Origin of the sequence: Allobosea sp. FBZP-16, from assembly GCF_002831785.1 — a bacterium.
In the GTDB taxonomy this organism is placed as follows: Bacteria; Pseudomonadota; Alphaproteobacteria; order Rhizobiales; family Beijerinckiaceae; genus Allobosea; species Allobosea lupini.
Genome location: NZ_LNCQ01000032.1, coordinates 1 through 55559 on the forward strand (window position 1 = coordinate 1; position 55559 = coordinate 55559).

The 55559-nt window shown below is 66.7% G+C and carries 55 protein-coding genes and 1 tRNA gene (1 of these 56 running past the window's edge); 29 read left to right on the forward strand and 27 right to left on the reverse strand.

What is annotated here, in order from left to right; all coding sequences use genetic code 11:
* Together CXY91_RS16655 and CXY91_RS16660 are read right to left on the reverse strand one after the other, a co-directional pair.
* Positions 1-994 (reverse strand): DUF6538 domain-containing protein (locus CXY91_RS16655; RefSeq protein ID WP_158673451.1); only part of this gene is annotated, 994 nt, incomplete at its 3' end.
* 94 nt (positions 995-1088) lie between these two features.
* A tRNA-Leu gene (locus tag CXY91_RS16660) sits at positions 1089-1175 on the reverse strand.
* A gap of 181 nt (positions 1176-1356) precedes the next feature.
* On the opposite strand from CXY91_RS16660, the gene CXY91_RS16665 reads away from it, so the two are divergent.
* A complete protein-coding gene (locus CXY91_RS16665) occupies positions 1357-2358 on the forward strand; it encodes a complex I NDUFA9 subunit family protein (RefSeq protein WP_100962409.1) in 1002 nt (333 codons plus the stop codon).
* A gap of 97 nt (positions 2359-2455) precedes the next feature.
* Here the strand turns inward: CXY91_RS16665 and CXY91_RS16670 are convergent, their stop codons facing one another.
* Entirely contained in the window at positions 2456-3451 is a 996-nt protein-coding gene (locus CXY91_RS16670; RefSeq protein ID WP_091841442.1) for a 2-hydroxyacid dehydrogenase, read from the reverse strand.
* Positions 3452-3692: 241 nt separating this feature from the next.
* Between CXY91_RS16670 and CXY91_RS16675 the strand changes: the two genes are divergently transcribed.
* Positions 3693-4229, forward strand: a complete 537-nt coding sequence (locus CXY91_RS16675; protein WP_100962410.1) for an SH3 domain-containing protein — start codon at positions 3693-3695, stop codon at positions 4227-4229.
* Between the two features lie 22 nt (positions 4230-4251).
* Here CXY91_RS16675 and irrA read toward each other — a convergent pair whose 3' ends face one another.
* The gene (irrA, locus tag CXY91_RS16680; RefSeq protein WP_199777491.1) at positions 4252-4713 is read right to left on the reverse strand and encodes an iron response transcriptional regulator IrrA; all 462 of its coding nucleotides are present in this window, start codon (positions 4711-4713) and stop codon (positions 4252-4254) included.
* 259 nt (positions 4714-4972) lie between these two features.
* Between irrA and fabA the strand changes: the two genes are divergently transcribed.
* The 6 genes from fabA (at position 4973) to CXY91_RS16710 (ending at position 8821) form a co-directional block, all read left to right on the forward strand.
* On the forward strand, positions 4973-5485 hold the full coding sequence (fabA, locus tag CXY91_RS16685; protein WP_091841451.1) for a 3-hydroxyacyl-[acyl-carrier-protein] dehydratase FabA: 513 nt from the start codon (positions 4973-4975) through the stop codon (positions 5483-5485).
* Positions 5486-5670: 185 nt separating this feature from the next.
* Positions 5671-6897: a beta-ketoacyl-ACP synthase I gene (fabB, locus tag CXY91_RS16690; protein WP_091841454.1), complete on the forward strand. Its 1227-nt coding sequence runs from the start codon at positions 5671-5673 to the stop codon at positions 6895-6897.
* Between the two features lie 10 nt (positions 6898-6907).
* Positions 6908-7090 (forward strand): DUF3303 domain-containing protein, encoded by a 183-nt coding sequence (locus CXY91_RS16695; RefSeq protein WP_100962411.1) that lies wholly within the window; start codon positions 6908-6910, stop codon positions 7088-7090.
* 117 nt (positions 7091-7207) lie between these two features.
* The gene (locus tag CXY91_RS16700) at positions 7208-7618 is read left to right on the forward strand and encodes a type II toxin-antitoxin system VapC family toxin (RefSeq protein ID WP_100962412.1); all 411 of its coding nucleotides are present in this window, start codon (positions 7208-7210) and stop codon (positions 7616-7618) included.
* Positions 7619-7636: 18 nt separating this feature from the next.
* A complete protein-coding gene (gene fabI / locus CXY91_RS16705; RefSeq protein WP_100962413.1) occupies positions 7637-8470 on the forward strand; it encodes an enoyl-ACP reductase FabI in 834 nt (277 codons plus the stop codon).
* A gap of 105 nt (positions 8471-8575) precedes the next feature.
* Positions 8576-8821: a DUF2188 domain-containing protein gene (locus tag CXY91_RS16710; RefSeq protein ID WP_091841467.1), complete on the forward strand. Its 246-nt coding sequence runs from the start codon at positions 8576-8578 to the stop codon at positions 8819-8821.
* Between the two features lie 8 nt (positions 8822-8829).
* On the opposite strand, the gene CXY91_RS16715 is transcribed toward CXY91_RS16710, so the two are convergent.
* From CXY91_RS16715 to CXY91_RS16740, 6 genes are all read right to left on the reverse strand, one after another.
* Positions 8830-9210, reverse strand: coding sequence for a hypothetical protein (locus tag CXY91_RS16715; RefSeq protein ID WP_100962414.1), 381 nt, complete (start codon positions 9208-9210; stop codon positions 8830-8832).
* Between the two features lie 56 nt (positions 9211-9266).
* Positions 9267-10460, reverse strand: coding sequence for an O-succinylhomoserine sulfhydrylase (gene metZ / locus CXY91_RS16720; RefSeq protein WP_100962415.1), 1194 nt, complete (start codon positions 10458-10460; stop codon positions 9267-9269).
* Positions 10461-10598: 138 nt separating this feature from the next.
* Positions 10599-11078, reverse strand: a complete 480-nt coding sequence (locus tag CXY91_RS16725; protein ID WP_100962416.1) for an SRPBCC family protein — start codon at positions 11076-11078, stop codon at positions 10599-10601.
* Between the two features lie 107 nt (positions 11079-11185).
* The gene (locus CXY91_RS16730) at positions 11186-11962 is read right to left on the reverse strand and encodes an ABC transporter ATP-binding protein (RefSeq protein WP_100962417.1); all 777 of its coding nucleotides are present in this window, start codon (positions 11960-11962) and stop codon (positions 11186-11188) included.
* On the reverse strand, positions 11938-12690 hold the full coding sequence (locus CXY91_RS16735) for an ABC transporter permease (RefSeq protein WP_100962418.1): 753 nt from the start codon (positions 12688-12690) through the stop codon (positions 11938-11940). The genes CXY91_RS16730 and CXY91_RS16735 overlap by 25 nt, the downstream gene beginning before the upstream one ends.
* Before the next feature lie 13 nt (positions 12691-12703).
* On the reverse strand, positions 12704-13720 hold the full coding sequence (locus CXY91_RS16740; protein ID WP_100962419.1) for an ABC transporter substrate-binding protein: 1017 nt from the start codon (positions 13718-13720) through the stop codon (positions 12704-12706).
* Between the two features lie 156 nt (positions 13721-13876).
* Between CXY91_RS16740 and CXY91_RS16745 the strand changes: the two genes are divergently transcribed.
* From CXY91_RS16745 to CXY91_RS16755, 3 genes are all read left to right on the forward strand, one after another.
* Positions 13877-14347: an Lrp/AsnC family transcriptional regulator gene (locus CXY91_RS16745; protein WP_164547550.1), complete on the forward strand. Its 471-nt coding sequence runs from the start codon at positions 13877-13879 to the stop codon at positions 14345-14347.
* A 103-nt stretch (positions 14348-14450) separates the two neighbouring features.
* Complete coding sequence (locus CXY91_RS16750; protein WP_100962420.1) at positions 14451-15137, forward strand: fumarylacetoacetate hydrolase family protein; 687 nt, start codon at positions 14451-14453, stop codon at positions 15135-15137.
* A gap of 163 nt (positions 15138-15300) precedes the next feature.
* On the forward strand, positions 15301-16230 hold the full coding sequence (locus CXY91_RS16755) for a dihydrodipicolinate synthase family protein (protein WP_100962421.1): 930 nt from the start codon (positions 15301-15303) through the stop codon (positions 16228-16230).
* 88 nt (positions 16231-16318) lie between these two features.
* On the opposite strand, the gene CXY91_RS16760 is transcribed toward CXY91_RS16755, so the two are convergent.
* Positions 16319-17029 (reverse strand): invasion associated locus B family protein, encoded by a 711-nt coding sequence (locus tag CXY91_RS16760; protein ID WP_248307524.1) that lies wholly within the window; start codon positions 17027-17029, stop codon positions 16319-16321.
* Here CXY91_RS16760 and CXY91_RS30600 point away from each other — a divergent pair.
* Positions 17022-17225 carry a hypothetical protein gene (locus tag CXY91_RS30600; RefSeq protein ID WP_199777505.1) on the forward strand — a complete coding sequence of 68 codons (204 nt, stop codon included), beginning with the start codon at positions 17022-17024 and terminating at the stop codon, positions 17223-17225. The genes CXY91_RS16760 and CXY91_RS30600 overlap by 8 nt on opposite strands.
* Before the next feature lie 84 nt (positions 17226-17309).
* On the opposite strand, the gene aroQ is transcribed toward CXY91_RS30600, so the two are convergent.
* Positions 17310-17759 (reverse strand): type II 3-dehydroquinate dehydratase, encoded by a 450-nt coding sequence (aroQ, locus tag CXY91_RS16765; protein WP_100962423.1) that lies wholly within the window; start codon positions 17757-17759, stop codon positions 17310-17312.
* A 168-nt stretch (positions 17760-17927) separates the two neighbouring features.
* Between aroQ and CXY91_RS16770 the strand changes: the two genes are divergently transcribed.
* A complete protein-coding gene (locus tag CXY91_RS16770) occupies positions 17928-18341 on the forward strand; it encodes a hypothetical protein (RefSeq protein WP_158673452.1) in 414 nt (137 codons plus the stop codon).
* A gap of 13 nt (positions 18342-18354) precedes the next feature.
* On the opposite strand, the gene CXY91_RS16775 is transcribed toward CXY91_RS16770, so the two are convergent.
* The 7 genes from CXY91_RS16775 to CXY91_RS16805 form a co-directional block, all read right to left on the reverse strand.
* The gene (locus tag CXY91_RS16775) at positions 18355-19320 is read right to left on the reverse strand and encodes a succinylglutamate desuccinylase/aspartoacylase family protein (RefSeq protein WP_158673453.1); all 966 of its coding nucleotides are present in this window, start codon (positions 19318-19320) and stop codon (positions 18355-18357) included.
* Positions 19321-19351: 31 nt separating this feature from the next.
* Entirely contained in the window at positions 19352-20173 is an 822-nt protein-coding gene (locus CXY91_RS16780) for an ABC transporter permease (protein ID WP_091841505.1), read from the reverse strand.
* An 8-nt stretch (positions 20174-20181) separates the two neighbouring features.
* A complete protein-coding gene (locus CXY91_RS16785; RefSeq protein WP_100962426.1) occupies positions 20182-21117 on the reverse strand; it encodes an ABC transporter permease in 936 nt (311 codons plus the stop codon).
* Between the two features lie 90 nt (positions 21118-21207).
* The gene (locus CXY91_RS16790) at positions 21208-22800 is read right to left on the reverse strand and encodes an ABC transporter substrate-binding protein (RefSeq protein WP_465246876.1); all 1593 of its coding nucleotides are present in this window, start codon (positions 22798-22800) and stop codon (positions 21208-21210) included.
* Between the two features lie 241 nt (positions 22801-23041).
* Positions 23042-24670, reverse strand: coding sequence for an amidohydrolase (locus CXY91_RS16795; protein WP_100962428.1), 1629 nt, complete (start codon positions 24668-24670; stop codon positions 23042-23044).
* A 258-nt stretch (positions 24671-24928) separates the two neighbouring features.
* Positions 24929-26416, reverse strand: coding sequence for a M81 family metallopeptidase (locus CXY91_RS16800; RefSeq protein WP_100962429.1), 1488 nt, complete (start codon positions 26414-26416; stop codon positions 24929-24931).
* Between the two features lie 153 nt (positions 26417-26569).
* A complete protein-coding gene (locus CXY91_RS16805; protein ID WP_100962728.1) occupies positions 26570-27697 on the reverse strand; it encodes a saccharopine dehydrogenase family protein in 1128 nt (375 codons plus the stop codon).
* A 120-nt stretch (positions 27698-27817) separates the two neighbouring features.
* Here CXY91_RS16805 and CXY91_RS16810 point away from each other — a divergent pair, with 120 nt between their 5' ends.
* A complete protein-coding gene (locus tag CXY91_RS16810) occupies positions 27818-28249 on the forward strand; it encodes an Lrp/AsnC family transcriptional regulator (protein ID WP_091841517.1) in 432 nt (143 codons plus the stop codon).
* A 2-nt stretch (positions 28250-28251) separates the two neighbouring features.
* Here CXY91_RS16810 and CXY91_RS16815 read toward each other — a convergent pair whose 3' ends face one another.
* Positions 28252-29055, reverse strand: a complete 804-nt coding sequence (locus CXY91_RS16815; protein ID WP_091841518.1) for an IclR family transcriptional regulator — start codon at positions 29053-29055, stop codon at positions 28252-28254.
* Between the two features lie 177 nt (positions 29056-29232).
* On the opposite strand from CXY91_RS16815, the gene CXY91_RS16820 reads away from it, so the two are divergent.
* The 7 genes from CXY91_RS16820 (at position 29233) to CXY91_RS16850 (ending at position 38811) form a co-directional block, all read left to right on the forward strand.
* On the forward strand, positions 29233-30789 hold the full coding sequence (locus CXY91_RS16820; protein ID WP_100962430.1) for an ABC transporter substrate-binding protein: 1557 nt from the start codon (positions 29233-29235) through the stop codon (positions 30787-30789).
* Between the two features lie 145 nt (positions 30790-30934).
* On the forward strand, positions 30935-31912 hold the full coding sequence (locus tag CXY91_RS16825; RefSeq protein ID WP_100962431.1) for an ABC transporter permease: 978 nt from the start codon (positions 30935-30937) through the stop codon (positions 31910-31912).
* On the forward strand, positions 31909-32745 hold the full coding sequence (locus CXY91_RS16830) for an ABC transporter permease (protein ID WP_091841526.1): 837 nt from the start codon (positions 31909-31911) through the stop codon (positions 32743-32745). Before CXY91_RS16825 ends, CXY91_RS16830 begins: the two co-directional genes overlap by 4 nt.
* On the forward strand, positions 32745-34352 hold the full coding sequence (locus CXY91_RS16835) for an ABC transporter ATP-binding protein (protein WP_100962432.1): 1608 nt from the start codon (positions 32745-32747) through the stop codon (positions 34350-34352). Before CXY91_RS16830 ends, CXY91_RS16835 begins: the two co-directional genes overlap by 1 nt.
* 159 nt (positions 34353-34511) lie before the next feature.
* Positions 34512-35801 carry an ArgE/DapE family deacylase gene (locus CXY91_RS16840; RefSeq protein WP_100962433.1) on the forward strand — a complete coding sequence of 430 codons (1290 nt, stop codon included), beginning with the start codon at positions 34512-34514 and terminating at the stop codon, positions 35799-35801.
* A gap of 78 nt (positions 35802-35879) precedes the next feature.
* Entirely contained in the window at positions 35880-36764 is an 885-nt protein-coding gene (locus CXY91_RS16845) for a DMT family transporter (RefSeq protein WP_100962434.1), read from the forward strand.
* 91 nt (positions 36765-36855) lie between these two features.
* On the forward strand, positions 36856-38811 hold the full coding sequence (locus CXY91_RS16850) for a hybrid sensor histidine kinase/response regulator (protein WP_248307525.1): 1956 nt from the start codon (positions 36856-36858) through the stop codon (positions 38809-38811).
* A gap of 6 nt (positions 38812-38817) precedes the next feature.
* On the opposite strand, the gene CXY91_RS16855 is transcribed toward CXY91_RS16850, so the two are convergent.
* The 6 genes from CXY91_RS16855 to CXY91_RS16880 form a co-directional block, all read right to left on the reverse strand.
* Positions 38818-39852, reverse strand: coding sequence for a LacI family DNA-binding transcriptional regulator (locus tag CXY91_RS16855; RefSeq protein ID WP_248307526.1), 1035 nt, complete (start codon positions 39850-39852; stop codon positions 38818-38820).
* A gap of 136 nt (positions 39853-39988) precedes the next feature.
* The gene (locus CXY91_RS16860; RefSeq protein ID WP_100962436.1) at positions 39989-41113 is read right to left on the reverse strand and encodes a substrate-binding domain-containing protein; all 1125 of its coding nucleotides are present in this window, start codon (positions 41111-41113) and stop codon (positions 39989-39991) included.
* An 80-nt stretch (positions 41114-41193) separates the two neighbouring features.
* Complete coding sequence (locus tag CXY91_RS16865) at positions 41194-42177, reverse strand: ABC transporter permease (protein ID WP_199777479.1); 984 nt, start codon at positions 42175-42177, stop codon at positions 41194-41196.
* Positions 42174-43154, reverse strand: a complete 981-nt coding sequence (locus tag CXY91_RS16870; RefSeq protein ID WP_100962437.1) for an ABC transporter permease — start codon at positions 43152-43154, stop codon at positions 42174-42176. Before CXY91_RS16870 ends, CXY91_RS16865 begins: the two co-directional genes overlap by 4 nt.
* Positions 43151-44665: a sugar ABC transporter ATP-binding protein gene (locus CXY91_RS16875; RefSeq protein WP_100962438.1), complete on the reverse strand. Its 1515-nt coding sequence runs from the start codon at positions 44663-44665 to the stop codon at positions 43151-43153. Before CXY91_RS16875 ends, CXY91_RS16870 begins: the two co-directional genes overlap by 4 nt.
* Entirely contained in the window at positions 44662-45537 is an 876-nt protein-coding gene (locus CXY91_RS16880) for a sugar phosphate isomerase/epimerase family protein (protein ID WP_100962439.1), read from the reverse strand. Before CXY91_RS16880 ends, CXY91_RS16875 begins: the two co-directional genes overlap by 4 nt.
* Positions 45538-46313: 776 nt before the next feature.
* Here CXY91_RS16880 and CXY91_RS16885 point away from each other — a divergent pair.
* From CXY91_RS16885 to CXY91_RS16920, 8 genes are all read left to right on the forward strand, one after another.
* The gene (locus tag CXY91_RS16885) at positions 46314-46910 is read left to right on the forward strand and encodes a flavin reductase family protein (protein WP_091841548.1); all 597 of its coding nucleotides are present in this window, start codon (positions 46314-46316) and stop codon (positions 46908-46910) included.
* Positions 46911-46927: 17 nt separating this feature from the next.
* Positions 46928-47932, forward strand: a complete 1005-nt coding sequence (locus CXY91_RS16890; protein WP_100962440.1) for an MsnO8 family LLM class oxidoreductase — start codon at positions 46928-46930, stop codon at positions 47930-47932.
* A 17-nt stretch (positions 47933-47949) separates the two neighbouring features.
* A complete protein-coding gene (locus CXY91_RS16895; protein ID WP_100962441.1) occupies positions 47950-49293 on the forward strand; it encodes an LLM class flavin-dependent oxidoreductase in 1344 nt (447 codons plus the stop codon).
* Between the two features lie 50 nt (positions 49294-49343).
* On the forward strand, positions 49344-49877 hold the full coding sequence (locus CXY91_RS16900; protein ID WP_100962442.1) for a GNAT family N-acetyltransferase: 534 nt from the start codon (positions 49344-49346) through the stop codon (positions 49875-49877).
* A gap of 40 nt (positions 49878-49917) precedes the next feature.
* On the forward strand, positions 49918-51732 hold the full coding sequence (locus CXY91_RS31145; RefSeq protein WP_100962443.1) for an amino acid ABC transporter permease/ATP-binding protein: 1815 nt from the start codon (positions 49918-49920) through the stop codon (positions 51730-51732).
* Positions 51733-51757: 25 nt separating this feature from the next.
* Positions 51758-52690 (forward strand): ABC transporter substrate-binding protein, encoded by a 933-nt coding sequence (locus CXY91_RS16910; RefSeq protein ID WP_100962444.1) that lies wholly within the window; start codon positions 51758-51760, stop codon positions 52688-52690.
* Positions 52691-52759: 69 nt separating this feature from the next.
* Entirely contained in the window at positions 52760-53680 is a 921-nt protein-coding gene (locus tag CXY91_RS16915; protein ID WP_465246869.1) for an ABC transporter substrate-binding protein, read from the forward strand.
* Positions 53681-53689: 9 nt separating this feature from the next.
* On the forward strand, positions 53690-54739 hold the full coding sequence (locus CXY91_RS16920) for an LLM class flavin-dependent oxidoreductase (protein ID WP_100962446.1): 1050 nt from the start codon (positions 53690-53692) through the stop codon (positions 54737-54739).
* Positions 54740-54780: 41 nt separating this feature from the next.
* On the opposite strand, the gene leuA is transcribed toward CXY91_RS16920, so the two are convergent.
* Positions 54781-55559 carry the 3' end of a 2-isopropylmalate synthase gene (leuA, locus tag CXY91_RS16925; protein WP_199777493.1) on the reverse strand. 889 nt of this gene lie beyond the right edge of the window, so the window shows 779 of its 1668 coding nt (coding positions 890-1668); its start codon lies beyond the right edge, outside the window; the stop codon is at positions 54781-54783.

A 55559-nucleotide genomic window follows, 5' to 3' on the forward strand; every position in this document is an offset into this window, starting at 1 on the left:
TCTTGTTGATGGTCGCCGCTGGAATGGTCTTCCGGCGCTCTTTGGCGAAGGCCAACACATCGTCAGACGTCATCAACCTGACGTCCTTCTGGCCCCAGAAGGCGATCAACGCATCGATCGAGAAGCCATAGCGGCGAAACGTCGAGGGCGAGCGCGACAGGGCGTGCTCCTCTTTCCATTTGGAGAAGAGCATTTCCACCGTCAGGACGCCGCGCGGCGCAGCGACAGGAACGGGCGTCGGAGGCGTCGGCGCGTTCCAGGCGGGCAGCCCCGCGCCGAAGGGGTCGGTGAAGTCCAGACTGGTCAGCCGGCGCGTTGCCATCTCCCCGAAGGCGTCCGCAGCCTGATCCATGACCTCGAGCGTTTTGCCGCGGGACGTCTCGTCGACGAGGATCTGCTTGCGGGCGATCTCGCCGTCAACGAGCGGGCCGTAAAGCTGTTCAAGCGCGACCGCGCGCTTGGTGGGATCGGTTTCGTATTTCAGGGCCCAGGCGGCGAGGGCCTTTGGATCGTACATATCGATCGCGGCCAGGAGTTCGGCAGTCTTTTCGTCAGCCGGTCGCACAGGGATGCCGTCGAACGATTCGTCGACGGGCGCCATGCCGAGGTGGTGCGCAACATTGGCGTCGAACTCTGTGGACGTCGCCTCGATGGCATCCAGAAAATTGTCGTCTGTGTCGAGATCGCGCACCGCCTCCCGGTAGACGTCGCCAACGAGCGCGGTCCGCTGGGTGCGCGTCAGCGGCTGAGGCCCTTTCGCGATGGCGTCGAAGTAATTGCCGAGCGCCTGCGCCGCCAAGCGAAAGCGCGTCTTTGCCGTCTCCGGGTCTTTGGTCCTCAGCGACAGAACGACCTTTTCGCCGATCACCACGCTGTGCTGCTCTCCCGCCACGGGGAGGCTGACGCGTAGGCCTTTCGCCTGCGCGCGAAGGGCTTTGGGCACCTTCACATTCAGATAGTAGGAACCCTGCTTGGTAGTGAAGGGTCGAGACATTGCAAGAGCCATGGTGTCAAACCGCGGTGTCAAAGCGGATACCATGTAACTCGTTATCAATGCTTAACTCCTTGACGCCGAAGGCGAAAAAGAGTGGTGCCCAGGAGAGGACTCGAACCTCCACGCCCTTGCGAGCGCCAGCACCTGAAGCTGGTGCGTCTACCAATTCCGCCACCTGGGCAACGGCGGTTCGTTTACGGGGGCCGAACGCGCCTGTCAACCGCCGAAGCCGGCTTTTTGACAATAGTGTATCGGTCGCGCTGCGGGCGGCGTCTCACCGCCTTCACAGCCGCGCTGCTATGCACTAGGACAGGCACAATAGAGCCAGTTTTCAGCGCTTCCAAACGGAGCTTCGCGTCATCATGACGGTCCTGCCTCCCGCTTCGCAACTCGTCACGGTCTTCGGCGGCTCGGGCTTCCTCGGGCGGCATGTCGTGCGGGCGCTGGCGCGGCGCGGCTATCGTGTGCGCGCCGCCGTGCGCCGCCCGGACCTCGCCGGCTTCCTGCAGCCGCTCGGCAGCGTCGGCCAGGTCACCGCGGTCCAGGCCAATCTGCGCTATCCCGATTCGGTCGCGGCCGCCGTCAACGGCGCCGATGCAGTGATCAACCTCGTCGGCATCCTGCGCGAGAAGGGCCGGCAGAACTTCGCCTCGGTACAGGCGCAAGGCGCGCGCGGCGTGGCGCAGGCCTGCGCACATTTCGGCGTCGAGCGCTTGGTCCAGGTCTCCGCGCTCGGAGCCGACGCCGAGTCGACGTCCGTCTATGCCCGCAGCAAGGCCGAAGGCGAGGCTGCGGTCCAGGCCCTGGTCAAGCAGGCGATCGTACTGCGTCCCTCGGTGATGTTCGGGCCGGAGGACACCTTCTTCAACCGCTTCGCCTCGCTGGTGCGCATGCTGCCGGTGCTGCCGCTCGCCGGTGCGCAGACGAAGTTCCAGCCGGTCTTCGTCGGCGACGTGGCCGAAGCGATCGCGCGCGCCATCGACGGCAAGGCCGAGGGTGGCCGGGCCTATGAGCTCGGCGGCCCCGAGGTGAAGACGCTGCGCGAGCTGGTCGACTATGTCTGCGAGGTCACCGGCCGCAAGCGCCTGATCGTGCCGGTGCCCTTCGGCATTGCCCGTCTGCAAAGCCAGATCCTCGAGCTCGCCGACATGCTGACGCTCGGCATCTTGCCGAACGAGCTCATCCTGACGCGCGACCAGGTCAAGTTGCTCGAGAGCGACAATGTCGTCTCCGCGACGGCCGAGAAGGAAGGCCGGACGTTGCAGGGGCTCGGCATCACGCCGGTCTCGGCCGAGGCCGAGGTGCCCGGCTATCTCTGGCGCTTCCGCAAGGCCGGTCAGTTCGCCACCGCCCGCGCCAGCTGAGCCCCGTCAGGGCAGCAGCACCAGCTTGCCGGCCACGCGTTTAGGCACGGCCGATGCGGCTCGGAGCGCCTCACATGACGAGAGGCGCTGCCAGGGCTCAGAGCATGCTGGGCAGGACGCGATCCGGCGGCTTGTGCCCGTCCATGAAGGTCTTGATGTTGACGATGACCTTCTCGCCCATGTCGGCGCGGCCCTCATGTGTGGCCGAGCCCATATGGGGCAAAACCACGACGCGGTGCTGGCGGGCGAGCTTGAGCAGGCGCGGATTGACCGCCGGCTCGTGCTCGAACACGTCGAGCCCGGCGCCGGCGAGCTCGCCGGCTTCCAGCATGCGCGACAGGGCGGATTCGTCGACGATCTCGCCGCGCGCCGTATTCACCAGGATGGCGTCGGGCTTCATCAGCTTGAGCCGGCGGGCCGAGAGCAGGTGATAGGTCGCCGGCGTGTGCGGGCAGTTGACCGAGACGACGTCCATGCGCGCCAGCATCTGGTCGAGCGAATCCCAATAGGTCGCGTCGAGCGCTTCTTCGATGCGCGAATCGAGTCGGCGGCGGTTGTGGTAGTGGATCGACAGGCCGAAGGCAGCGGCGCGCCTGGCCAGCGCCTGGCCGATCCGGCCCATGCCGACGATGCCGAGGCGCTTGCCGGTGATGCGGCGGCCCAGCATCCAGTTCGGCGACCAGCCGGCCCATTCGTCGTCGGTGATGATGCGGGCGCCCTCGGCGATGCGCCGGGCGACGGCGAGGATCAGCGCCATCGTCATGTCGGCAGTGTCGTCGGTCAGCACGCCCGGCGTGTTGGTCACGGTGATGCCACGCTGCACCGCGCTGGCGACGTCGATATTGTCGACGCCGTTGCCGAAATTGGCGATCAGGCGCAATTGCTCGCCGGCCTGGGCGATCAGCCCGGCGTCGATCTTGTCGGTCACGGTCGGGACCAGCACGTCGGCGGTCTTCATCGCCTCGACCAACGCGGCCTGGCTCATCGGCGTGTCGTCGAGATTGAGCCTGGCGTCGAAGAGCTCACGCATGCGCGTCTCGACCACGGCCGGAAGCTTGCGCGTAACCACGACCAGGGGCTTTTTCTTCGTCATGGCGGCTCCTTGATGCCCCTCAGGCTCCGATACTGCCGGCGCTGCGCCCGGCCGGGCGCGACCAGTGGCCGCAGCGTCGCCATTCCGCCTCAACCCCCCATTAACCGAGGCGCATCAGGAATTGAGTCGGGCCGTTTCGACGGTCGGCGGCCGTTTCGTTCTCTAGCAGCGTTGCGGCGGAACACAACCTGACCCTTTGGCGCTAATGCGCCGGAAGCGAGGCAGGCGAGGAGTGGGTGGGATGACGGTTCAGACGATGCGCGCTGCGCTCGGCCTTGCGGTTGCGGCCGGCCTTGCCCTGCTGGCGATGCCGAGCTTGGCTCAGGAGGTCGCCAATGGCCCGGTCTCGGGGTTGCCGCTGCCGCGCTATGTCAGCCTGAAGTCGGACCGCGTCAATCTGCGCGAGGGGCCCTCGAAGGAGCACCGCACCAGCTGGGTGTTCCAGCGCGCCGGCCTGCCGGTCGAGATCACCGCCGAATTCGAGACATGGCGCCGCGTGCGCGATGCCGACGGCACCGAGGGCTGGGTGCTGCACAGCCTGCTCTCGGGACGGCGCACCGTGCTGGTCTCACCCTGGTCGAAGAACAAGGGCGAAACCTTCTCGCTGCGCGAGACGACCAGCGACAGCGCGCCGGTGGTGGCGACGCTCGAGCCCGGCGTCATCGCCAATGTCCAGTCCTGCCAGAATGGCTGGTGCCGCGTCACGGTGAGCAAGATGTCCGGCTATATGAAGCAGGACCGGCTCTGGGGCGTCTATCCCAACGAGACCGTGCAGTAGGTCCGGTCGCGGCGCGGAAGCCTTAGCCGGCGACCTTGCGCAACCTGACGACGACGTCGACCCGGCTGATCTCGTAGCCATCGGGAGGAGGCGGCAATTCGGCGACGTCGACCGCCGAGGCCGGGATGTCGATGACCTTGTCCTCGCCATCGACGACGAAATGGTGATGGTCGCTGTTGTCGGTGTCGAAGAAGGTCTTGGCGCCGTCGATCGCGAGCTCGCGCAGCAGGCCAGCCTGCGTGAATTGATGCAGCGTATTATAGACGGTCGCAAGCGAGACCGGCACGCGCGCCTTCATCGCCTCCTCGTAAAGCATCTCGGCGCTGATGTGCCGGTCGCCCTTGGCGAAGAGCAGCCAGCCGAGCGAGACCCGCTGGCGCGTCGGCCGCAGGCCCACCCGGCGCAGCTTCTGGCGCACATCGTGGAAGGGGCAGCCCTGCCGCGCGTCCGTTCCGTAGCCCTGGTCCTGCGTCAGGCCGTCCATGCCGCGCGTCGTCTCCGTGAAACCCGTCCCCATGATCGGGACGCCATCGTTTAGATTCGATGTAAGGCCTTGGTTGTCCAGCTGCAAGCATCGCGGTGCCGCCGGCCGGCTTTGGCTCGGTGCCTTGGCAGGAAACGGGCTGCGATCTTCCACGGTAGGCCGCCCCGACCCTTTCGTTCCGCAGCGCCACCGTGTTAGGCACGTTGCATCGGGAGTTGGCCACCGGATAGCGGGCGGCCTGAATGGAGTGAAGTCGGATATGGAGCGGCAATCGTCATTCAGCTACGAGGAGATCCTCGCTTGCGGGCGCGGCGAACTCTTCGGGCCGGGCAATGCGCAGCTGCCGCTGCCGCCGATGCTGATGTTCGACCGTATCGCAGAGATCAGCGAGACCGGCGGCCCGCATGGCAAGGGCATGGTGCGCGCCGAGCTCGACGTCCGGCCGGACCTCTGGTTCTTCGACTGCCATTTCAAGGGCGATCCGGTGATGCCGGGCTGCCTCGGCCTCGATGCGCTCTGGCAGCTCACCGGCTTCTTCCTCGGCTGGCTCGGCCTGCCGGGCCGCGGCCGCGCGCTCGGCGTCGGCGAGGTCAAGTTCGCCGACCAGGTTCTGCCCTCGGTCAAGCACGTCGTCTACGGCGTCGATTTCAAGCGCGTCTTCAAGTCCAAGCTCGTCCTCGGCATCGCGGATGGCTGGCTCGAGGCCGACGGGAAGCGCATTTATACGACGACCGATATGCGCGTCGGCCTGTTCAAGCCGGAAGCAGCCTAAGCAAAATGAACCCGAGCGGGATGCGAAAAGTGGGCACCGATTTTCGCTGAAATCCCGCTCGGAATCATAAAGGCGATCGTCGCGCCTTGCCTTCGCTGTCCGCGCGGTCCATTTGCGCGGGTGTCGATCTATCATAGGTCCGGGGTTGGCCTCCCGGCCCGTCACCAAAGAGCCGGAGAAGCAGCATGAGACGCGTTGTGGTCACCGGGATGGGCATCGTCTCGTCCATCGGCAACAATACGCAGGAAGTGCTGGCCTCGCTGCGCGAGGCCAAGTCCGGCATCTCCTATGCCCAGGATTTCGCCGAGCATGGCTTTCGCAGCCGCGTCGCCGGCGCGCCCACGCTCGATCCTGCGACCGTGCTCGACCGCCGCGCCATGCGTTTCCATGGCGGCGGCTCGGCCTGGAACCAGGTTGCGATGGAGCAAGCCATCCGCGACGCCGGGCTGGAAGACAAGGAAATCAGCCATGAGCGCACCGGCATCATCATGGGCTCGGGCGGCCCCTCGACCCGCGCGCTGATCGACGCCTACGACAAGGCGCGCGAGAGCGGCTCGTCCAAGAAGGTCGGTCCCTTCGCCGTGCCCAAGGGCATGTCTTCGACAGCCTCGGCGACGCTGGCGACCTGGTTCAAGATCAAGGGCGTCAACTATTCGATCTCCTCGGCCTGCGCGACCTCGAACCATTGCATCGGCAACGCCTATGAGCTGATCCAGTGGGGCAAGCAGGACGTGATCTTCGCCGGCGGCTGCGAGGAGCTCGACTGGACGCTCTCCGTGCTGTTCGACGGCATGGGCGCGATGTCGTCCGACTTCAACGAGACGCCTGCCGTGGCTTCGCGTGCCTATGATGCCCGCCGCGACGGCTTCGTCATCGCCGGCGGCGCCGGCGTCGTCGTGCTGGAGGAACTCGAGCACGCCAAGGCCCGTGGCGCCCGCATCTATGGCGAGATCGTCGGCTACGGCGCGTCCTCGGATGGCTACGACATGGTCGCTCCGTCCGGCGAGGGCGCGGTGCGCTGCATGCGCATGGCTCTCGACGGCGTGAAGGCCAAGATCGACTACATCAACCCGCACGGCACCTCGACCCCGGTCGGCGACGCCAAGGAGATCGAGGCGATCCGCGAGGTCTTCGGCGCCGGCGAGAAGAGCCCGCCGATCTCGGCGACGAAGTCGCTGACCGGCCATTCGCTGGGCGCCACCGGCGTGCAGGAGGCGATCTATTCGCTGCTGATGCTCAACAACGACTTCATCTGCGAGAGCGCCCATATCGAGGAGCTCGACCCGGCCTTTGCCGACATGCCGATCGTGCGCAAGCGCATCGACAATGCCGGCCTCGGCTGCGTGCTCTCCAACTCCTTCGGCTTCGGCGGCACCAACGCGACGATCGTGATGAAGCGTCTGGAAGCCTAAGGAGCGGGCCATGCTCTTCATGGTGATCGAGCATTTCGACCAGGCGCGCGTGAAGGAGATCTACGCCCGCTTCCATGAGCATGGCCGGATGATGCCGGAAGGCCTGACCTATATCGACAGCTGGATCTCGGCGGATTTTGCCCGGTGTTTCCAGGTGATGCAGTGCGACGACGTCACCAAGCTGCAGGAATGAAGAAGACAAACGGCCGATGATCGAGCGTATCCGGGACATCCAAGAGCGCGTCGCCGCCTATCCGAAGGCAGGTTTGAAGGCCGACAAGGCGTTCTACGATTGGCTGTCGGGCGACGAATGATCTATGTCGACGCCTCGGCGATCGTTGCCATGATCCTGGGTGAGCCGGACGCGGCCGATCTCGCAAGTGCCCTCGATGAGGGCGACTCCGCCATAACCTCGCCCTTTGCGATCGATGAGGCATCGCTCGCGATCGCGCGCGTCAATGCCATTCCTGCGGCTATCGCCAGGGACGAGGTTCATCTCACCCTGAGCCGGATGTCGATTGCCGTCGCACCGATCGATGAGGGGCAGGGTCACGTCGCGGTATCCGTTTTCGACCGTTTCGGCAAAGGGCGTCATCCGGCGGCGCTCAACATGGGCGATTGTTTTGCCTATGCCTGCGCGGCCGTTCATGATGCTCGCATCCTGTTCAAGGGGCAGGATTTCAGCCAAACAGATCTGCCCTCCGCCCGCTCCGGCCCGTAAACACGAATAGTGACCCCCATGCTCCCCCTGATGCACAACAAGCGCGGCCTCGTCATGGGCGTCGCCAACCAGAATTCGATCGCCTGGGGCATCTCCCGGACCCTGCATGCGCATGGCGCCGAAATGGCCTTCACCTATCAGGGCGAGGCGCTCGGCAAGCGCGTCAAGCCGCTGGCCGAGAGCATCGGCTCGAAGCTGGTGATTCCCTGCGATGTCGAGGACGTCACGACGGTCGATGCCGCCTTCGCCGCGCTCGACGAGGCCTGGGGTGGCGACCCCGAGCGCAACACGCTCGATTTCCTGATCCACGCCATCGGCTTCTCCGACAAGAACGAGCTCAAGGGGCTCTATGCCGACACCACCCGCGAGAATTTCTCGCGCACCATGGTGATCTCCTGTTTCTCGTTCACTGAAGCGGCCAAGCGCGCCGCCGAGCGCATGCCGCAGGGCGGCAGCATGATCACGCTGACCTATGGCGGCTCGACCCGCGTGATGCCGAACTACAATGTCATGGGTGTCGCCAAGGCGGCGCTCGAAGCCAGCATGCGCTACCTCGCTGCCGATTACGGACCGAAAGGCATCCGCGTGAATGCGCTCTCGCCCGGGCCGGTGCGCACGCTGGCCGGCGCCGGCATTTCCGACGCGCGCGCCATGTATTCCTGGCAGCGCGCCAACTCGCCCCTGCGCAAATCGGTGACGCTGGACGAGATCGGCGGCTCGGCGCTGTATTATCTCTCGGACCTGTCAGCGGGCGTCACCGGCGACATCCACCATATCGACGCCGGCTATCACATCACCTCGATGCCGGTGCTGGACGGGCTGCGCGCCGCCGATACCGGCAACGGCGACTGAACGTCGAGACACCCTTTCGCCGCGGGCGAGGCAGGGCTATCCTCGCCGTCGGTGGAACCGGGGGCGCACGCCATTGGTTCGATCAGTGAGCCATGGAGGACGCTCATGGTCATGGTGAAGTACGAGATCGTCCAGCACGATGGCGGCTGGGCCTACAAGGTCGGCGACGCTCTTTCGGAAACCTTCCGCTCGCATGACGCCGCGCTGAAGGCGGCGAACAAGGCCGCTGCCCGCCAGAAGAGGCCCGGTGTCACTGACGGCATCGTCTACCAGGATGCCAAGGGCGAATGGCACGAAGAACTGGCCGACGGCCGCGACCGGCCGACCACGCAGATCGTCGATGGAGGTTGAGGCGTTGCCTATCGCTGTGTGAAGAAGGTCAGGAGCACCTTGCCCTTCTCGCCGACCAGGCAGAGGAAGCGGCGCGGCTTGTCGGATTTGTCGGTCTTCAGATAGGCCTCGCCCATGATGATGCGCTTGATCGGCGTATCCTCGACCTTGGTCTCGGACACCGCGATCGTCAGCCCATCCTCGTCGATATAGATGTCCTTGATCTCGGGCTCGCGCGCCGTCAGTGCCGCCATCGCGGTCGCCTTGCAGGCGACGAGCTCCGGCGAGGACGGCTTTTCGACAGGCCCTGGCGAGGCCGGCGCAGCGTTCTGAGCGAACGCCGGCGCGGCGAGCAGGGCGAGAAGCGCGGTCGTGCAGGCGGTCTTCGTGCAGGCGGGCTTGCGGATCATGGTTGAACCTCGGTTGTTGCCGAAGGTCCAACGCGCGGCCGCGACACTGGTTCGAATCAGCCGTCGAGCGCCTGCTTGAGATCGGCGATGAGGTCGTCTGCATGTTCCAGCCCGATCGAAAGGCGGACCAGACCGTCGCCGACGCCCATGCTGGCGCGCACCTCCGCCGTGAAACGCTGATGCGTCGTCGTCGCCGGATGGACGATCAGGCTCTTGGCGTCGCCGAGATTGTTGGAGATGCGGATCAGCCTGAGCCGGTTGAGAAAGCGGTAGGCCGCGTCCTTGCCGCCCGCGACCTCGAAGGCGATCAGCGTCGAGGGGCCGGTCATCTGCCTGGCGATGATGTCGGCCTGGGGATGGTCGGGATCGCCGATGAAGGCGACATGCGGCAGGTCCTTGCGGCCCTTGAGCCAGGTCGCGACCGCAGTCGCGTTCTGTGCCTGCTGGCGAATTCGCAGGGGCAGCGTCTCCAGCGATTTCAGCATCACCCAACCGTTGAAGGGCGACATGGCCGGGCCGGTCTGGCGCAGATAGGTCTGAATATCGGCCTCGATCAGCGCCTTCGAGCCGAGGATAAGGCCGCCGAGGCAGCGGCCCTGGCCGTCGATGTGCTTGGTGGCGGAATAGACGACGAGATCGGCACCGAGTTCGAGCGGGCGCTGGAATAGTGGCGTTGCAAAGACATTGTCAACCACGAGGATGACGCCGGCCTCCTTGGCGATCGCGGCGACGGCGGCGATGTCGATCACCTCCAGCGTCGGATTGGCCGGGCTCTCCAGGAAGAGCAGCTTGGTGTTCGGCCTGATCGCAGCGCGCCAGGCGGCAATGTCGGTGCCGTCGACCAGCGTCGATTCGACACCATAGCGCGGCAGGTGGTCCTCGATGACGTAGCGACAGGAGCCGAACAGCGCGCGTGCCGCGACGACGTGGTCACCGGCCCGCACCGGGGCCATCACCGCCGCGGTGACGGCCGCCATGCCGGTCGCGGTGGCGCGGCAGGCCTCGGCGCCCTCGAAGGCAGCCATACGCTGTTCCAGCATGGCGACGGTCGGGTTGGAGAGGCGCCCGTACTGGAAGCCGGGGTCGGTGTTCAGGAAGCGGCCCTCGGCCTGCTCGGCGCTGTCATAGACATGGCCCTGCGTCAGGAACAGGGCTTCCGAGGTCTCGCCGTATTGCGAGCGCAGCGTGCCGGCGTGGACGAGCAGGGTTTCGGGATGCAGTGCGGCTGTGCCTGTCGCGTCGTTCGCCATGATATCTCGTCCGGCTCGTTCGATATAACGGACGAAGGGAATATCACCGTCGCCCGCGTTCGTAAAGGCGAACGAACTTTCTGCGTAGGGAGCGCCAAAGCGCGAGTTCGGCGCCCCTCTATCCCATGGCGGATGCGCTCAGGCGGCGAGGATGCGCTCGCTCTCGGTCATCGCCTCGCCGACATTGGGGCGGCCCTTGCCGGTCATGATCAGGTCGCGCAGGCTGCCTTCGACATACATGCGCCAGCCCTGCGAGCAGGCCTCGAAGCATTCATAGCTCGGCACCAGCCCGCGATGGGTGAAGGTGACTTCGGTGACGCCGTCCTTGTCGCTGATGTCGAAGACGATGTCCGTGCCCTTCCACTCGGTCTCGTCCCGGGTGAAGCTGAAATAGTTGTCGAGCACGTGCCAGACGATTCTCTTGCCGGGCGCCGCCTCCGTGACCGCGATCCTGCAGCGATGCAGGTCCTGGTAGCGGTAGGCGAAGATGTCGCCGACATGCTCGGTGCCGCCGCTGATTTCCTGCGACCACCAGCCGTGCACATTGGCGATGGCGGCGAAGACGGTGTCCGGTGACTGGGCGACGGTGAAGCTGAGGCTGTAATCGCGGTTGGTCATGACGTTCTCCTCTCGTCTGGTGCGATGGGAGAACCGTAGCCGGATGCCTCGGGCGGTTGTGAGTAACAAGTCCGGCGTGAATTCGCGCGAGCGCGGCGTCCGGCAGTTCAGATCGCAGCCCCGTCACTCACGATATCCGCGCCGAGATCGACGCGCACCGCCCGCACGATCTGCGCTTCCGCTTCCGCCCCGCGCCGGCGCGGATGGGCGGCCACGATCTTGTGCTCGGCAATGATCTGGCCGGGCGCGCCGGAGAGCACTACGACCCGGTCGGCGAGATAGGCGGCTTCGTCGATGTCGTGGGTGACGAACAGCACCGTCTTGCCGGTGCGGCGGCGGACCTCGATCAGCTCGTCCTGCAGGGTCTCGCGCGTCAGCGCGTCGAGTGCCGAGAAGGGTTCGTCCATCAGCAGGATCTCGGGTTCGACCGCGAGCGCGCGCGCCAGCGAGACGCGCTGGCGCTGGCCGCCGGAGAGCTGATGCGGCCAGCGCTGGGCGAGATGGCCGAGGCCGACGAGGTCGAGCGTCTGCTGCGCCTTGGCGAGACGTTCTGCCCGGGGCGCCTGGCCTTCCAAGCCGAAGCCGACATTGGCGATCACCTTACGCCAGGGCAGCAGCCGCGAATCCTGGAAGACCAGCGCCACCGGCCGGCGGGTATTGTCCTTTGCATTGATCACGACCTCGCCGCCGCTTGGCTTGGCCAAGCCGGCGATGACGCGCAGCAGCGTCGACTTGCCGACGCCGGAGGGGCCGACGATGGCGAGGAACTCGCCTGGGGCCACAGAGAGGTTGAGCTTGCGCAGCACCTGCGTCGCCTCGCCGTCGCGGGTGAAGGTGAGCGACAGCTCCTTGATGTCGATCACGCTTTCCAACGCAGCACCCATCCCTGGAAGGCGACGAACAATGTGTCGAGCAGGCCGTAAAGCGCTGCCATGGTCAGCATGTAGATCACCACGATATCGGTCGCGAGCAGGCTGGAGGCCTGCATCATGCGCTGGCCGACGCCGGCGACGCCGAAGATCTCCGCGGCGACCACCGCCATCCAGGCCTGGCCGAGCGCGGTGCGCACGCCGATCAGGATGCCGGGCAATGCCGCCGGCAGCAGGATCTTGCTGAGGCGCTGAAGCGGCGAGCGGAAGCCGAAAGCGTCGGCGACCTCGATCAGGTCGCGGTCGACGCCGCGGATCGCGCCCTGCGCCGCGAAGAAGACGATCCAGAACACGCCGATCGCGATGATGAATACCGCCGCCTGCGGGTTGACGCCGAACCAGATGATCGCGAACGGCACCCAGGCAAGGCCGGGGATCGGCCGCAGCACGCGAACCACCCAGGCGGTGGTCTCCTCGGCGATCTTGGACATGCCGGTGAGCACGCCGAGCGCGATGCCAAGCCCTGCGCCGGTGAACAGGCCGATGAAGTAGTGGCCGAGCGAGCCCATGATCGCCGAGAGCCAGGCGCCGGACTTGACCTCGCGCAGGAAGGCGCTCGGCAGCGCGCTCGGGCCCGGCAGGAAGGCCGGATTGACGATGCCGAAATAAGGGATCGCCTCCCAGAGCAGCAGGAAGGCGACGAGGCCCGTCAGGGCAAGGGCCGGAGCCCGCAGTGAACGCAAATCGATAGCCCCGTCAGCCCTTGATGGCGCGCTCGTAATACTGCGTCTCGAACAGGCCGTCGAACGGAAGTTCCTTCTCGAGCGAGCCGAGCTTGACCTGATAGGCCTGCATCGCGCGGGCGGGCTCGATGATCTTGCGCGGGTCGATCTCGAAGCGGGTCGCCGGCGAGACCAGTGCCTTCTCGATCAAAGCGGGGTCGACGATGCCCTTGCCGAGCGCGGCGCCGACATGGGGCGCGGCCTTGGCCGGGGTCTTGATCAGGATGTCGGCCGCCTTGACCAGGCCGGAGACCAGCCCCTGCACGGCGGCGCCGTTCTTGGCGGCGAAGGCGCCGGAGACGGCGACGACCGTGCCGGGCTGGCCGGGGAACACGTCTTCGCCGCCGGCGATCAGCTTGATGCCGGGATTGCGGGTCTGGACGATGGTCAGGGCCGGCTCGCGCACGATCGCGCCCTCGACGGCGCCGGCGAGCACGGCCTGCTGGGTCGCGTCGATGCCCATCGGCACGATCTCGACATCGCCCTTGTCGGCCTTGGCGACCTCCCAGAGCCAGTATTGCAGCACGGTGTTGGGCACCGAGCCGGCGGGCTGGGTGGCGAGGCGTGCCGGCTTGCCGGTCGTGGCCTTGTGCGCCTTGAAGGCGGCGGCTGCACTCGTGCCGGTCGTGAAGAACTTCGCCAGGGCCGGGGCGGCGACGAAGACGTTCTCGCCGGTCGCAGTCGAGGCGACGACGCGGATATCGACGCCGCGCGAGCGGGCGACGGCGAGCGGGGCGACACCAGCGACGTAGAAATCGATCGTGCCCGAGGCGAGCGCCTGGATCATGTTCGGGCCGGATTCGAATACGGTGAACGTCGGCGTGATGCCGGCCTGCTTCAGCCAGCCCTCGCCATTGGCGACGAAGATCGGGGCGGTGCCGATGATCGGGATATAGCCGATGCGGGCCGGGATCGCCTCCTGGGCGCGAGCGCCAAACGGCAGCGCGGCAGCGAGCGACGAGCCGGCGAGCAGGAACTGGCGGCGGTCCATGATCGGAATTCCCTGAACGGTGCGTGTTTTCGAGCCTATTGACGTCTGATAAAAGGATTTTCTATCTAAAGACAAGCTTAGCTCTTCAAAAAGAAGAAAATTCTCCGTTGCCTCGATCAGGCAAAGGGTTTTTTCTACATCGCCATGGATCGAGAGATGGACGCCATTGATCGCAAGATTCTGACCGTGTTGCAGGCAGACTCCAATATCTCGATCGCGGAGCTCGCCGATCGGGTCGGGCTGTCGCAGACCCCGTGCTGGAAGCGCATCCAGCGCCTCGAACAGACCGGGGTGATCATCAAGCGCGTGGCGCTGGTCGCGCCCGAAAAGATCGGGCTCGGGCTCACCGTCTTCGTCCAGATCGAGACGGCCGACCATTCCGGCCCCTGGCTCGAGAAGTTTGCTCAGAGCGTCGCTGCGATGCCGGAGGTGATCGAGTTCTACAGGATGGCCGGCGACGTCGATTACATGCTGCGCGTCGTCGTCGCCGACATGGCCGCTTACGACACCTTCTACAAGAAGCTGATCGAGACGATCCCGCTCAAGAACGTCACTTCGCGTTTCGCCATGGAGCGGATCAAGGCGACGACGGCCTACAAGGTGCCGGACCTGCCGAAGGCGTCGTAGGCGTCATTGCGGGGAGCGCAGGCCCGCCATCGCATGCCCGGCACTTGCCCCGGCGGGCGCGCTCCCGCATGAACGCTGCGGATTTCTCGAACGGGGCGTGCCCATGTCCAGCTATGTCATCGATCAGCCGAAGGTCGCCGTCATCCCGGTGGCCGGCGGCGGGCTCTTCCCGGTGCGCCGCATCTTCTGCGTCGGCCGCAACTACGCCGAGCACACCCGCGAGATGGGCGGCGATCCCGATCGCGAGGAGCCGTTCTTCTTCACCAAGCCGTCCGATGCCGTGCTGACCGGCGGCGCCGACATGCCCTACCCGCCCAAGACCGCCGACCTGCACCATGAGATGGAGCTCGTCGTCGCGATCGGTAAGGGCGGCAAGGACATCGCCGAAGCCGATGCGCTCTCCCATGTCTACGGCTATGCCGCCGGCTTCGACATGACCCGCCGCGACCTGCAGGGCGCGGCCAAGAAGGCCGGCAAGCCCTGGGACATGGGCAAGGGCTTCGATTTCTCGGCGCCGATCGGCGAGCTCGTCCCGGCGGCCAAGGCCGGTCACCCCAACAAGGGGCTGATCGAGCTCAAGGTCAACGGCACGGTGCGCCAGAGCTCCGATCTCGCCAAGATGATCTGGAACGTGCCGGAGACGATCTCGTATCTGTCCGGCTTCGTCACGCTGGCGCCGGGTGACCTGATCATGACCGGAACGCCCGAAGGCGTCGCGGCCGTCGTCAAGGGCGATCTGCTCGAAGGCGTCATCGCCGGCGTCGGCACCGTCCGGACGCGGATTGTTTGAATACCAGAGGAGACAGGTCGTCCCGGCCGAAGCGGCGAAGCCGCGCAGAGCCGGGACCCATGCCTGAACCTCACCCATCAAGGTTCCGGAATGGGTCCCGGGTCTCCCTTCGCTCGCCCGGGACGACCGCTTCTTGAATGTCTTTAATAGCTAGGATCGAGCCATGCCTCTGACCCCCGAAGCCTCCGGTGTCTTCCCGATCGCGCCGACGCCGTTCAATCCGGACGGCAGCGTCGACTGGACCTCGGCCGACCGGCTGTTCGAGTTCTATCACGGCATCGGCTCGGATGGCGTCACCGTGCTCGGCATCATGGGCGAGGCGCCCAAGCTCGAGCCGGAGGAATCGATCGGGCTGGTCAAGCGCGCCGTCGCCAAGATGGGGGCTAAGCCGATCATCGTCGGCGTCTCCGCTCCAGGCTTCGCTGCGATGCGCTCCCTAGCGCGGCAGGTCATGGATCTCGGCGCCGGCGGCGTGATGATCGCTCCGCCAACCAATCTGCGGACCGACGACCAGATCACCGGCTATTACGCGCAGGCGGTCGAGGCGATCGGCACCGACATCCCCTTCGTCATTCAGGACTATCCGCTGACGCTATCGGTCGTGATGACGCCGGCGGTGATCCGCAAGATCATCCAGGACAACCCGTCCTGCGTGATGCTGAAGCATGAAGACTGGCCGGGCCTCGAGAAGATTTCGACCCTGCGCAAGTTCGAGGCCGACGGCTCGCTGCGCCGCGTCGCGATCCTCACCGGCAATGGCGGGCTCTTCCTCGATTTCGAGATGGAGCGCGGCGCCGACGGCGCCAATACCGGTTACGCCTTCCCGGAACTGCTGATCGACGTCGTCAAGGCCAGCAAGGCCGGCCGCCGCGACGAGGCCCATGACATCTTCGACGCGCATCTGCCGCTGCTGCGCTATGAGCAGCAGCAGGGCGTCGGCCTCGCCGTGCGCAAATATGTGATGATGAAGCGCGGCATCCTCAGCCATGACGCGCAGCGCAAGCCGGGGCCCGGCCTGACCGCCGCCGCCAAGGCCGAGGTCGACTACCTGCTCGGACGGCTGGCGAAACAAGATCCGCGCGCGAAGCTCTGAGCCCTCGGTCTCAAGCGGAGCGAGGCGCTGACCCGAGACTCTCCCGCGGGGAGATGCTCGGGTTCGTGCCAGAACATGCCGCCTTCGATCAGTTCGCCAGCTGCACCAGCCTGTCGAGCGCCGGGCCGAAGCCGTTCAGCGCGATGTTGAACGAGACCACGTCGTTGCTGGACAGGTTGAGCGCCGCCGCGGTCAGCGTCTTGCCGCCCTTGATCGCGTCGGTCGCCACGGTCGGGAAGGAAATCGGCAGCAGGCAGCCGGCCGGGACGCAGGTCGAGAAGCGCAGGCCCTGGCCGAGATCCTTCTCGTCGAGCTTGAGCACGGCGCCGTTTTTGAGCTTGACCCCGAATGGCATCAGGATCGTGCCTTCGGCGCGGCCATCCTTCGGGGCGCGCAATTCGATCGCGAAGACACGCTGGTTGGTGCGGCTGTCGCCCTGCGATTGCGACAGCAGGCAGAGCTTCTGGCCGTCATTGATGCGGCAATCGACGGTCCAGTCGCCATAGACCTCGTTGACGGCCGAGGCGCCGTTCGGCAGTCGCGCCGTCGCAGCGGCTGGCTGGCTCACGCTCGGCGTCGCCGGAGCCTGCGCGGTCGCGGGACGGGCGGGCGGATTCGCCGTCGCCGGACGCGCCGCAGGGGCAGGACGTGCCGCGGGAGCCGGGCGGGCGGCTCGCGCGCGCGGCGCCGGCTCGGCCTCTTCGGTCGCCGGCGGCTCTGTCTGCGCGAGGGCGGAGATTGCCGGCAGGCTGATCCAGCCGGCAAGCACGGCGATACCAAGAAGATTTGCTTTGGTCACGTCAGTGTTCTCGTTGCAGCAGCCGGTCGGCGCCGCCGAGGTGCGATTAGAGCATTCGCCTGACATGTGCAAGTTGTCGTGGCAGGGCAACTGGGTTGTTGCTCTGGCCTTGTTTTTATTTACTTCAAAAAAAGGTTTGCATGCCGCATCGATTACGCTGGTGACGCCAGATATCGTTCGATCCGATCGGCCATGATCACCCGCTTGATGTGACCAACCTGGGTCTTGGCGCCGGCCGGTGCGGCCGGCGCCGTAACGATGAGCGAGAGCCGCAGTCGGCTCAGCCCGTCTTCTCGTCCGCGAGCTTCGCCACCCTGCGCAGCGACAGCAGATAGCCCTGCGTGCCGAAGCCGGCGATGACACCGTCGGCGCGCAGCGACATGTAGGAATGGTGCCGGAAGCTCTCGCGCTTGTGCACGTTCGAGATATGGCACTCGATCACCGTGCCATCGAAGGTGTTGAGCGCGTCGAGGATCGCGACCGAGGTATGGGTGAAGGCGCCGGGATTGATGACGATGCCGGTCGCCTGCTCGCGCGCCGCGTGGATCCAGTCGATGATCTCGTATTCGCGGTTCGACTGGTGGAAGCGGATCTCGAGGTCGAGTTCCTTGCCCAGCGCCCGGCAGGCATCCTCGACATCGGCGAGGGTCTCGGAACCGTAGATGTGAGGCTGGCGCTTGCCGAGCAGGTTCAGGTTCGGGCCGTTGAGAACGTAGACGAGACGGGGCATGGGTACTCCGGAAGCGATGCGGGTGGGATGTTGCTTTTATCCGGACCGGACGCAACATGATGTGCCTTGCCGTGGCGTCATGCCGGTGTTGCCGAGGGGGAGGTGATGGACTTGTGGCGCAGTCTTGCTTTGGGTTTGTCCTTCGCTGCTCAGTTCGGCGCGGGCGCCTTGGCGCAACAATCGGTTCCCGCCGAGATCGCCAAGGTCCGCGACGAAATCCGGGAGACCTGCGGCGGGCGCGCGACGTTCAAGTCGGGCTTCCAGCGAACGGCCGATTTCAACGGCGACGGCCAGCCCGACTATCTGCTCGACTATAGCGAGTCCGAGTGCGTCGGCGGGATGTCGACCAATCCATTCTGCGGCTCGGCGGGCTGCACGCTCGATATCCTGATGTCGAGCGGGGGCGGCTACCGCCAGGCCTATGGCAGCAATGTCCAGGGCTGGTCGCTCGCTCAAGCCGGCGGCAAGTCCGTGCTGGTGCTGTCCCTGCACGGCAGCGCCTGCGGCCGCTCCGGCCACATTGGCTGCCAGCGCCGGCTCGTCTGGAATCGAGACAAGTTCGTCGCCGCCGGCCGGCGTTGACTCTCGCCTTATGTCAGGCGCGTCCAATCGCGCGATGGCTGGCGATGCCGAAATGGCAGATCGCCTCGCCGAGCTTGGGCGCGGTGTTCGGGAAGATGATGTAGCCGTCGCGCGGCGCCGTGACCTTGGAGCCGTCGGCGCGATGGGCGAGGATTGCGCCGGCCTCGACGGCATCGCCGGTGCGCCAGCCCGCCTCGGCACGGTCGCCCTCCGTCTCGCAGAGCAGGACCTCGACCATCTCGATTACATCGCGCAACGCCGGCTTCGGCAGGGGCGCCTCGACCAATTGCAACTGCGCCAATGTATTGCGGATTGCTGCGTAGCCGATATCGGCTGCCTTGGGGTCCTCATGCGTGCCGCACTCCAGCGTCACAGCATAGCCGCCCGCGAAGCGCATGAACTCGGTCGTGCCATAGCCCTCGGTGACGTTGAGCCTGGGCACTGGCAGGCGGGCACGGATGTCGAGGAGGCGGGCGTAGTTGTCGAGCCAGCCATGGATCGCGGTCGGGACGCCGAGGCAGGAGGCAAGCGCCAGCTCTTCTTCCGCGCGGGCGAAGGGTTCGAGCGCGCCGCGATTGTTCGCAGGGCCGAAGAAGACGAACGGCTCGCCCTCCTGCCGGAAGGAATGGATGTCGAGCAGCGCGTCGTGCCGGCGCAGCAGCGCGCAGACCGGATTGCCGATCCGGTCCTCGTAATCGCCGGCCAGTGGTCGCTCGCGCAGGTCGCGGTTGAAGTTGCGGTCGCCCTCGCGGGTCTTCAGGCGGAAAGCCTTGGGATTGGTGACGGGCAGGAAGGTGACCTCGCCGCGCAGGATCCTGATCTGGCCGGCCCGGCACTCCTCGATGACGCGGCGGATCGCGGTCGGTCCGCAGGGCTCGTTGCCGTGGACGGCGCCGGTCACGATCAGCTTGGGGCCGGGCTTCAGGCCGATGAAGCTGACGGTTTCGAGCGGGCCGTCGTCGAGGTCGGAGGCAGTCACAGGTACAGGTCTCTTTCGTCGAGAGGAAGGTTCAGGCCTTGCGGGTCTGCGAGTGCGGATCGAGGATATCGCGCAGGCCGTCGCCGAGCAGATTGAGGCCGAGCACGGTCAGGAAGATGGCAAGGCCGGGAAAGATCGAGATCCAGGGTGCGGTCGAGATCTGGTCGCGCGCATCCGACAGCATCGAGCCCCAGCTCGGGAAGGGCGGGCGGATACCGAGGCCGAGGAAGGAGAGAGATGCTTCGGCCAGCACGGCGCCGCCCATGCCGAGCGTGCCGATCACGATGATCGGGCCGGCGATGTTCGGCAGGATCTGCGTGAACATGATCCGGAAGGTGCCGTAGCCCAGCGATCTCGCTGCCTCGATATAGCCGAGCTGCTTGACCGAGAGCGTCGCCGCCCTGGTCAATCGGCAGGTGAAGGACCAGTTGGTCAGGCCGAGCGCGATCAGCAGGCTGGTCAAGCCGGGCTGCAGGATCGCCATGATCGCCAGCGCGAAGACCAGCGAGGGGATCGCCAGCATCATGTTGGTGAGGCCGTTGACGAAATCGTCCCACCAGCCGCCCCAATAGGCGGCGGAAAGGCCGAGCGCGACGCCGATGCAGGTGTTGATCAGTTGCGAGACGATGCCGACCGTCAGCGAGATGCGCGCGCCATGCAGCACGCGGCTGTAGATGTCGCGGCCCTGCGCGTCGGTGCCGAACCAGAATTCGGAGCCGGGCGGCACCTCGGCGTTCATCAGATTGGCGTCCATCACCGGGTCGGTATGGGCGAGCCAGGGCGCGAAGACGCCGCCGGCGACGACGAGGGCGAAGCAGGTGGCGCCGATCCAGAGGTTGGCACGGAACTTCATCGGGAAGCCTAGCTGTACTTGATGCGCGGATCGACGACGGCGCAGAGCACGTCGACGGCGATGTTCACGACGAGGAAGAAGAGCACGATCGTCAGGATGCAGCCCTGTACGGCCGGGATATCGCGCCAGGTGACGCTGTCGACCAGGAGCGAGCCGAGGCCGGGCCAGGCGAAGAGCTTCTCGACGACGACGGCCTGGCCGAGCACCGAGCCGAACTGCAGGCCGAGCGTGGTCAGGACGATGACGAGCGCGTTGCGGGCGACATGCCAGCGCATGACGCGATAGGCGTTCGCGCCCTTGGCCCGGGCGGTGCGGACGAAGTCGGCATGCATGATCTCGAGCACCGCAGCGCGGGTCGTGCGCGCGAGCAGGGCGAGAGGCGAGACGCCGAGCGCGATCGCCGGCAGCACGATGTAGCGGGGATCGCCGTCGCCATAGCCGAAGCTCGGGAACCAGTTCAGCGTCAGCGCGAAGAAATACATCAGGAGCAGGCCGAGCCAGAACATCGGCAGCGACAGTCCGGAGACGGCGAAGACCATGGAGAGCATGTCGACCCAGCTTCCCGGCCTGAGCGCGGCGAAGAAGCCGAGCGGCACGCCGATGACGATGGCGAAGAACATCGCCGCGAGCGCGAGCTGCAGGCTCGGCCAGAGCCGCTCGCCGATGAGCGCGGTGACGGGCTGGCGGGTGCGGAAGGAATCGCCGAGATCGAAGGTCGCGAGCCCGCCGACATATTTGGCGAAGCGCAGCGGCAGCGGGTCGTTGAGGCCAAACTGCTGTTTCATCCGCTCGATCGTCGCAGCGTCGATATTGCTCCGTCCGTCGGCCATCTGGCTGGTGGCGAAATTACCGGGAATGACGCTGAACAGCACGAAGATCAGGGCAGCGACCGCGAGCAGGATCGGAATGGCCTGCAGCAGCCGGCGAAAGACATAAGGCAACATGACAATAGGCTCCTGAGCGTCGGGGTCTGGCCGACGGGCGGAGGCGGATAAGCCCCCGCCGCCTTGTGACGGCGGGGGCTCGGGATGGGTTTACTTCGCCGCAGGCGAGGTGCTGTCGACCCAGAGCTCCTCGTAGCGCTGCAGCGCCAGCTCGGTCGAATTCGGCTGGAGGCCGTGCAGCCAGGGCTGATAGGCCAGCACCGCCTTGTTGTAGTTGAAGAACCAGACGGGCGCCTCGTCCTGCAGCAGGGCGTTGGCCTTCTTAAGCAGGTCGAGCTGCTTGGCCGGGTCGGCCTCGTTCGCGGCGTCGTCGATCAGCTTGTCGTAAGCCGGGTTCTTGAAGGTGGTGTAGTTGCAGGACGAGCGCGGCGTCGAGGAGTGGAAGCACTTCAGCGCCGTCAGCGTGTCCGGGCCCGAGGTGTTCGACCAGATATAGGCCTGGAAATCACCACCCACCACGACGCCACCAAGCGCCGAGGTTTCGACCGGCTTGACCTTCACCTTGATGCCGACCTTGGCGAGCATCGGGATCGTTGCTTCGACGATCGGCACGCCCCAGCTTTCGTTCGGCGTCGCGGTCCATTCGAACTCGAAGCCGTCGGGATAGCCGGCCTCGACTAGGAGCTTCTTGGCCTTCTCAGGGTCGAAGGCGTAGGGCTTGGCGTCCTTGTCGAAGGCGGGCGAGGACAGCGGCAGCCAGCTCACGGCGCGGTATGCTTTGTCGCGGACGAGGCGCTTGATGATCAGCTCGCTGTCGATGGCGTAGTTGATCGCCTGGCGGACGCGCTTGTCCGAGAAGGGCTTGAAGGTCGGGTTCATGCCCATATTGCGGGTGAAGACCTCGGCGACCTCCAGGATGCCCTTCGACAGGTTCGGGTCCGCCTTGTAGGCGACGTACTGGGTCGAACCCAGGATCGAGACGTCAACCTCCTTGTTGCGGAAGGCGACGTCGCGCGCCGCCGCCTCGCCCATCGGCGAGATCACGAGCTTGTCGGCATAGGGCTTGCCGGCGAGGTAGTACTTGTCCCAGCGCTCGAAGGCCATGCGCGAGCCCGGCACGTGCTCGACGAACTTGAAGGGCCCGAGGCCGATCGGCTTGTCGAAGAAGCCGGCGGCCTGTGCTTCCTTGGCCGGCAGGATTGCGGTCTGCGCCTGGAACAGGAAGTAGCCGGGATCGGCCTTGTCGGTCAGCGTCATCGAGAAGCTGGACTCGTCGATCTTCTTCAGGCCGGAGATCTCCTTGGCCTGGCCCTTCTGGACGTCGGTCGCGCCGACGATGCGGGCGACATAGCGCGCGCCCGGATAATTCTTCGAGCCGTCCATGATGCGGGTATAGGACCAGATGACGTCGTCGGAGGTCAGCTTGCGGCCGTTATGGAAGAGCGCGTTGTCGCGCAGCTTGTAGGTGTAGGTCTTGCCGTCGGCCGAGACCTGGACGCTCTCGGCGATGTCGAGCACCGGCTTGCCGTTCTTGGCGTCCCATTTGTAGAGCATGCCGTGCAGCGCGTAGCCGTAGATCTCGTCCTGGATCTGGTTCGAGACATGGCTGTCATTGCTGACGAAGGAGGCGCCATACGGCGCGGTGAAGCGGATCGTGCCGCCGCGGCGCGGCTCCTGGGCCTGCGCCTGCAGGGTAAAGGCGGCCGCGACTGTCAGCGCGGTCGTGAAGGCAAGCTTTTTCAACACGTCGAAACCTCCCATTATGCCGGTGAACTCCCAGAGCCCGTTCCGGTCAGCTTGCGCAGCAAGCCGACCGGGAAAACGGCCTCTGTTCTTATGTTTGGAGACGGATTCACCGATCAGGCTTTCGGCCTGATCGGATCCGGCTCCAGGTCGGCGCCGTTGGCCGGTGCCGATATTCGTTCCATTTGAAACCATAGCGGGCTTTCACGCCCTGTCTTCTTGTTTCCATTGTGCAGCGCGTTCAGGCCGTCCCTGAACGCTCGTAGACGACCTGGCCGCCGCGAATGGTGATGTCGCAGCGGGTATCCCTGAGGATCTCCTCCGGCGAGGCCGAGAGCAGGTCGCGCGAGAACACGGCGACATCGGCGAGGAAGCCAGGCACAAGCCTGCCCTTCACCGCTTCCTGCTTCTGCGAGAAGGCGCCGTATTCGGTATAGGCCTGCAGCGCCTCCTCGATCGAGACGCGCTGGCGTTCATCCATGACCGTGCCGCGCCAGGTCTGGCGCGTCAGCATGGTGTGGAAGTTCGGGAAGGGATCGGGATCGCAGACCGGCGCGTCGCTGCCGGTCGCCGGCTTCAAGCCCAGATCGAACCAGGTCCGGAACGGATAGCTCGGCAGCGCCCGCTCCTCGCCGAGCACCTTGATATAGGCGTCGCCGAAATCATGGATGAAGACCTGCTGCGGGCAGGGATAGATCCCGGCCTTGACCATCCGCTCATGCTGCGGCGGCGTAGAGAAGCCACAATGCTCGATGCGGTGGCGCCGGTCGGGATCGGGATAGGCAGCCAGCGCCTTCTCATAGGCGGTGATCAACTGCTCGATCGCGGCATCGCCGATGGCGTGGCAGGCGAGCTGGTAGCCCTTGGCATGGGCGTCGAGCACCTGCCGCTCCAGATCCTCGTCCGAGAGCATCTGCACGCCGGTAGTCTTGTCCTCGCCGAGATAGGGCTCGCTCATCCAGGCGGTGCGGCCGCCGGCCGAGCCATCCAAGAAGATCTTGACCGCGCCGATCATCAGCATCTCGTCGCCGGTGCCCGAGATCAGCCCGGCGTCATGGCATTGCGGCACGATCGAGCGCCCCTCGTCGCCGAGCAGGGCGAGCCAGGTCCGCACCGGCAGCCGGCCGTCGCGCTTGGCCTTGTGATAGGCCGCGATCTCGTTGAAGCCGGTGACCATCCCGACCGCCGCATCCATGCAGCTGGTGATCCCGAGCGAGAGCAGGTACTGGCCGCCGCGCTCGATCGCGGCGATGAGCTGCTCTTCGTTCGGTGCCGGGATCGCGGCCTTGACCGGGGCGCGGGCGTTCTCCGCGAGCAGGCCGGTGAGCCGGCCGTTCTGCTGCTCGATCAATCCACCCGGCGGGGTCGGCGAGGTCTCGTCGATGCCCCCGAGCTCGAGCGCCAAGGAATTCACGATCGAGATGTGACCACAGGTCCTGACCAGCATCACCGGGTTGTTCGGCGCGGCGCGGTCGAGCTCCTCGCGGAACGGGTGGCGGCCGGTGTCGAGCTTGGTCTGGTCGTAGCCGCGCGCCAGCACCCACTCGCCGGGCTTCGACTTCGCAGCGCGCGCGGCGATCTGGCCGAGCAGCGCGTCCAGCGTCGGCGCTGCGGCAGGACGGGCATCGACCCAGTCCATGGTCAGGCCGACCGAGATCAGATGGAGATGGGAATCGTTCAAGCCCGGCGTCGCCAGTCGGCCGGCGAGGTCGATGACCCTGGTCGAGGGCCCGATCAGGCTGGCGATCTCGGCGTCCTTGCCGGCGGCGAGCACCTTGTCGCCCCAGAGCGCCAGCGCCTCGACCACACCCTCCTGCCGGCCGCACCAGATCGGCCCGCCGCGCAGCACGATATCGGCCTTGACGCTCATGCCGCTTGCTCCGTCGTCATCGTCGCTTCCTGTTGTCCTAAGGGCTCAGAATTCGGTCGAACGCCTGAGCCCTCACAAAGCGCGTGTCGTCCCGGGCGAGCGCAGCTCGACCCGGGACCCATTCCGGAACCTCTTTCGGAAAGGCTCCGGAATGGATCCCGGATCGGCGCGGCTCCGCCGCTTGTCCGGGATGACACGGCATGGATCATGATCCGGGGGGCTCCTCAGAATGAGGGCTGTGGGTGTGCACGTCACCGCTTAGATATCGTCGAGCGGGAAGATCGGGCGGCGTACCTTCTGGTAAGGCCGCTCCTTGAAGTTCTTGGTCGAGAGCGCGCAGGTGTCGACCTCGATCACTTCGCGGGCGATCGGCTCGAATGCGGCGCGGAAATGCTGCATCGACTTGACGATCACGGTCGATTTCCGCGTCGGGTCGACGCCGAGCGAGGTGAACTGGGCAAGGTCGGTCGCCTGGCCATTATGGGTGATGACGATGATCTCGACATCGGCGACCCGTAGCAGGGCCGAGAGGCCGTAATTGCGCCAGACGCCGCCGCCCATCGGCCCGTAGCAGATGAAATGCCCGTCGGTGAGTGCCACGACATGGGCGTCGAGATCGAGCGGGCCGCCGCCGGTATTGGGATCCACCTTGCCGCCGAGCTTCAGCCTGACGCGGTTGCCGACGCCGGCCGCCTGCGCCGCGAGCGCAGCCTCGGGATCGCGGATCGCATGGAAGCCGACATTCCTCAGGCCTGCATCGAGCACGGCGCGCAGCAGGTTGGTCGCATCGCCATAGGCGCCGGAGCCCGGATTGTCGGAATAGTCGGAGATCACCAGCGGCTTGCCGCCGGCCTCCGGCCCGAGCGTGCCTTCGCCCGCCTTGGCCCTGGCCATCGCCTCCTTCAGCGGGGTGAAGTGGATCGAGGAGTAGTGCCGCTGCTCCCAGGCATAGTCCATCAGCTCCTCGGCGATGGCCTGCGCCTTGCCGCGATCGTCATGGGTGACGGCGATGGACGGGCCGATATCGTGGACATCGGCCGAGGAGAAGCCGGCCTGGACGCTGACCACGAGCGCATCGCCCGCCGCTTCCAGCGCATCGCCGCGGCGCAGCAGCTCCATGAAGGGCGGCGAAGTCGTGCGTCCGCCATCGAGCGCGTAGAGGATCGGCCGGCGGGCGACCGCGACGCGCGGCCTGATCTCGCCTTTCATCGCCCGCTCAAGCAGTTCGGCGCCCTGCCAGGTCCGCTCATACTGGTCGATATGCGGATAGGTCCGGTAGGAGATCAGCGCATTGGCGTTGTCGGCCATGGCTTGCGTCAGCGTCGCGTGCAAATCGAGGATCGCGACGACCGGAACATCCGGCCCGACCTTGGCGCGGATGCGCTGAAGCAATTCGCCTTCGCCGTCATCCGAGCTTTCCGTCGCCATCGCGCCGTGCAGATGCAGCAGCACGCCGTCGAGCCGCTCGCAGGCGGAAATGATCATGCCGGCGAAGACGTCAAAGGCCGCGTCGGTGACGCGGCCCGAGGGGTTGGCTCCGGTGACGAGCGGGTGGACGAGGCTCCAGCCGAACTTTTCGGCCGCCTCGAAGGCGGCGCCCATCGAGGTCCGCGTGCCTTGGAAGGCGGCGGGCACCTCATTGTCGCGGAAGACGCCGTGATGGCGGAACACCGCCTCATCGGTGAGCTGAACACTGAACGTGTTCGTCTCGTGCATGAATTCCGCGATCAGGACGCGTCTGGCCATCGTGCGGTCGTTTCCCCGAAAACGTTCCCTATGGAACTATTTTTTGTTTTGTAGCGTGGGTGCGGGCGTTTGCCAGCCCGGACCCGGTCATGCGTCCCCTGACATCGGCCCGCTTGCGGGACAGGGGCGAATATGCTTGGCGCCGCCGAATGCTCAGGCGGCGCGGGCCGCGTGGGTCTCGCCGGGGGCGTGGCCGAGATTCTCAGGGCGCGCATAGGCGCGGCCGAAGCGGTTGGCGAGGAAGGCGTCGAGGCCGATGTCCTCCTGCTTGACGAAGCCCTTCTGCGGCAGCTTGCCCTCTGCCAGCAGGTCGAGCACGGCGCAGATGCCCGACGCCGTGGTGATCTGGATGGCGCTGCGCATCACGCCGCCGACCACGGCGCTGTAGACCTTGTTGGCATAGGTCTGCTGGGTCAGCCGGCCGTTCAGCCGGCCGCTGGCGGTGACGAAGATCACGACCACGTCCTGCAGCGTGCTCGGCAGGGCGTTCTCGAAGATGTCCTTCAGAACATCGCGGCGCTCGGACAGGCGCAGGTCCTGCAGCAGCGCCTTCATGATCGCGCAATGACCGGGATAGCGGATGGTGCGGTAGTTCAGCGTGCGCACCTTGCCGGCGAGCGTGTCGCAGAGCGTACCGAGCCCGCCCGAGGTGTTGAAGGCCTCGTAGGTGATGCCGTCGAGCGAGAACTCCTCGCGCTCTTCCATCGCCGGGACCAGAGTCCGTTCGCCGTTGACGACGGCTTCGCAGGGCTCGCAATACTCGTTGATGACGCCGTCCGTGCTCCAGGTCAGGTTGTAGTTCAGCGCGTTCGACGGGTACTGCGGGAGCGCGCCGACCCGAAGCTTGAGGCTGTCCAGCTGGTCGAAGTCGCGGGCGAGATCGGCGGCGACGATCGAGATGAAGCCCGGCGCCAGCCCGCATTGCGGGATCAGCGCCGCCTTGGCGGTCAGCGCCAGCTCCTTGACCCGGCGGGTCGAGGCGACGTCCTCGGTCAAATCGAGATAGTGCACGCCTTGGGTGGCGGCGGCCTCGGCGATGCGCGTCGTCAGATCGTAGGGCGCCGCCGAGAGCACAGCGAAGGCGCCGTTCAGGACGTCGGCGAGCTCGTTGGCGTCGGTGATGTCGACCCGGCGGGTGGAGATCGTCGAACTGGTCCTGATCGCGGCGAGCTGTTCGTTGGAGCGATCGGCGATCACCACGCGGTAATCCCCGGTAGCGCCGAGCAGGTCGGCGATGGTCGCGCCGATCTTGCCGGCGCCGATGACGACCACGTTTTTCATGGTTCCCCCGATGAATCTGCTTCTGCCAGACAGATTCGCTCGGGGCTTCGTCGGATAGAAGCCGGCGACGCGACGATTCATATGGGATTTTTCAGCGAAACGCCGTAAGCTTTCGGCGCTATGCCGATAGACCCGACCGATCGCCATCTCCTGACCCTGCTAACCGAGAACGCCCGCGCTCCGGTGGCCGAGCTCGGCCGCAAGCTCGGCCTGTCACGCACGACGGTGCAGAGCCGGATCGAGCGGCTGGAGCGCCGTGGCGTCATCGCCGGTTACACGGCACGGCTTTCGGAGGATTACGAGAAGGGCCAGGTCAAGGCGCATGTGCTGATCACGGCGTTGCCGAAGCTTGCGGTGCGCGTCGAGACGGAGCTGCGGCGCATCCCCGAGATCAGGACGCTGCATTCGATCAGCGGCCAGTTCGACATGATCGCCGTGGTGGTCGCGCCCTCGATCGGCGAGCTCGACGGTTTGATCGACCGGATCGGCGCGCTCGAAGGCGTCGAGCGGACGATGTCGTCGATCATCCTCTCGACAAGGATCGAGCGTTAGCCTCAATCCGGCAGGACGCGCCCTCCGATCCGCGCCGCAGCGTCGCGCAGCGCGTCGAGATGCACCGGGCGCCCCTGTGGCGCGACGATCGAGGTCAGCGAGGAGATGCTGAGCGCCCCGGCGAGCGCGCCGGAGCGGTCGAAGATCGGTACGCCGACGCCGGTCAGGCCGATGAAGAAATCGTCGGCGGCCAGCTCCCAGCCCTGCGCCCGGATGCGGTCGGCCTCGCGCCAGAGCAGGTCTGGATCGGTCTGGCTCGCAGGGGCGCGTTTGGGCAGATCGAGCGAGAGAGCCAGCCGGCGCTGCTCGTCGTCGAGATAGGCCAGCAGCACGCGCGGGCCGCCGCCGCAGTTCAACGGTGCCTGTGCGCCGACCGCGAACCAGGTCGCATCGACATGCGGCAGCGAGGCGCGCACGCGATCGACGCAGAGTCCGCGCCCGGCGATATGGACCCAGAGGAAGGCAGTCGCGCCGGTCTTCTCGGCGATCTCGGTCAGATAGGGGCCGGCGATGTCGCGCAGTTCGCGGCCGGTCGTCACTGCGCTGCCGAGCTCGATCAGCCCGACGGCCAGCGCATAGCTCTGGGAATGCTCGTCATATTCGACGAGCTCATTGAGCTGCAACGTCAGCAGCAGACGCCGCGTCGTGCCCTTGTCGAGGCCGACCTGCCGGGCGAGCTCGCTCAAGCCGAGCCGCGGCTGCTCCGGCCGGAAGGCCCGCAGCAGCGCGATCGCGCGGTCGACGGCCCGGACGATCGGCACGCCCGGCGGCAGTTGCGCGGCCCTGTCCTCGTCTTTGTCGTTCATCGCAAATGTGGATACGCCATGTCCGTTTGCTGAGCGTGTCGCCTAATAACACGCCATGTCAACCATTGACACGGATTTTGTCTCTCGCTTTCATGGCTGCCGAGCTTGCCAATAGGCGCCTGATCGGGTGCGATCGGCCTGAACCGGCTGCCAATGAAAGAACGGGGGAGAACGACGATGACCGGATTGAGATTTGGCCTGGCGCTCGCCGCCTCCATCCTGGCGCTCGGCGTGGCCCAGGCGCAGGAACCGAAGAAGGGCGGCACGGTCCACGTCGTCGTCCAGCCCGAGCCGCCGATGCTGATGCAGGGGCTCAACCAGAACGGCCCGACCAACATGGTCGCCGGCAACATCTACGAGTCGCTGCTGCGCTATAACGAGAAGCTGGAGCCGCAGCCCTCGCTGGCCAAGAGCTGGGAGATCTCGCCGGATGCCAAGGTCTACACCTTCAAGCTGCAGGAGGGCGTGACCTGGCATGACGGCAAGCCGTTCACGGCCGATGACGTCGTCTTCACCCTCGACAAGTTCCTGCGCGAGGTCCATCCGCGCTGGCGCCCGATCGTCAACGCCCAGATCGACAAGATCGAGAAGGTCGACGACCTCACCGTCAAGATCACGCTGAAGCAGCCCTTCGGCCCGCTGATCATGACGCAGGAAGTCGCCTCCGCGCCGATGATCCCCAAGCACATCTATGACGGTACCGATTATCGCGCCAACCCGGCCAACAATACGCCGATCGGCACCGGCCCGTTCAAGCTGAAGGAGTGGAAGAAGGGCTCCTACATCCACCTCGTCAAGAACGAGAACTACTGGCTCAAGGGCAAGCCGAACCTCGACGAGATCTACTGGCAGATCATCCCCGATGCGGCGGCCCGCGCCGTCGCCTACGAGACCGGCAAGGTCGACGTGCTGACCGGCGGCTCGGTCGACGTCTACGACGTGGCGCGGCTTTCCAAGCTGCCCAACACCTGCGTCACCACCAAGGGCTGGGAGATGTTCGCCCCCCATGCCTGGCTGACGCCGAACGTCCGCAACGGCATTTTGGGCAACAAGCAGTTCCGCCAGGGGCTGATGTACGCGATCGACCGCGAGTTCGGCCGCGAGGTGGTCTGGGGCGGGCTCGGCAAGCTGCCGACCGGCCCGATCTCGTCGAAGACCAAGTTCTATTCGGCCGACGTGCCGAAATACGCCTTCGACCCGGCCAAGGCGAAGGAGCTGATCAAGGCCTCCGGCTACAAGGGCGAGACGATCCGCCTGCTCAACCTGCCCTATGGCGAGACCTGGACGCGCTGGACCGAGGCGATCAAGCAGAATCTCGAGGATGTCGGCGTCAAGGTGCAGGTCGAGAACACTGACGTGCCCGGCTGGACCCAGAAGGCCAGCAACTGGGACTTCGACCTCAACTTCAACTTCCTCTACCAGCTCGGCGACCCCGCCATGGGCGTTGCGCGCAGCTACATCACCTCCAACATCGCCAAGGGCAATCCCTTCGCCAATGTCGGCGGCTACTCCAATCCCGAGGTCGACAAGCTCTTCGCCGAGGCGGCGATCGCGCCGACGGACAGCGCGCGGCAGGAGCTTTACACCAAGGTGCAGAAGCTCCTAGCCGACGAACTGCCGGTGCTGTGGCTGCTCGAGATGGATTTCCCGACGATCTATCGCTGCAACGTCAAGAACCTCGTCACCACCGGCGTTGGCGTGAACGACGGCTTCCGCGACGCCTGGAAGGAGTGAGTTCGGAGCTGATCGCTTGGGCAATGTCGTCCCGGACAAGCCGCGTCCGCGGCGCCGATCCGGGACCCATGCCTGAACCGTTCCGGCATGGGTCCCGGGTCTCCCTCCGGTCGCCCGGGACGACGGCAAGCAAAGACGGGTCTGAATGAACCTCGCGCAATTCCTCGCCGGCCGGCTCGCAAAGGGGATCGTCGTCCTCTTCGCCATCGCGGTGCTGAACTTCTTCCTGATCCGGGCCGCGCCGGGCGATCCGGCGCAGGTGCTTGCCGGCGAGGCGGGCGCTGCCGACGAGCAATTGCTGATCCAGTTGCGCGAGCGCTTCGGCCTCGACCAGCCGCTGCTGACCCAGCTCTGGGTCTATCTCAAGGGCTATCTGACCTTCGATCTCGGCTTCAGCTACCGCCAGCAGCAGAGCGTGCTCAGCCTGATCCTCGACCGCCTGCCTGCGACGCTGCTGCTGACCGGCGCCGCCTTTATCGTCTCGCTCGGGCTGGGCACGCTGATGGGCGCGCTCGCCGCCCGCCGCGCCGGCCGCTGGCAGGACAGCGTCATCACAACGCTGGCGCTGGTCTTCTATGCGACGCCGCTGTTCTGGGTCGCGCTGATGAGCCAGATCGTCTTCGCGCTGAAACTCGGCCTCGTCCCCAATGTCGGCTACGAAAGCATCGGCGCGAACTATACCGGGCTCGCCCGCGCGCTCGACATCGCCAGCCACCTCGTCCTGCCGGCCCTGACGCTCGGCCTGTTCTTCACCGCCCTCTATGCCCGGATGATGCGGGCCTCGATGCTTGAGGTCGCCGGCGCCGATTTCGTCAAGACAGCCCGCGCCAAGGGGCTCAGCCCCGGCGTGATCTCGCGTCGGCATGTCGCCCGCAACGCCATCCTGCCGGTGGTGACGCTGGCGGGCCTTCAGGCTGGCCAGCTCGTCGGCGGTGCGGTGCTCACCGAGACCGTCTTCGCCTGGCCCGGCATTGGCCGCCTGATGTTCGATGCGCTGGTGCAGCGCGACTATTCGGTGCTGCTCGGCGTCTTCTTCATCTCCTCGGCCATGGTCGTCGGCTTCAACATCCTGACCGATATCGTCTACCGGCTCGCCGATCCGCGCATCGAGGCGGTGTCATGAGCTTCCTCAAGCGTTTTTCCCGCAATCGCGGCGCCCTGATCGGGCTGGCCATCCTGATCGCGGTGGTGCTCTTTGCCATCCTCGCGCCCTCGCTTTATCCGCAATCGCCTTGGCGGACGGTAGCGCGGCCCTTCCTTGCGCCCTTCGTGATGGAGCGCTTCCCGCTCGGCACCGATACGCTCGGACGCGACATCGCGTCGGGCCTGGCGCACGGCGCCCGTGTCTCGCTGACGATCGGGCTGGTCTCGACGATTGTCGCGCTGCTGATCGGCGTGCCGCTCGGCGCCATCGCCGGCTATGCCGGCGGCTTCATCGACGATGCGCTGATGCGCTTCACCGAGTTCTTCCAGACCATCCCCTCCTTCGCGCTCGCAATCGTCCTGGTCGCGATCCTGCAGCCCAAGCTCGGCTCGATCGTGCTCGCGATCGGCGTGGTCAGCTGGCCGCCGGTGGCGCGGCTGGTGCGCGGCGAGGTGCTCTCGCTGAAGACCCGCGAATATGTCCAGGCGGCGATCACCATCGGCCAGCCGACCGCGCGGATCATCTGGAGCCAGGTCCTGCCCAACACGATCGCGCCGATCATCGTGATGGGCTCGCTGATGATCGGCTCGGCGATCCTGCTGGAATCCTCGCTCTCCTTCCTCGGCCTCGGCGATCCCAACCTGATGAGCTGGGGCTACATGGTCGGCGCCGGCCGCACGCGCCTGCTCGACGCCTGGTGGATCAGCTTCTTCCCGGGCGTTGCGATCTTCCTGACCGTGCTGGCCCTAAACCTTGCCGGCGAAGGGCTGAACGATGCGATGAACCCGCGCCTCGCCCGGGAGAGGGAATGATGGCCGAGCCCGTCCTCTCGATCGAAGGCCTGAAGCTCGCACTGCCCGTGATGGCCGACCGCCCCTATGCGGTCGAGGATGCGACGCTGCGAATCGCCGCGGGCGAGACGCTCTGCGTCGTCGGCGAATCCGGCTCCGGCAAGTCGATGATCGCCCATGCGGTGATGGGGCTCCTGCCCAAGGCGGTGAAGCCGGTCGCCGGCGCGATCAGGCTCGCCGGCCGCGACCTCCTGGCGCTGTCGGACGACGCGATGCAGGACGTGCGCGGCCGCGAGGTCGGCATGATCTTCCAGGAGCCGATGACCTCGCTCAACCCGGTCATGCGCGTCGCCGACCAGATCGTCGAGACCTTCGAGGCGCATAAGCTGCTGACCAAGCCGGAGCGCTACGCCCGTGCCGTCGCGCTTCTGACAGAGGTCGGCCTACCCGAGCCGGAGCGGTTGGCGCGGGCCTATCCCCATGAGCTCTCGGGCGGCCAGCGCCAGCGCGTGATGATCGCGATGGCGCTGGCGCTCGAACCGAAGCTGCTGATCGCCGACGAGCCGACCACCGCGCTCGACGTGACCACGCAGGCGCAAATCCTCAAGCTGATCGACAATCTCCGCCACAAGCACGGCACCGCGGTCTTGTTCATCACCCACGACATGGGCGTCGTCGCCGAGATCGCCGACCGCATCGCCGTGCTGGAGAAGGGCGTACTGGTCGAGGAAGGTACGGTCGACCAGGTGCTCGGCTCTCCCCGCCACCCCTATACCCAGAAGCTGCTCGCCGCCGTGCCCTCGCTGACGCCGCCGGAGCGGCCGGCGCTGCCGGAAAGCAAGCCGGTGCTCACCGTCGAGAAGCTCGGCAAGGTCTATCGCAAGCGCGCCTTCTTCCGCCCGGGCCGCGAAGTCAGGGCAGCCGACGATGTCAGCTTCACGCTGGCGCGCGGCGAGACGCTCGGGCTCGTCGGCGAGTCCGGCTCGGGCAAGTCGACGGTCGGGCGCTGCTGCCTGCGCCTGATCGAGCCGGATTCAGGGCGCATCACCCTCGGCGACCTCACCATCACCGACCTCAGCGTCGCGGCGCTCCGCCCGCATCGCAAGCGGATCCAGATGGTGTTCCAGGACCCGTTCGCCTCGCTCAACCCGCGCCAGACGGTCGGCCGGATCATCTCGGACGGGCCGGTCGCGCACGGCACGTCACGCAAGGACGCGCTGGCGCGGGCGAAGGAGCTGCTCGAACTGGTCGGGCTCTCCGCCAATGCGATCGACCGCTACCCGCATGAATTCTCCGGCGGCCAGCGCCAGCGCATCGGCATCGCCCGGGCCCTCGCGCTCGAGCCGGACGTCCTCGTCGCCGACGAGGCGGTTTCGGCGCTCGACGTCTCCGTGCAGGCGCAGATCCTCAAGCTGATCAAGGACATCCAGCAGCGGCTCGGCCTCGCCATCCTGTTCGTCACCCACGATCTGCGCGTCGCCGCGCAGATCTGCGACAAGATCGCGGTGATGCAGCGCGGCAGGATCGTCGAGGCCGGCCCGACCGCCGCGCTCTTTTCCGCCCCCCAGCACGCCTACACCCGCCAGCTGCTCGCCGCCGTGCCCGGCGGCGAGCGGTTCGGGCGGTGAGCCAGAATGCCTCTCATTCAGCCCTCATCCTGAGGAGCGAGCGCAACTCGCGTTTCGAAGGATGCTCCTGATGGTTCGGGAGCCTCCTGGAGCATCCTTCGAGACGCCGCTGCGCGGCTCCTCAGGATGAGGGCTGAGAGTCCAATACGGAGACCGCCCATGCCGCTCGATCCCGCCCTGCGCGACCGCATCCTAGCTTCCGTCGAAGCGGGCTTTGCCGAGCAGATCGCCTTCACCCAGGAGATGATCCGCTTTCCGTCGACACGCGGCGACGAGCACACCGTCCAGGACTTCATCTTCCGGGCCTTGAAGCAGCGCGGCTTCACCATGGACCGCTTTGCCATGGATCGCGAGGCGATCGGTCGCCATCCCGGCGGGGCGCCGTTCTCTGACACGCATTCGGACGCGCCGATCGTGGTCGGCATCCACCACCCGCGCGAGGAGACGGGTCGCTCGCTGATCCTGCAGTCCCATGTCGACGTGGTGCCGACCGGCCCGGCCGAGCTCTGGAAGCATCCGCCCTTCGATCCCGTGATCGAGGGCGACTGGCTCTATGGCCGTGGCGGTGCCGACATGAAGGCGGGCGGCGCTGCAAATCTCTATTGCCTCGATGCGCTCCGGCGCATCGGCCTGCAGCCGGCGGGAACCGTCTATGTCCAGTCGGTGGTCGAAGAGGAATCGACCGGCAACGGCGCGTTGATGACTCATTTGCGCGGCTATGCGGCCGATGCGGTGCTGATCCCCGAGCCCGAGGAAGAGATGTTGGTGCGCGCCAATACCGGCGTGCTCTGGTTCCAGTTCGAGGTCCGCGGCGTGCCGATGCATGTGCGCGAGATGGCTGCCGGGGCGAATGCGATCGATGCGGCCTATCGCGTCATCGGCGCGCTGCGCGAACTCGAGGCGGCGCTCAATCGCGAGAAGCACGGCCGCAAGCATTTCGAGGATATCCCCCATCCGATCAACCTCAACATCGGCAAGATCGAGGGCGGCGACTGGGCTTCGTCGGTGCCGTGCTGGTGCAAGGTCGACTGTCGCATCGGCCTCTATCCCGGCATGTCGGCCGAAGAGCTCGGCAAGCGCATCGAGGCGACGGTGCTCGCCTTCACGCGCACCGATGCGTTCCTCTCGAACAACCCGCCCAAGGTCGTCTTCAACGGCTTCTGGTCGGAAGGGTATGTGCTCGAGCCCGGCAGCGAGGCCGAGGCCGTGCTCGGCCGCGCCCATCAGGGCTCGACCGGCAAGGCGCTGAAGAGCTTCATGACCCCCGGCTATCTCGATACCCGGGTCTACGCCCTCTACGACAAGGTGCCGGCGCTCTGCTACGGCCCGATCTCGGAGAACATCCATGCCTTCGACGAGCGCGTCAGCCTGGCCTCCCTGAAGCGGATCACCGGCACCATGGCCCTCTTCGTCGCCGAATGGTGCGGGGTGGAGGCGATCGAGGGGTGATGATGCGCGCCTGCCGTGCATCGAGCCTGCAGCGAAATGACATGACGGTGCAGGCTCCTCCTCACGCATAGTCCCATCATGCCGACCCTGTCCGCCCGCTCGCTCCTGCTCGTCCCGCTGCTCGGGCTGCTCTGGGGCTTCAACTGGCCGGCGGTCCGGATCTCACTGACCGAGATCGCGCCATGGACCTTGCGAGCCGGCGGCATGACCTTCGCCGGGCTTGCTCTCTTCGCGGTCGCGCTGGCGCGAGACATCAGTCTCAAGGTGCCGGCCGCGCATTGGCCCAGGCTGATCGTCGCCGGCATCCTGTCGATCGCCGCCTTCAACATCCTGCTCGCCTTCGCGCAGTTGATGGCGCCGACCTCTCGGGCCGCGATCCTGACCTTCACCATGCCGGTCTGGGCGACGCTGATGGCCTGGCCGGTATTGGGCGAGCACGTCGACCGCCCGCGGCTGATCGGCCTGGGGCTCGGTATCGCCGGATTGCTCTGCCTCGGCCTGCCGCTGATCCGCGCGGGCCAGCTCTCGCCGGGGCTTGCTCTCGCTTTGCTTGCGAGTATCAGCTGGGCGCTCGGCACCATCGTCACCAAGCGCTGGCCGGTCGCGGCGCCGACGCTGTCGATCGCCGCCTGGCAATTGCTGATCGGCGGCGCGGCGGCCGGTATCGGCATGCTGATTTTCGAGGGCATTCCGGTCCCGAAGACCCTGTCTCCGCCGGTTGCGGCGGCACTGACCTTCCATATCCTCGGCGCGCAGGCGCTCGCCTACTTCCTCTGGTTCACCGTGATCGCCCGGCTTCCTGCGGGGATCGCCAGCCTCGGCACCTTGATGGTTCCGGCGGTCGGGGCGCTCGGCTCGGTCCTCCTGCTCGGCGAGCGGCCGGCGGCGAGCGACTGGCTCGGCCTCGTCCTCGTGGTTGCCGCTTCGGGTGCGATCCTTGTCTCGCCAAAACCGGGTCCTTGACCCTAGGTCATTTTTTCTTCGTCCCGTCCGGAACCTTTTGCGCAATGCCGCGTTCAGCGCGTTGGACATGTCAAATATCAAGGTTCCAAACGTGCTTCAGATCGCGGAAGGTCCGGTGACCGCCGAGCGCTACCGCTTGCTGGTGGAGTCCGTCACGGACTACGCGATCTACATGCTCGATCCGCAGGGGACGGTGATCAGCTGGAACCCCGGCGCCCGGCGTTTCAAGGGCTATGAGGACCACGAGATCATCGGCCAGCCGTTCTCGCGCTTCTACACCGAGGAGGATCGCGCTGCCGGCTTGCCGGAGCGAGCTCTGGGCCAGGCCGCCGAAACAGGGCGCTTCGAGAGCGAGGGCTGGCGTGTCCGCAAGGACGGCACCCGCTTCTGGGCCAACGCGGTCATCGATGCGATCATAAACCCGGCGACCGGCCGGGTGCTCGGCTATGCCAAGGTCACGCGCGACCTGACCGAGCGGCGCCAGGCGGATGAGGCGCTGCGGCGGTCGGAGGAGAAGTTCCGCCTGCTGGTGCAGGGCGTCACCGACTACGCGATCTACATGCTCGATGCCGACGGCATCGTGACCAACTGGAACGCCGGTGCGCAGCGGATCAAAGGCTATGCTCCGGACGAGATCATCGGCCGGCATTTCTCGCTGTTCTACACGCCGGAGGATCGCGAGAAGGGCGAGCCGCAAAGGACGCTCCAGGCTGCGATCGACAATGGCAGCGCCGAAAAGGAAGGCTGGCGCATCCGCAAGAACGGCGAGACCTTCTGGGCGAGTGTCGTCATCGACCCGATCCGCGACGATGCTGGCGAGGTCATCGGCTTTGCCAAGGTCACGCGAGACCTGACCGAGCAGCGTAAGGTCCAAGCCGAGCTCGATGCGGCGCGAGAGGCCTTGTTCCAGGCGCAGAAGATCGAGGCCCTCGGCCAACTCACCGGCGGCGTTGCGCATGATTTCAACAATCTGCTGACCGCCGTGCTGGGCAGCCTCGAGCTCGTGCGTCGCCAGATCGGCGATGAGCGCCAGCTCAACCTGATCGACAATGCGATCAAGGGGGCGAGCCGGGGCATCTCCCTGACCCAGCGCATGCTCTCCTTCGCCCGCAAGCAGGAACTGGCGCTGCAGCCGGTGGCGGTCGACGTGCTCGTCGCGGAGATGGGCGACCTGCTGCAGCGTTCGCTGGGGCCGCTGATCCGGATCGAGACGGATTTCCCCGCCGATCTCGCGACCGCAGCGGCCGATTCGAACCAGCTCGAAGCCGCGGTCCTCAACCTTGCCGTCAATGCGCGGGACGCGATGCCGGAAGGCGGCGTATTGCGCGTCGGGGCCAAGAACGAATCCGTCGGGCGAGGCCATCGCAGTGGCCTGCCCGACGGCGACTATATCCGCCTCTCGGTGGCCGATACCGGTAGCGGAATGGATGCAAAGACACTGGCCCAGGCGACCGAGCCCTTCTTCACCACCAAGGGTGTCGGCAAGGGCACCGGGCTCGGCCTCTCGACGGTGCACGGCATGGCCGAGCAGCTCGGTGGCCGTCTGCAGCTGACCAGCCAGGTGGGACGAGGCACGACCGTGGAAATCTGGCTGCCCGTGGCCTCCGCAACCATAACGGCCGAGCCTGTCCAGTTGCCTGTCGAGACGAAAATGGAGACCGCCATGGAGCCGCGCCCGCTGACTGTGCTCGCGGTCGATGACGATGCGCTCGTGCTGATGAACACAACCGCACTGCTGGAGGACCTCGGCCACAAGGTCATCGAGGCGAGCTCGGGGCGGGAAGCGCTGTCGGTGCTGGAGAACAACGAGATCGATCTGCTGATCACCGATCATGCCATGCCGCAGATGACCGGTGCGCAATTGATCACGGAAGTCGGGCAGCGCTGGCCCAATGTGCCGGTCATCCTCGCTACAGGCTATGCCGATCTGCCGGCGGGCGCCGGAGCGGGCGTGCTGCGGCTGAACAAGCCGTTCTGGCAGGCCGATCTGGAAAAGGCGGTCAATGCGGCGATGGCGCGGCGCACGACGGCTGCAGCCGCGGCCTGAGGGCTGTCACCGGCCTTGATCGGTTCGCCGGGTCGGCGCAGCCGCCGAGCCGCGTTCGACCAGTCGGGTCGGCAGCACGAGATCGGGAGGGGCACCGCCTCCCGAGAGCTGTTCGATCAGCAGTTTCATCGCCGCCTGGCCGATCTCGCGGCGTGGCTGGTGGATGGTGGTGAGCTGCGGCTCGACAGCCTCCGCCAGCACGATGTCGTCGAAGCCGACCACCGAGACATCGTCAGGGACGTTGCGGCCGCGGGCGCGCAGCTCGCCCATGGCGCCGACCGCCATCTGGTCGCTGGCGGCGAATATGGCGCTGTAATCGACGCCTCTCGCAGCGAGCGTGCGGATCGCGGCGCGCCCGGCGGCGAGGCCGAAATCGCCCTCGACGACGAGGTCCGGGTCGGCCGGAATGCCGGCATCGGCGAGGCCGGCGAGATAGCCGTCGCGACGGTCGAGGCTCATCGGATCCGGCATCGGGCCGGCGATATGGGCGATCCGGCGATGGCCGAGCCTGGCGAGATGGGCAACCGCTGCGCGTGCCGCAGCATGGTTGTCGACCTTGACTGTCGGCAGATTGAGCCCAGGCAGCATCTCGAGCGCAACGACGATGGGCGGCAGGCGGCTGCGTTTGGCGAGGGCCTCGGGGAAGCGGCCGACCATCAGGATCAGCCCGTCGGCATGGCGCTCCCTGACCATGTCGACATAGCGCAGGATGCGCTCGTCATCGTCGCGGGCATCGCCCATCAGCACCTTGTAGCCACCGTCGACCGCGGCTTCTTCGACCCCCTTGTAGATCTCGAGGTAGAACGGGTTGCTGATGTCGCGCACCAGCAGGATCACGGTGCGCGTCGCCTGGAGACGGAGATTGCGCGCCTGGGCGTTGGGAATGAAGCCGGTCGCCGCGACCGCCGCGATGACGCGCTCGCGGGTCCGCGCCTTGACCCTCTCCGGCTGGGCCAAAGCGCGCGACACCGTCGCCGTCGAGACGCCGGCGAGGCGCGCGACTTCGGCGATGGTCGGGGCGGCTATGGGGGCGTCTTGCAAGGTCGATGATCTGGAACGGCGGCGGCGAATCGGCGCGACGGAGGCAGGAGCCCCATCATGCCGCAATCGTTGCCGATAAGGCAGGGCCGGGCGCCCATATGGTGCGGGCGCCCGGTGTGGTGGTTCACGCGCCGTATTACTTCCCGCCCCAGCGGGCGGGGTAGTTCGCCATCTGCTCGCAGCCACAGAGCGCGTAATGCAGCGGCGGCATCTTGTCGTTGACGAACTTGTCGAGGTTCTCGGCCGTGATCGCCGGCTGCGGCAGCTTCCAGGTCGGCCCCACCACCGGTTCGCCCTTGAGGATGCGGATCGCCGCGATCACCGGCGTGCGCCACTGATAGGTCGGGTAGGTCGGCGCGATCGCGGTGAGCTTGTTCTTCTTCCACTTCTGCAGGAAGTCCTGCTGGTCCTCGCCATTGATCACCGGATAGGACTTGCCGGCATCCTCGAAGGCTTCGAGCGCCGCGACCGCGGTGGCGCCGGCGTCCATCCAGACGCCGTCGATCTTGCCGAAGCGGTTGAGATAGTCCTCGACGATCGCCTTGGTCTTGGCGTTGTCGCCATTGGTGAACTCGGCGCCGACGACCTTGATGCCCTTCTCCTTGAAGATGCGCTCGGCCGCGGCCCAGCGGTTCTCCAGCACGTCGACACCAGGCAGGATGCGCAGCGCCAGCACCGAGCCGCCAGCGGGAATCTTCTCGGCGATGAAGCTCGCGCCCTGGATGCCGAAGCCGTAGCCGCCGATCGGATTGATGAAGGTCACCGGCGCCTTGCTGTCGACGCCGCGGTCGAAGACCACGACGGGCAGTTTCTTGGCGGCCGCTTTGACCGCCGGCGTCAGCGCCGCGGTGGTGTTCGGCGAGACGATCAGTGCGTCGCACTGGCCACTGTTGACGAAGGCATTGATGTCCGAGATCTGCTTGTCGTCCTTGCCCTCGGCATCGGCATGGGTGAACGAGGCGATGTCGGCCTTGTTGGCGTCGACCTCGGCCTGCATGTTGGTGAAGCCGACGACGCGCCAGGGATTGTTCACGCCCGCGTTCGAGAAGCAGAGCTTGTAGGGGCCGGGCTTCTTGTACTTGGCGGTGTCGACCTTCTCGCCGCCGAGATTCTGCTCCCAGGGCTTACCTTCGGGGCCTTGCGGGGCGACCGTGAGTAGCGCCTTCTGCCGCTCGAATTCCGCGGGATCGTTGAAGTTCTGGGCGATGGCGCCCGTCGACAGCGCTGCCAGCAGCGCCGTCAAACCGATCTGCGTCTTCATGTTCACCTCCCTCTGTCACGCCGCCTTGCCGGCGGCCTCTGGCGGAGCGCGTGGGATCACGCGCTTCCGAAAACTCGTTTTCAGGCGCGCCGCATGCGCCAGGCGCTCGATGCCACCGCGGCGATCAGGATCACGCCCTGCACGGTCTCGCGCAGCGGCTGCGGCAGGCCCATCAGGTTGAGAACAGTGAACAGGGCGAACAGGCTGAGCGCCCCGGCGACGGCGCCGGTCACGCTGGCGCGTCCGCCGAGCAGTTGTGCCCCGCCGATAACGCAGGCGGCGATCGCCTGGAGCTCAAGCCCTTGGCCGACCGCGGTCGAGACGCCGGCGAAGCCGCCGAGCAGGATGCCCGCGGTCACCGCCGACAGCGCCGAGATTACGAAGACCAGAACCCGCGTCGCGCCGACCGGCACGCCGGAAAGCTCCGCCGCGCGCGGATTGTCGCCGACCGCCAGCACCTGCCGGCCGAAGACTGTCGCGTGCAACAGCCAGGCGGCAATCCCGACGAAGCCGATCAGGATGAGCACCGAGAGCGGCAGGATCCCGGTCACGGGTACGTCGCGATAGACGAGGCGGCCGAGCGCCCGGAAATTCTCCGGCAGATAGCCGCGCGGCGCCCCGCCCGACCACATCAGCGCCGCGCCATTCAGTGAGAGCAGCATGCCGAGCGTCGCGATGATCGAGGGCACCTTGAGCAAGGTGACGACAAGCCCGTTCACCAGTCCGACGCCGAGCCCGATCAGGTAGAGCACGCCGATCGTCCACCAGGTGTTGTCGGGATTGCCGCCGGCGAGCATCGAGCCGCCGAGCACGGTCAGCGTCACCAGCGAGCCCATCGACAGGTCGAAGCCGCCGCCCGCGATGACGAAGAGCTGGCCGCAGGCGAGGATGATCAGCGGCGCGGCCCGGCGCAGGAAGTTGAGGAAGCCCTCGACCTCGAAATAGCTCGGCTGCATCACGGCGATCGTGCCGTAGAGCACGAGGAAGACGGCGAGGCCGACATTGATGCCGCGGGCGAAGCGCAGCGCCGCCGAGGGGGCGGTATGGCTGGCCACGGCGCTCATGCGACATGCCCCTTGCTGCGCACGGCGTAGACGGCGACCGCGAGGATGACGATGGCCCCGCGCAGCACCTGCTTCGGGAAGGCGTCGATGCCGGTCATGTTGAAGACGGCGTCGAGCGTGGCGAAGAGGAATACGCCCGCGAGCGTGCCCCAGACGCCACCGCGCCCGCCGGCGAGCAAGGTGCCGCCGATCACCACGACCGCGATCGATTCAAGATCGTAGACGCCGTCGCGGCCGACCCAGGGCGCCCCGGCGCGCAGGCGGCTGGCGAGATAGAGCCCGGTGAGGCCGGCCATCAGCGAGCACAGCACATGCGCGCCGATGATGACGCGCTCAGTGCGGATGCCGGCGAGGCGAGCGCCGTCGCGATTGCCGCCGGTGGCGTAGAGATGGGCGCCAAAGCGCGTGCGGCTCAGCAGCAGCCAGATCGCGAGCGCGAGCACGAGCAGCAGCAGCACCGACCAGGGCAGCGGCCCGATTCGGCCATAGGCGAAGGCCTGGAAGGCTGCCGGAACCGAGCCGGCGAAATTGGAAAAGCTGGCCGAGAGCAGTCCCTGCAGGATCAAACCGACGCCGAGCGTCGCGATCAGCGGGTTGACGTCGAGCCGCGCGATGATTAGCCCGTTGACGAGGCCGACCGCTGCCGAGAGCGCCAGCACCGCCAGTACGGCCGGGGCGATCATCGCCGGCTCGCCTTTCATGATGAAGGAGGCGAGCACGGCCGAGACGCTGATCAAGTTGGCGACCGAAAGGTCGATCGAACCGACCAGGATGGTCAGCGTCTGCCCGAGCGCGACGATGCCGAGGCCGACCATGCGCTGGGTCAGGCCGACAAAACCTTCGCCGGTGAGATAGGCGTGCTGGCCGGTCGCGAGCGCGGTCGCGACATAGAGCATGAGCGAGCCGGCGAAGAGCAGCGGCGCCACCGGCACGTCGCGCGCCGGGCGAGGGGCGGCGATATCGGCGCTGACGCTCATGCCGCGGCCTCCGCCGTCCCGGTGCCGAGGGCAAGGTGCATCACGTCTTCCTCGCTGGCGCCGCGCTTGAGTTCTCCGGCGATGCGGCCCCCATGCATGACCAGGATGCGGTCGCTGACGCCGATGATCTCCGGCAGGTCGGAGGAGATCATCAGGATGGCGCGGCCGCGATCGGCGAGGCCTCGCATCAGCTGGTAGATCGCCGCCTTGGCAGCGACGTCGATGCCGCGAGTCGGCTCGAGAAAGATCAGCACCTTAGGATCGCGCGCCAGCCAGCGGCCGATCACGACCTTCTGCTGGTTGCCGCCGGAGAGCTCGCGGATCTCCTGGGTGAAGCCGGCGGCCCGGACATCGACCTCGGCGAGTTGCCGGTCCGCCGCGGCACGCGCCATCGCGCCAGAAGCCGGTGGACGCAAGCGCCGCGCGAAGGCCCGCAGCGTCATCAGGACATTGTCGCGCAGCGATTGCTGCGGGGCAATGCCCTCCTTCTTGCGATCGTCGGAGAGGAAGCCGATGCCGGCGGCGATGGCCGCTCGCGGCGATTGGATCAGGCCGTCCAGCCCATCGACGGTCATCCGGCCGCGGGTGAACGGCTCGTCGCCGAAGAGAGCTCGCCCCAGCGCGCCCTTGCCGGAGCCTTCGAGCCCGGCGACGCCGACGATCTCGCCGGCGCGCAGGTCGAGCGCGATATCGGAGAGGATGGCGTTGCCGGCGCCCTGCACCGACAACACGACCGGGCCGAGCCTGGCCGGGTCACCCGGCGGCGGGAAGAAATCGGCGAGGTCGCGCCCGACCATCAGCCGGACGATCGTCGCCGGCGTCAGCGCCGCGGCCGGGTGTGTTGCGACCAACTTGCCGTCCTTCAGCACGGTGATGCGGTCGGCGATCGCCTTCAATTCGGCCATGCGGTGGGAGATGTAGAGGATCGCCGCGCCCTCGCGCCGGAGCGTCCCGACCAGTTCCAGAAGTCGGCCGGCATCGCGCTCATCGAGCGCTGCGGTCGGCTCGTCCATGACGATGATCTGGGCATCGAGCGCCAGCGCCTTGGCGATCTCGACCAGTTGCTGCTCGGCGATCGACAGCGATTTCACCAGCGCACCGGGCTGGACCCTGGCCCCGACGCGCTCCAGCAGCTTGCGTGCGCCCTCCTGCATGGCGGCGCGGTCGAGCAGCCCGCCACGGGTCGGCTCAAGGCCAAGGAAGATGTTGTCTGCGACGCTGCGCTCGGGCAGCAGGCTCAGCTCCTGGTGGATGATACTGATCCCGGCCCGGCGCGCCTGGACCGGATGCCGGAAGGCGATCGGCTCCCCGTTCAGGAGGATTTCACCTTCGTCGGGGCGATAAACGCCGCCCAGCACTTTCATCAGCGTCGACTTGCCGGCGCCGTTCTCGCCGCAGATGGCGTGGACCTCGCCGGAATGACAATCGAGGCTGACATCGTCGAGCGCCCGCACGCCGGTGAAGCTCTTGCCGATGCCGCGCATCGAAAGGACCGGCGTATCGGCGCTCATGCCGCACCCGTCTCGGCGGGCGCGGCGGCTTCGGCCCAGCCGCGCCGGATGAAGTCGTGACTCTCGACGAGGAGCGTGTCGAGATCAGGAAAGAGGTCGCGCCAGACCCGTGTCGCCGCCGCGAGCGAAGGCAGCGCCCGGCCGAAAGCCTCGACCGTCAGCCAGCCGTCATAGCCGGTAGCGCGGATGGCGCGGAACGTCTGCGCCCACGGCACATGGCCGCGTCCGACGATGCCGCGATCGTTCTCTGAGAGATGGATATGATTGATCTCGGGAGCGTAGCGGCTGTAGGCGCCTACGGGATCGCGCTCCTCGATATTGGCGTGGAAGGTGTCGTACATGTAGCCGAAGTTCGGATGCGCTACCTTGGCCTTCAGCGCGCTCGCCGCCTCCATCGTGTTCAGCGCGTAGCATTCGAACCGGTTGATCGCCTCGAGCGAGAGCGCGATCCCGGCCTTGCCGGCATGTTCTGCCATGAGGTGCAGGGCTTCGGCGAGATGAGCGAGCTCGTCCTCGCGCGGGCCTTCGCCGGTGAAGACGCCGACCGGCGAGTGATAAGGGCCGGCGATGACGGTGGCGTCGAGCGCCGCGGCGCAGTCGACCGCCCAGCGATGGCGCTCGCGCGCCTTCCGGCGGATGGCGGCATCGGGCGAGAGCGGGTTGCTGTCCTCGGCGACGATCGTGACGATGGTTCGCTTCAGGCCGACCGCATCGAGGCGGCGGCCGAGCCGCTCGTAATGGCCGACATCGCCCTCGAAGACCGGAATCTCGACGCCGTCATAGCCGATCTCGCGGATGCGCTCGCACAAGGGCAGGTGCGCTTCGTCGATGAAGCCGCCGACCGTCAGCAGGTTGAAGCCGATCTGGACCATTGCCTTGGCTTTCGTGCCGCGCTCAGCGCAGCCGCAATGCGGTCGCGCGGCTGCAGAAAGCCGATGAAACGACGATGCTGGCATGCATGACCGGCATTCCTCCCTGGGGCGGTTCATTCTGCGGAACCGCTTCGGATTGGATTATGTAATCGATTGCAAAACTGTCAACCGGCTCCTTTGCGGCGCTCCGTCACATCGAAGGCGGCGATCCGACCGGGGCGCGCTGCTTCGTCAGCGGACTACGCGGTTGCGGCGATACGGGTGGGTATGAACCACCGGCCCAGGTGGTTGCCGTCGCGGAGGAGCCCCTATTGATAGCCGGTCGATGGCACCTGCCTGTGACAGGCTCGCTGGCGGAACGGAATTCTCCCATGGCAGGTGCCGGCCGCAGGCGCTTCCGCCTCCTGCCCGGGACATCTTTGAAAAGACATTCCATTGACCGTGCCTGTGTTCGCATGAAGAATGTCAGTATCGAGCGCCGATAACTGCGCTCGATCGCGGGATTTGCTGGAGCAGCTTGCACCGCGTCAACAATGCTAAAAGCACCACGATGAAATCGTGGGCTCCGAGTACGGAGACACGTCGATGAAACCGCGTAATACTTTGGATCCTGAGCGATCGGACGGCCAGCCGCGATGTTCTTGATCCCTCGCCCTGCGGCCTGATCGCCGGGCTCGCCATTCCCTAGCAGCGTCCGCGTGCCGGCTTGCCCGGCCGGAGCGTCGTTCCCTGGCGACGCTTAGCCTCGCTGCGTCCTCCCGCCAGCCGAGGCCTTCATGACTGTCGTCTCGCTCGTCACTTCAACATCAGCGGCACCCCGCCACGTCGGTCGGGCTGCGCCGGCACCAGCCGAGGCGCCCAATTTCCGGGCGGCGCTGCGCCATCTCGCCGGCGGTGTCAGCGTGATCACGACCGGGCAGGGCGAGGATCGTACCGGGTTGACCGTGACCTCGCTCGCGTCGCTCTCGGCCGAGCCGCCGACGGTGATGTTCGGGCTCAACCTGGGCTCGTCGAGCTTTCCGGTGCTCGCCCGCCATGGCAGCTTCGGCGTCAATTTCCTCAACGCCACGCAAAAGCAGATCGCCGACCGCTTCGCCGGCCGCAATGGCGAGAAGGGCGAAGCGCGCTATGCCGGCGCGAGCTGGACGCAAGGTGTCACTGGCGCCCCGCTGCTCGAAGGCGCGCTGGCTGCGCTCGACTGCGAGGTCGAGGAGCTGATCGAGCGGCATTCGCACGCCATCGTCATCGGCCGCGTCCGTGAGGTTCGGCTCGGTGGCGACGATGCAGCGCTGCTCTACTGGCGCGGCGATTACGAGCGCCTCGGCTGGATGGCCGAGGAAGCCCGTACGGCGCTCGGCCTGCGCGGCATCTGATCCAGGCGAGACATCCCATGGCCTATTCCCTCAGCCTGCTCGACAAGAGCCCGATCCTCGACGGCGAGAGCGCGGTCGATGCCCTGCAGCGCACGATCGCTCTGGCCCAGGCTGCCGAGCGGCTGGGCTATCGCCGCTTCTGGCTTGCCGAGCATCATGGCTTTGCCGGACTCGCCAGCTCGGCACCGGAAATCCTGGTGGCGCATCTGATCGCGCGCACGCGCCGGATCCGGATCGGTTCCGGCGGGGTGCTGCTGCAGCACTACAGCCCCTACAAGGTCGCCGAGACCTTCAACCTGCTCGCCGCGCTGGCGCCCGATCGCATCGATCTCGGCATCGGCAAGGCGCCGGGCGGCCTGCCGCTCTCGACGAAGGCGCTGCGCGTCCAGCATGCTTCCAAGGACGCCCGCTCCTTCGAAGCGCTGCTGGCGGAACTCGATGGTTTCCTTTCGGGTTCGCTCGGTGTGGATGATCCGCTCGCCGGCGCGCAGGCTCTGCCGAAGCCGCCTGCGCCAGCTGAGCGCTTCCTGCTCGGTGCCAGCCCGGATAGCGCAAGGCTCGCGGCGGAGCGCGGCTGGCGCTTCGTCTTCGCCGGCCAGCTCAATGGCGACCCGAAGGCGATCGAGGCCAGCCTCAACGCATATGCCAAGGCCGGTGCGAAGCAGCCGCCGCTGTTCGGCCTCGCTGCCCTCGCAGCCGCGACGGCGGAGGAGGCGCGCGCGCTGACCGAGCCTTTGCGCGTGGTCCGGTTGACGCTCGACAATGGCCAGAGCGTCAATCTCGGCAGCGAGGAGCAGGCGGCCGAGTTCGCCCGCCAGGCCGGAGCCGCCTCGTACACGACCGAGATCCGACGCCCGAGCATTCTCTCCGGCACCGCCGAGGACGTCCGGCGCGAGCTTGATGCGCTCTCGGCCCGCTTCGGCATCACCGAATTCGTCATCGACACACCGGCTGCCGCGACCGCCCAGCGCCTTGCCTCGATCACGCTGCTCGCCGGCGATGCGCCGGCGCTTGCGGCTTGAGCCGACAGGAGACACCGATGAGCAAGACCCGTCTCACCTTCGGCCTGATGCTGCAGGGCCCCGGCAGCCACATGAACGCCTGGCGCCACCCGAGCAATCCGCCCGATGCCAGCGTCAATCTCGATTTCTTCATCCGCAACGCCCGCAAGGCCGAAGAGAACGGCATCGCCTTCGCCTTCGTCGCCGACGGGCTCTACATCAACGAAAAGTCGATCCCGCATTTCCTCAACCGGTTCGAGCCGCTGACCATCCTCTCGGCGCTGGCGACCGTGACGAAGAAGCTCGGCCTCGTCGGCACGGTCTCGACCTCCTATAGCGACCCCTTCACCATCGCCCGGCAATTCGCCTCGCTCGACCTGATCTCCGGCGGGCGCGCCGGCTGGAATGCGGTGACCTCGCCGCTGGAGGGTTCCGGCCGCAATTATGGCCGCCCGCATCCCGAGCATTCCCTGCGCTACGAGATCGCGCATGAATACCTCGACATAGCCAAGGGGCTCTGGGATTCCTGGGACGACGACGCCTTCGTCCGCGACCGCAAGACCGGCCGCTTCTTCGACCGCGAGAAGCTGCATACGCTCGGCTACAAGGGCCGCTTCTTCCAGGTCGAGGGCCCGCTCAACATCCAGCGCTCGCCGCAGGGCCAGCCGGTGCTGTTCCAGGCCGGCGCCTCGGATGCCGGCATCGGCCTCGCCGGCCGCCATGCCGATGCGGTCTTCGCCAACCATGTCTCGCTGGAAGAGGGCCAGGCCTTCTATCGCAGCATCAAGACCAGCGCGATCGCGCAGGGGCGGCTGGCGGACGACGTCAAGATCTTCCCGAGCGCCGGGCCGATCGTCGGGCGCACCCGGCAGGAGGCCGAGGACAAGTACCAGGCGATCCGCGATCTCGTCTCGATCGATGACGCGCTCGCCTATCTCGGCCGCTTCTTCGACCATCACGATTTCAGCACCTATCCGCTTGACGCCCCGTTCCCGGAGCTCGGCGAGATCGGCAAGAACAGCTTCCGCTCGACCACCGACCGGATCAAGCGCACTGCCGCACTGAAGCGCCAGACCTTGCGCGAGGCGGCGCTGGAAGCTGCGACCCCGCGCGCCGACCTGATCGGCTCGGTGCAGGAGATCGCCGACATCCTGGTGGAGCGCGTCGAGAAGCAGGCGGCGGATGGCTTCATCCTCGGCTTCCCGGTGATCGGCCAGGGGCTCGATGATTTCGTCGAGCTGGTCATCCCGGAGCTCGAGGCGCGCGGTGTCTACGACCGCACCCTGCCGGGCGAAACGCTGCGCGACCATCTCGGCCTGCCGCGCCGCGATAGCCGCTATGCGCGCTCTGCTCCGGCATCGGCGCCGCGCAAGGCCGGCTGAGCGCTCCACAGAACCCGTTTCCAGAACCTCACGCTCCGAGAGGCTGTCCCATGGCCGACGAATTCGTCTACACCACCCCGCTCGATCCGCTCGCCCAACCCCTGGTCGAGCAGCTCACCTGGGAATACGCCACCCGCTATGGGAGCTATTTTGGCGAGCCGCCGGGCGCCGAGATGAGCCGCTATCCGGCATCGCTGTTCGCGCCGCCCGAGGGCAATTTCGTCCTGCTCCTGCGCGACGGCCGCGCCATCGCCGGCGGTGCCTTCAAGCGCTATGACGGACAGACGGCGGAGCTGAAGCGGATGTGGACGGACAGCGCCTTTCGCCGCCAGGGCCTGGCCCGCCGCGTCGTCGAGGAGCTGGAGGCGCAGGCCGTGCGCCAGGGCTATGGCAAGATCTTTCTGACCACCGGCTTTCGGCAGCCCGAGGCGCGGGACCTCTACCTCAGCACCGGCTACACGCCACTGTTCGATCCCGCCGTCGATCCCGAGGTCTACAAGAAGCTCGCCTTCGAAAAGGACCTCGCCGTCGCGGCCTACAAGCTGCGGCCACCGGCCGAGCAATTGCCTGCCAGCGCGGCCTGAGCGCGCCGCTTCCTGAGTTTCAAGGGGACGAATTCCAGCCATGAGTCTCGCCAGCGATTTCGCGGGCCTGCCGACGCGCGCCCATAGCACTCCGCCGACCCGCGATTTCAGCCGCTACCGCATCGTGCCGGCGCGCTATCCGGCCCGCACCATCGGCACCGTGTTCGCGGTCGTCGTGATCTTCGCGATCGCAAACTCGGTCCTCTCCAACCCGCGCTGGGGCTGGGACGTCTTCGCCGAATGGTTCTTCTCCGAGCCGGTGCTGGCAGGGCTCGGCCGAACCTTGCTGCTGACCTTGTTCGGCACCGTTCTCGGCTTCCTGCTCGGCACTGGCCTCGCCTTGGCGCGCGTCTCGGGCTCGCCGCTGCTGGCGTCGCTTTCCTGGGCCTATGTCTGGCTGTTCCGCTCGATCCCGCTGATCGTACTGCTGCTGATCTTGAACAATCTCGGCTATCTCTATTCGACCGTCTGGCTCGGCATTCCCTTCACCGAGATCACCTTCGCCTCCTGGTCGACGACGCAGTTGATCACGCCTTTCTTCGCGGCGGTGCTCGGGCTCACCCTGCACGCCGGCGCCTTCTCCTCGGAGATCGTGCGCGGCGGCATCCTCTCGGTCGACCAGGGCCAGCACGAAGCGGCCGCAGCGCTCGGCCTGCCGCGCCACCGCCAGTTCTCGCGGATCGTGCTGCCGCAGGCGATGCGCACCATCCTGCCCAACGGCTTCAACGAGATCATCCTGCTGGCGAAGGGCACAAGCCAGGTCTACATCCTGGCGCTGCCCGAGCTGTTCTATACCATCCAGATCATCTACCGGCGCAATCTCGAGGTGATCCCGCTGCTCATGGTGGCGACGGTCTGGTACCTCGTCATCCTCAGCGTGCTGTCCTTCGTCCAGCACCATATCGAGCGCTATTACTCGCGCGGCGCGCTGCGCAATCCACCGCCCTCGCTGATCGGCCTGGCACTGGCGCGCTTCGGCCGCTCGCGCGATGCCGCCGCGGCGCGTCGGACCGAGGCCGCACTCGCCCAGGCCGGTTCATCCCAGGCCGGTTCGTCCGCCGTGGCGGCTCCGTCGCTGGCGAGCCTGCAGCGCAGCGGCGGCGAGATCCGGATCAGTAACGTCTCGAAGAGCTTCGGCCCGCTCAAGGTGCTCGACGATGTCAGACTGGTGCTGCGGCCCGGCAGCGTCACCGCGATCATCGGCCAGTCCGGATCCGGCAAGTCGACGCTGCTGCGCTCGATCAATCATCTCGAGCGCGTCGACGAAGGCTTCATCGCCATCGACGGCGAGCTGATCGGCTACCGCCAGGACGGCGACACGCTCTACGAGCTCAAGGAGCGCGAGATCCTGAAGCGCCGCGTCGATGTCGGCATGGTCTTCCAGAGCTTCAACCTGTTCCCGCACCTGACCGCGATCGAGAACGTCATCGAGGCGCCGCTGTCGGTGCGCGGGGTCTCCCGCGAGCAGGCCCTGGCCGAGGCGCGCGAGCTGCTCGCCCGCGTCGGCCTCGCCGACAAGGTCGATGCCTATCCGCGCCAGCTCTCCGGCGGCCAGCAGCAGCGCGTCGCCATCGCCCGGGCTCTGGCGCTGAAGCCCAAGGTCCTGCTCTTCGACGAGCCGACCTCGGCGCTCGACCCCGAGCTCGTCAACGAGGTGCTCGACGTCATCAAGGAGCTCGCCCGCTCCGGCACGACGCTGGTCATCGTCACCCATGAGATCGGCTTTGCCCGCGAGGTCGCCGACGAGGTCGTCTTCATGGAAGCCGGCCGTATCCTCGAAGTCGGCCCGCCGGCCCGCGTCTTCGCCGAGCCCGACCATCCCCGCACCCGCGAATTCCTCGCCAAAGTCCTCTGACCGCCATTTCTCAAGGAGCTAAGTCATGATCACCAGACGCAACACGCTCTCTCTGCTCGGCGCCGCCTCGGCCGGCGCGCTGCTGCCTTCCTTCGGCCTCGCCCAGCAGGCGATCGACCTCTCGCCCGAGCAGCCGGGCCGGCCGCGGGCGCAGCGCGACGAAGCTGCGGTCAAGCTGATCGGCAAGGACACGAAGTTCGTGAAGGAGGGCGTCTTCACCGTCGCCAACGCCACTGGCCGCCTGCCCTTCGCCGGCTACACCGCCGATGCCAAGACCATTGTCGGTTCCGAGCCTGACATCGCCCAGCTCGTGGCGGATGCGCTCGGCCGCAAGCTCGAGATCGTCCCGGTCTCTTGGGCCGACTGGCCGCTCGGCGTCGCCTCCGGCAAATACGATGCGGCGATTTCGAACATCACCGTCACCGAGCAGCGCAAGGAGAAGTTCGACTTCTCGACCTATCGCAAGGACCTGCTCGGCTTCTATGTGAAGAAGGACAACGAGATCCAGATCCGCGAGCCGCGCGACATCGCCGGGCTCAAGGTCATCGTCGGGTCCGGCACCAATCAGGAGCAGATCCTGCTGCGCTGGAACGAGCAAAACGTGAAGGACGGGCTAAAGCCGGCCGAGGTCCAGTATTATGACGACGACGTCGTGCTCTATCTCGCGCTGGAGACCGGGCGCGCCGACGCCTATCTCGGCCCGAACGCACTCCTCAGCTTCAAGGCGGCACAGGAGAACAAGACCCGCCTCGCCGGTAATTTCTCCGGCGGCTGGCCAGTGCTGGCCGAGATCGCCGTGACGACCCGCAAGGGCGCGGGTCTCGCCGAGGCGATTACCCACGCCATCAACACCCAGATCGGCAACGGCAACTACGCGAAGGCACTCGGGCGCTGGAACCTCGCCGCCGAGGCGATCGAGCAGTCGCGCACCAACCCGCCCGGCCTGCCGGCGAAGTGAGCGTAGCGGGCGTCGCTGCGCCTGATCCATCAGCAAAGACGGAAGACGATGATGTTGCGAGCGCGTGCCATGTTGGCGCTTCTCCTAGGCAGCTGGGCCATCTTCGGCCCAACTCAGGGCCCAGCCGTGGCGCAGGCACCCTTCGATCTCGGCCCGGAGCAGCCCGGGCGCGTGAGGGCGGAGAAGCAGCCGGAGGCCATCGCCGCCCTGCCGAAGGGCTTCAAGTTCGTCGAGCCCGGCGTGTTCACCGTGGCGGTCAGCCCGGGCGGGCCGCCACTCGCCACCTACGCCACCGACGCCAAGACCGTGGTCGGCGCCGATGCCGATTTCGCCCAGCTGATCGCCGACAGCCTCGGCCTCAGGCTCGACCTGCAGCCGATCGCCTGGGCCGACTGGCCGCTCGGGCTCGCTTCGGGGAAGTATGACGCGGTCATCTCCAATGTCGGCGTCACCGAGCAGCGCAAGGAGAAGTTCGACTTCTCGACCTATCGCAAGGGCCTGCACGGCTTCTTCGTCAGGGCCAACAGCAAGGTCACCGCGATCAGCGAGCCTAAGGACGCCGCCGGGCTCAAGATCAGCGTCGGCGGAGGCACCAACCAGGAGCGCATCCTGGTCGAGTGGAGCAAGCAGAACGTCGCCGCCGGCCTGAAGCCGATCGAGCTGCAGCTCTTCGACGACGAGGCCGGGCGGCTCGTCGCCCTGCGCTCGGGCCGGGTCGACGTCATCGTCCAGCCGCATGCGCAGCTCGTCTTCATCGCGGCGCGCGACAAGGACATCAGGCGCGTCGGCACGCTCAGCGCCGGCTGGCCGCTGAAATCCGATGTCGCGATCACCACGCGCAAGGGCAGCGGCCTGGTCGATGCACTGACAATCGCCACCAACGGCCTGATCGCCAACGGCAAGTTCCGGGCCTCGCTGGCGCGCTGGAACCTGGAGGAGGAAGCGCTCGACCGCTCCGAGACCAACCCGCCCGGCCTGCCGAAATACTGAAGACGCGCCATGTCCAAGCTCGCCGTCCGGCACATCGCCTTCCTGACGCCAGGCAATTACGACGATGCCGATCCGCGCGCCGGGCTGGAGGAGACGCTGGCGCTCTTCGAGCATGGCGAGGCGCTCGGCTTCGACAGCGCCTGGGTGCGTCAGCGGCATCTCGAGCCCGGTGTCTCCTCCGCCGCGACCTTCCTCGCCGCGGCGAGCCAGCGCACCAGCCGGATCGGGCTCGGCACCGCGGTGATCCAGATCGGCTACGAGAACCCATTCCGGCTCGCCGAGGACCTCTCGCTGGTCGACGTGCTCTCCGGCGGGCGGCTCAATGTCGGGCTGAGCGCCGGCCCGCCACCCTTCGGCAAGCTCCTCGGCGAGCGCTTCTTCGACGCCGACCCGGCAACATACGATTTCTCGCATGCCCGCGTCGCCCGGCTCGCCAGCAACCTCGCCGGCGACTGGCTCGGCGCCGCCGACGGGCGCATCAGCTCCGCCGCCGGCGAGCATCGTCCGCGCCTGCGCCCGCATGCGCCGGGCTTGCGGCAACGGCTCTGGTATGGCGGTGGCTCGTTCCGCTCGGCCCGCTGGGCGGCCGAGAACGGCTTCCATCTGCTCGTCGGCAATCTCAATACCGGCGAGGAGACCGACGATTTCTTCGTCGCGCAAAGCCGCCATATTGAGACCTTCCGTGCTCACTGGCGTGGCGAGGGCGAGCCGAAGATCGCGGTCGGCCGCGTGATCGTGCCGCTCGACAGCGCCGACGCCGCGACGCGCCAGCGCTATCGCGACTATGCCGAAAGCCGCCATGAGCGGACATTGGCGCCGCAGGGCGAGCGCCGGACGCTGTTCACGCCCGATCTCGTCGGCACGGCGAACGAGATCGTCGAGCGGCTGGAGGCCGACCCGGTCTTGCCGCTGGTCGATACGCTGCGGCTGGAGTTGCCCTACAACTTCTCGATCGCGGACTACCGCCAGATCATCGCCGACTTCGCCGCGCTGATCGCGCCGGCGCTCGGCTGGCAGGCAGCGAAGCCAGTTCAGCGCCGCAGGGCCGTTGGGGAATAAGCACGAAAGCGGCGGGCAAGCCCGCCGCCTTCTGCAATGGCTCAGCCCTGCTGGCCGGCCATGACCCGCTGCATGCCGCTGAGCACGGCTTTCAGCGAGGCCATGACGATGTTCGGGTCGATGCCGACGCCGTGGACGATGCGGCCCTTCTCGTCCTGGAGCTGAACATAACATGCGGCGGTCGCGTTGGCGCCGCGGCCGACCGCGTGCTCGTGATAGTCGAGGAAGGAGAATTCGACGCCATAGGTCGTCTTCAGCGCATCGACGAACGCGTCGATCGGGCCATTGCCGACGCCCTCGATCGTGCGGACCTTGCCGTCCTGCTTCAGCTCCGCCGTCAGCGTGCGCGAGCCCTCCGCGCCCGGGAAGGTCTTGTGGGACAGCAGTTCCAGCGGGGCGTCGCTCAGGAGGTAGGTCCTGCTGAACAAGGACCAGAGCACCGCGCTTGTCAGCTCCTTGCCTTCCTCATCCATCTGCTCCTGGGCGATCTTGGAGAAGGCTATCTGCAGCGGGCGCGGCAGGTCGAGGCCGTGATCGGCCTGCAGGATGTAGGCGATGCCGCCCTTGCCCGACTGCGAGTTGATCCGGATCACCGCCTCGTAGTCGCGGCCGACATCCTTGGGATCGATGGGGAGGTAGGGCACCTGGAAGAGCGGATCGTTGCGCTTCTCCTGCGCGTCGAAGCCCTTCTTGATCGCGTCCTGATGCGAGCCGGAGAAGGCGGTGTAGACGAGCTCGCCGACATAAGGGTGGCGTTCGTGCACCGGCAGCTGCGTGCAGTATTCGGCGACGCTGCGGATTTCGTTGACATCGCGCAGGT

Excerpts from the sequence above, each read along its gene's own strand:
- CXY91_RS16665 (WP_100962409.1), top strand. The coding sequence starts at position 1,357 with ATGACGGTCCTGCCTCCCGCTTCGCAACTCGTCACGGTCTTCGGCGGC.
- CXY91_RS16670 (WP_091841442.1), bottom strand. The coding sequence starts at position 3,451 with ATGACGAAGAAAAAGCCCCTGGTCGTGGTTACGCGCAAGCTTCCGGCC.
- CXY91_RS16675 (WP_100962410.1), top strand. The coding sequence starts at position 3,693 with ATGACGGTTCAGACGATGCGCGCTGCGCTCGGCCTTGCGGTTGCGGCC.
- irrA (WP_199777491.1), bottom strand. The coding sequence starts at position 4,713 with ATGGACGGCCTGACGCAGGACCAGGGCTACGGAACGGACGCGCGGCAG.
- fabA (WP_091841451.1), top strand. The coding sequence starts at position 4,973 with ATGGAGCGGCAATCGTCATTCAGCTACGAGGAGATCCTCGCTTGCGGG.
- fabB (WP_091841454.1), top strand. The coding sequence starts at position 5,671 with ATGAGACGCGTTGTGGTCACCGGGATGGGCATCGTCTCGTCCATCGGC.
- CXY91_RS16695 (WP_100962411.1), top strand. The coding sequence starts at position 6,908 with ATGCTCTTCATGGTGATCGAGCATTTCGACCAGGCGCGCGTGAAGGAG.
- CXY91_RS16700 (WP_100962412.1), top strand. The coding sequence starts at position 7,208 with ATGATCTATGTCGACGCCTCGGCGATCGTTGCCATGATCCTGGGTGAG.
- fabI (WP_100962413.1), top strand. The coding sequence starts at position 7,637 with ATGCTCCCCCTGATGCACAACAAGCGCGGCCTCGTCATGGGCGTCGCC.
- CXY91_RS16710 (WP_091841467.1), top strand. The coding sequence starts at position 8,576 with ATGGTCATGGTGAAGTACGAGATCGTCCAGCACGATGGCGGCTGGGCC.
- CXY91_RS16715 (WP_100962414.1), bottom strand. The coding sequence starts at position 9,210 with ATGATCCGCAAGCCCGCCTGCACGAAGACCGCCTGCACGACCGCGCTT.
- metZ (WP_100962415.1), bottom strand. The coding sequence starts at position 10,460 with ATGGCGAACGACGCGACAGGCACAGCCGCACTGCATCCCGAAACCCTG.
- CXY91_RS16725 (WP_100962416.1), bottom strand. The coding sequence starts at position 11,078 with ATGACCAACCGCGATTACAGCCTCAGCTTCACCGTCGCCCAGTCACCG.
- CXY91_RS16730 (WP_100962417.1), bottom strand. The coding sequence starts at position 11,962 with ATGGGTGCTGCGTTGGAAAGCGTGATCGACATCAAGGAGCTGTCGCTC.
- CXY91_RS16740 (WP_100962419.1), bottom strand. The coding sequence starts at position 13,720 with ATGGACCGCCGCCAGTTCCTGCTCGCCGGCTCGTCGCTCGCTGCCGCG.
- CXY91_RS16745 (WP_164547550.1), top strand. The coding sequence starts at position 13,877 with ATGGACGCCATTGATCGCAAGATTCTGACCGTGTTGCAGGCAGACTCC.
- CXY91_RS16750 (WP_100962420.1), top strand. The coding sequence starts at position 14,451 with ATGTCCAGCTATGTCATCGATCAGCCGAAGGTCGCCGTCATCCCGGTG.
- CXY91_RS16755 (WP_100962421.1), top strand. The coding sequence starts at position 15,301 with ATGCCTCTGACCCCCGAAGCCTCCGGTGTCTTCCCGATCGCGCCGACG.
- aroQ (WP_100962423.1), bottom strand. The coding sequence starts at position 17,759 with ATGCCCCGTCTCGTCTACGTTCTCAACGGCCCGAACCTGAACCTGCTC.
- CXY91_RS16780 (WP_091841505.1), bottom strand. The coding sequence starts at position 20,173 with ATGAAGTTCCGTGCCAACCTCTGGATCGGCGCCACCTGCTTCGCCCTC.
- CXY91_RS16785 (WP_100962426.1), bottom strand. The coding sequence starts at position 21,117 with ATGTTGCCTTATGTCTTTCGCCGGCTGCTGCAGGCCATTCCGATCCTG.
- CXY91_RS16795 (WP_100962428.1), bottom strand. The coding sequence starts at position 24,670 with ATGAGCGTCAAGGCCGATATCGTGCTGCGCGGCGGGCCGATCTGGTGC.
- CXY91_RS16800 (WP_100962429.1), bottom strand. The coding sequence starts at position 26,416 with ATGGCCAGACGCGTCCTGATCGCGGAATTCATGCACGAGACGAACACG.
- CXY91_RS16805 (WP_100962728.1), bottom strand. The coding sequence starts at position 27,697 with ATGAAAAACGTGGTCGTCATCGGCGCCGGCAAGATCGGCGCGACCATC.
- CXY91_RS16810 (WP_091841517.1), top strand. The coding sequence starts at position 27,818 with ATGCCGATAGACCCGACCGATCGCCATCTCCTGACCCTGCTAACCGAG.
- CXY91_RS16815 (WP_091841518.1), bottom strand. The coding sequence starts at position 29,055 with ATGAACGACAAAGACGAGGACAGGGCCGCGCAACTGCCGCCGGGCGTG.
- CXY91_RS16820 (WP_100962430.1), top strand. The coding sequence starts at position 29,233 with ATGACCGGATTGAGATTTGGCCTGGCGCTCGCCGCCTCCATCCTGGCG.
- CXY91_RS16825 (WP_100962431.1), top strand. The coding sequence starts at position 30,935 with ATGAACCTCGCGCAATTCCTCGCCGGCCGGCTCGCAAAGGGGATCGTC.
- CXY91_RS16830 (WP_091841526.1), top strand. The coding sequence starts at position 31,909 with ATGAGCTTCCTCAAGCGTTTTTCCCGCAATCGCGGCGCCCTGATCGGG.
- CXY91_RS16835 (WP_100962432.1), top strand. The coding sequence starts at position 32,745 with ATGGCCGAGCCCGTCCTCTCGATCGAAGGCCTGAAGCTCGCACTGCCC.
- CXY91_RS16840 (WP_100962433.1), top strand. The coding sequence starts at position 34,512 with ATGCCGCTCGATCCCGCCCTGCGCGACCGCATCCTAGCTTCCGTCGAA.
- CXY91_RS16845 (WP_100962434.1), top strand. The coding sequence starts at position 35,880 with ATGCCGACCCTGTCCGCCCGCTCGCTCCTGCTCGTCCCGCTGCTCGGG.
- CXY91_RS16860 (WP_100962436.1), bottom strand. The coding sequence starts at position 41,113 with ATGAAGACGCAGATCGGTTTGACGGCGCTGCTGGCAGCGCTGTCGACG.
- CXY91_RS16865 (WP_199777479.1), bottom strand. The coding sequence starts at position 42,177 with ATGAGCGCCGTGGCCAGCCATACCGCCCCCTCGGCGGCGCTGCGCTTC.
- CXY91_RS16870 (WP_100962437.1), bottom strand. The coding sequence starts at position 43,154 with ATGAGCGTCAGCGCCGATATCGCCGCCCCTCGCCCGGCGCGCGACGTG.
- CXY91_RS16875 (WP_100962438.1), bottom strand. The coding sequence starts at position 44,665 with ATGAGCGCCGATACGCCGGTCCTTTCGATGCGCGGCATCGGCAAGAGC.
- CXY91_RS16880 (WP_100962439.1), bottom strand. The coding sequence starts at position 45,537 with ATGGTCCAGATCGGCTTCAACCTGCTGACGGTCGGCGGCTTCATCGAC.
- CXY91_RS16885 (WP_091841548.1), top strand. The coding sequence starts at position 46,314 with ATGACTGTCGTCTCGCTCGTCACTTCAACATCAGCGGCACCCCGCCAC.
- CXY91_RS16890 (WP_100962440.1), top strand. The coding sequence starts at position 46,928 with ATGGCCTATTCCCTCAGCCTGCTCGACAAGAGCCCGATCCTCGACGGC.
- CXY91_RS16895 (WP_100962441.1), top strand. The coding sequence starts at position 47,950 with ATGAGCAAGACCCGTCTCACCTTCGGCCTGATGCTGCAGGGCCCCGGC.
- CXY91_RS16900 (WP_100962442.1), top strand. The coding sequence starts at position 49,344 with ATGGCCGACGAATTCGTCTACACCACCCCGCTCGATCCGCTCGCCCAA.
- CXY91_RS31145 (WP_100962443.1), top strand. The coding sequence starts at position 49,918 with ATGAGTCTCGCCAGCGATTTCGCGGGCCTGCCGACGCGCGCCCATAGC.
- CXY91_RS16910 (WP_100962444.1), top strand. The coding sequence starts at position 51,758 with ATGATCACCAGACGCAACACGCTCTCTCTGCTCGGCGCCGCCTCGGCC.
- CXY91_RS16915 (WP_465246869.1), top strand. The coding sequence starts at position 52,760 with ATGTTGGCGCTTCTCCTAGGCAGCTGGGCCATCTTCGGCCCAACTCAG.
- CXY91_RS16920 (WP_100962446.1), top strand. The coding sequence starts at position 53,690 with ATGTCCAAGCTCGCCGTCCGGCACATCGCCTTCCTGACGCCAGGCAAT.